General features: G+C 65.5%; 55 protein-coding genes (1 of these 55 only partly in view). 29 read left to right on the forward strand and 26 right to left on the reverse strand.

Annotation, left to right across the window (positions count from 1 at the left end; genetic code table 11):
- From rnhB to B3098_RS20605, 16 genes are all read right to left on the reverse strand, one after another.
- Window positions 1-276, reverse strand: partial view of a ribonuclease HII gene (gene rnhB / locus B3098_RS20530; protein WP_286898710.1) — the start only. It extends 333 nt beyond the left edge of the window; 276 of the gene's 609 nt are visible here — the first part of the coding sequence; it begins with the start codon at window positions 274-276; the stop codon falls past the left edge of the window.
- Window positions 263-1,459: a lipid-A-disaccharide synthase gene (gene lpxB, locus B3098_RS20535; protein ID WP_286898711.1), complete on the reverse strand. Its 1,197-nt coding sequence runs from the start codon at window positions 1,457-1,459 to the stop codon at window positions 263-265. The genes rnhB and lpxB overlap by 14 nt, the downstream gene beginning before the upstream one ends.
- Complete coding sequence (gene lpxA, locus B3098_RS20540) at window positions 1,456-2,250, reverse strand: acyl-ACP--UDP-N-acetylglucosamine O-acyltransferase (protein ID WP_175121924.1); 795 nt, start codon at window positions 2,248-2,250, stop codon at window positions 1,456-1,458. Before lpxA ends, lpxB begins: the two co-directional genes overlap by 4 nt.
- The gene (gene fabZ, locus B3098_RS20545) at window positions 2,251-2,706 is read right to left on the reverse strand and encodes a 3-hydroxyacyl-ACP dehydratase FabZ (RefSeq protein WP_006385190.1); all 456 of its coding nucleotides are present in this window, start codon (window positions 2,704-2,706) and stop codon (window positions 2,251-2,253) included.
- A 67-nt stretch (window positions 2,707-2,773) separates the two neighbouring features.
- Window positions 2,774-3,871: a UDP-3-O-(3-hydroxymyristoyl)glucosamine N-acyltransferase gene (gene lpxD / locus B3098_RS20550; protein WP_279974683.1), complete on the reverse strand. Its 1,098-nt coding sequence runs from the start codon at window positions 3,869-3,871 to the stop codon at window positions 2,774-2,776.
- An 18-nt stretch (window positions 3,872-3,889) separates the two neighbouring features.
- Window positions 3,890-4,450 (reverse strand): OmpH family outer membrane protein, encoded by a 561-nt coding sequence (locus B3098_RS20555; protein ID WP_175121926.1) that lies wholly within the window; start codon window positions 4,448-4,450, stop codon window positions 3,890-3,892.
- 109 nt (window positions 4,451-4,559) lie between these two features.
- A complete protein-coding gene (gene bamA, locus B3098_RS20560; protein ID WP_175121927.1) occupies window positions 4,560-6,896 on the reverse strand; it encodes an outer membrane protein assembly factor BamA in 2,337 nt (778 codons plus the stop codon).
- 53 nt (window positions 6,897-6,949) lie between these two features.
- Window positions 6,950-8,281 carry an RIP metalloprotease RseP gene (gene rseP, locus B3098_RS20565; protein ID WP_286898712.1) on the reverse strand — a complete coding sequence of 444 codons (1,332 nt, stop codon included), beginning with the start codon at window positions 8,279-8,281 and terminating at the stop codon, window positions 6,950-6,952.
- 42 nt (window positions 8,282-8,323) lie between these two features.
- Window positions 8,324-9,523 (reverse strand): 1-deoxy-D-xylulose-5-phosphate reductoisomerase, encoded by a 1,200-nt coding sequence (locus tag B3098_RS20570; protein WP_175121929.1) that lies wholly within the window; start codon window positions 9,521-9,523, stop codon window positions 8,324-8,326.
- On the reverse strand, window positions 9,520-10,377 hold the full coding sequence (locus tag B3098_RS20575; protein WP_175139162.1) for a phosphatidate cytidylyltransferase: 858 nt from the start codon (window positions 10,375-10,377) through the stop codon (window positions 9,520-9,522). The genes B3098_RS20570 and B3098_RS20575 overlap by 4 nt, the downstream gene beginning before the upstream one ends.
- 51 nt (window positions 10,378-10,428) lie before the next feature.
- On the reverse strand, window positions 10,429-11,193 hold the full coding sequence (uppS, locus tag B3098_RS20580; protein ID WP_175121931.1) for a polyprenyl diphosphate synthase: 765 nt from the start codon (window positions 11,191-11,193) through the stop codon (window positions 10,429-10,431).
- Window positions 11,194-11,368: 175 nt separating this feature from the next.
- Window positions 11,369-11,929 (reverse strand): ribosome recycling factor, encoded by a 561-nt coding sequence (gene frr / locus B3098_RS20585; protein ID WP_056316760.1) that lies wholly within the window; start codon window positions 11,927-11,929, stop codon window positions 11,369-11,371.
- Between the two features lie 15 nt (window positions 11,930-11,944).
- Window positions 11,945-12,661: a UMP kinase gene (pyrH, locus tag B3098_RS20590; RefSeq protein WP_054425864.1), complete on the reverse strand. Its 717-nt coding sequence runs from the start codon at window positions 12,659-12,661 to the stop codon at window positions 11,945-11,947.
- 178 nt (window positions 12,662-12,839) lie between these two features.
- The gene (gene tsf / locus B3098_RS20595; RefSeq protein ID WP_092582300.1) at window positions 12,840-13,718 is read right to left on the reverse strand and encodes a translation elongation factor Ts; all 879 of its coding nucleotides are present in this window, start codon (window positions 13,716-13,718) and stop codon (window positions 12,840-12,842) included.
- A gap of 180 nt (window positions 13,719-13,898) precedes the next feature.
- Window positions 13,899-14,648, reverse strand: a complete 750-nt coding sequence (gene rpsB / locus B3098_RS20600) for a 30S ribosomal protein S2 (protein ID WP_175121932.1) — start codon at window positions 14,646-14,648, stop codon at window positions 13,899-13,901.
- A gap of 457 nt (window positions 14,649-15,105) precedes the next feature.
- Window positions 15,106-15,306, reverse strand: coding sequence for a hypothetical protein (locus B3098_RS20605; protein WP_286898715.1), 201 nt, complete (start codon window positions 15,304-15,306; stop codon window positions 15,106-15,108).
- A gap of 291 nt (window positions 15,307-15,597) precedes the next feature.
- On the opposite strand from B3098_RS20605, the gene map reads away from it, so the two are divergent.
- From map to B3098_RS20630, 5 genes are all read left to right on the forward strand, one after another.
- Window positions 15,598-16,419, forward strand: a complete 822-nt coding sequence (map, locus tag B3098_RS20610; RefSeq protein ID WP_175121933.1) for a type I methionyl aminopeptidase — start codon at window positions 15,598-15,600, stop codon at window positions 16,417-16,419.
- Between the two features lie 15 nt (window positions 16,420-16,434).
- On the forward strand, window positions 16,435-19,041 hold the full coding sequence (locus B3098_RS20615) for a [protein-PII] uridylyltransferase (protein ID WP_286898717.1): 2,607 nt from the start codon (window positions 16,435-16,437) through the stop codon (window positions 19,039-19,041).
- A gap of 68 nt (window positions 19,042-19,109) precedes the next feature.
- Window positions 19,110-19,823, forward strand: a complete 714-nt coding sequence (locus B3098_RS20620) for a MarC family protein (protein WP_056570280.1) — start codon at window positions 19,110-19,112, stop codon at window positions 19,821-19,823.
- Window positions 19,824-19,872: 49 nt separating this feature from the next.
- Window positions 19,873-20,355, forward strand: a complete 483-nt coding sequence (locus B3098_RS20625) for a disulfide bond formation protein B (RefSeq protein ID WP_175121935.1) — start codon at window positions 19,873-19,875, stop codon at window positions 20,353-20,355.
- Window positions 20,356-20,372: 17 nt separating this feature from the next.
- Entirely contained in the window at window positions 20,373-20,894 is a 522-nt protein-coding gene (locus B3098_RS20630; protein ID WP_175121936.1) for a M48 family metallopeptidase, read from the forward strand.
- An 85-nt stretch (window positions 20,895-20,979) separates the two neighbouring features.
- On the opposite strand, the gene purF is transcribed toward B3098_RS20630, so the two are convergent.
- From purF to folC, 4 genes are all read right to left on the reverse strand, one after another.
- Window positions 20,980-22,500, reverse strand: coding sequence for an amidophosphoribosyltransferase (purF, locus tag B3098_RS20635; RefSeq protein WP_279974680.1), 1,521 nt, complete (start codon window positions 22,498-22,500; stop codon window positions 20,980-20,982).
- A 30-nt stretch (window positions 22,501-22,530) separates the two neighbouring features.
- Window positions 22,531-23,019, reverse strand: a complete 489-nt coding sequence (locus tag B3098_RS20640; RefSeq protein WP_056316730.1) for a CvpA family protein — start codon at window positions 23,017-23,019, stop codon at window positions 22,531-22,533.
- Window positions 23,019-23,849 (reverse strand): SPOR domain-containing protein, encoded by an 831-nt coding sequence (locus B3098_RS20645; RefSeq protein ID WP_286898718.1) that lies wholly within the window; start codon window positions 23,847-23,849, stop codon window positions 23,019-23,021. The genes B3098_RS20640 and B3098_RS20645 overlap by 1 nt, the downstream gene beginning before the upstream one ends.
- A 73-nt stretch (window positions 23,850-23,922) precedes the next feature.
- Window positions 23,923-25,233, reverse strand: a complete 1,311-nt coding sequence (gene folC, locus B3098_RS20650; protein ID WP_175121940.1) for a bifunctional tetrahydrofolate synthase/dihydrofolate synthase — start codon at window positions 25,231-25,233, stop codon at window positions 23,923-23,925.
- A 166-nt stretch (window positions 25,234-25,399) separates the two neighbouring features.
- Here folC and B3098_RS20655 point away from each other — a divergent pair, with 166 nt between their 5' ends.
- From B3098_RS20655 to B3098_RS20670, 4 genes are all read left to right on the forward strand, one after another.
- Entirely contained in the window at window positions 25,400-25,816 is a 417-nt protein-coding gene (locus B3098_RS20655) for a cupin domain-containing protein (RefSeq protein ID WP_175121941.1), read from the forward strand.
- Window positions 25,817-25,883: 67 nt separating this feature from the next.
- On the forward strand, window positions 25,884-26,855 hold the full coding sequence (locus B3098_RS20660) for a Bug family tripartite tricarboxylate transporter substrate binding protein (RefSeq protein WP_286898719.1): 972 nt from the start codon (window positions 25,884-25,886) through the stop codon (window positions 26,853-26,855).
- Window positions 26,852-28,093, forward strand: coding sequence for a CaiB/BaiF CoA transferase family protein (locus B3098_RS20665; protein WP_286898721.1), 1,242 nt, complete (start codon window positions 26,852-26,854; stop codon window positions 28,091-28,093). Before B3098_RS20660 ends, B3098_RS20665 begins: the two co-directional genes overlap by 4 nt.
- A complete protein-coding gene (locus B3098_RS20670) occupies window positions 28,083-29,249 on the forward strand; it encodes an acyl-CoA dehydrogenase family protein (protein ID WP_286898722.1) in 1,167 nt (388 codons plus the stop codon). The genes B3098_RS20665 and B3098_RS20670 overlap by 11 nt, the downstream gene beginning before the upstream one ends.
- Before the next feature lie 21 nt (window positions 29,250-29,270).
- On the opposite strand, the gene B3098_RS20675 is transcribed toward B3098_RS20670, so the two are convergent.
- Window positions 29,271-30,008, reverse strand: a complete 738-nt coding sequence (locus tag B3098_RS20675) for an IclR family transcriptional regulator (RefSeq protein ID WP_286898723.1) — start codon at window positions 30,006-30,008, stop codon at window positions 29,271-29,273.
- A gap of 139 nt (window positions 30,009-30,147) precedes the next feature.
- Between B3098_RS20675 and B3098_RS20680 the strand changes: the two genes are divergently transcribed.
- From B3098_RS20680 to B3098_RS20710, 7 genes are all read left to right on the forward strand, one after another.
- The gene (locus tag B3098_RS20680) at window positions 30,148-30,525 is read left to right on the forward strand and encodes a flagellar protein FlaG (RefSeq protein ID WP_175139155.1); all 378 of its coding nucleotides are present in this window, start codon (window positions 30,148-30,150) and stop codon (window positions 30,523-30,525) included.
- A gap of 143 nt (window positions 30,526-30,668) precedes the next feature.
- A complete protein-coding gene (gene fliD, locus B3098_RS20685) occupies window positions 30,669-32,063 on the forward strand; it encodes a flagellar filament capping protein FliD (RefSeq protein WP_286898724.1) in 1,395 nt (464 codons plus the stop codon).
- Window positions 32,064-32,083: 20 nt separating this feature from the next.
- Window positions 32,084-32,512, forward strand: coding sequence for a flagellar export chaperone FliS (gene fliS / locus B3098_RS20690; protein ID WP_175121948.1), 429 nt, complete (start codon window positions 32,084-32,086; stop codon window positions 32,510-32,512).
- 48 nt (window positions 32,513-32,560) lie between these two features.
- Entirely contained in the window at window positions 32,561-32,911 is a 351-nt protein-coding gene (locus tag B3098_RS20695; RefSeq protein ID WP_175121949.1) for a flagellar protein FliT, read from the forward strand.
- Window positions 32,908-34,275 carry a flagellar hook-length control protein FliK gene (locus B3098_RS20700; protein WP_286898725.1) on the forward strand — a complete coding sequence of 456 codons (1,368 nt, stop codon included), beginning with the start codon at window positions 32,908-32,910 and terminating at the stop codon, window positions 34,273-34,275. Before B3098_RS20695 ends, B3098_RS20700 begins: the two co-directional genes overlap by 4 nt.
- Window positions 34,275-34,601: an EscU/YscU/HrcU family type III secretion system export apparatus switch protein gene (locus B3098_RS20705; protein ID WP_175126254.1), complete on the forward strand. Its 327-nt coding sequence runs from the start codon at window positions 34,275-34,277 to the stop codon at window positions 34,599-34,601. The genes B3098_RS20700 and B3098_RS20705 overlap by 1 nt, the downstream gene beginning before the upstream one ends.
- Window positions 34,602-34,615: 14 nt before the next feature.
- Window positions 34,616-35,419: a flagellar brake protein gene (locus tag B3098_RS20710; RefSeq protein WP_279974742.1), complete on the forward strand. Its 804-nt coding sequence runs from the start codon at window positions 34,616-34,618 to the stop codon at window positions 35,417-35,419.
- Between the two features lie 89 nt (window positions 35,420-35,508).
- Here the strand turns inward: B3098_RS20710 and fliE are convergent, their stop codons facing one another.
- Window positions 35,509-35,841 (reverse strand): flagellar hook-basal body complex protein FliE, encoded by a 333-nt coding sequence (gene fliE, locus B3098_RS20715; RefSeq protein ID WP_175126255.1) that lies wholly within the window; start codon window positions 35,839-35,841, stop codon window positions 35,509-35,511.
- 331 nt (window positions 35,842-36,172) lie between these two features.
- On the opposite strand from fliE, the gene fliF reads away from it, so the two are divergent.
- From fliF to fliR, 13 genes are all read left to right on the forward strand, one after another.
- The gene (gene fliF / locus B3098_RS20720) at window positions 36,173-37,849 is read left to right on the forward strand and encodes a flagellar basal-body MS-ring/collar protein FliF (protein ID WP_175126256.1); all 1,677 of its coding nucleotides are present in this window, start codon (window positions 36,173-36,175) and stop codon (window positions 37,847-37,849) included.
- On the forward strand, window positions 37,839-38,849 hold the full coding sequence (gene fliG, locus B3098_RS20725; protein WP_175126257.1) for a flagellar motor switch protein FliG: 1,011 nt from the start codon (window positions 37,839-37,841) through the stop codon (window positions 38,847-38,849). Before fliF ends, fliG begins: the two co-directional genes overlap by 11 nt.
- The gene (gene fliH, locus B3098_RS20730) at window positions 38,842-39,585 is read left to right on the forward strand and encodes a flagellar assembly protein FliH (protein ID WP_286898726.1); all 744 of its coding nucleotides are present in this window, start codon (window positions 38,842-38,844) and stop codon (window positions 39,583-39,585) included. Before fliG ends, fliH begins: the two co-directional genes overlap by 8 nt.
- 86 nt (window positions 39,586-39,671) lie before the next feature.
- On the forward strand, window positions 39,672-41,099 hold the full coding sequence (fliI, locus tag B3098_RS20735; protein WP_279974741.1) for a flagellar protein export ATPase FliI: 1,428 nt from the start codon (window positions 39,672-39,674) through the stop codon (window positions 41,097-41,099).
- A complete protein-coding gene (fliJ, locus tag B3098_RS20740; RefSeq protein ID WP_175126259.1) occupies window positions 41,092-41,544 on the forward strand; it encodes a flagellar export protein FliJ in 453 nt (150 codons plus the stop codon). The genes fliI and fliJ overlap by 8 nt, the downstream gene beginning before the upstream one ends.
- 24 nt (window positions 41,545-41,568) lie before the next feature.
- The gene (locus B3098_RS20745; protein ID WP_286898727.1) at window positions 41,569-42,954 is read left to right on the forward strand and encodes a flagellar hook-length control protein FliK; all 1,386 of its coding nucleotides are present in this window, start codon (window positions 41,569-41,571) and stop codon (window positions 42,952-42,954) included.
- Window positions 42,955-43,123: 169 nt separating this feature from the next.
- Window positions 43,124-43,768: a flagellar basal body-associated protein FliL gene (gene fliL, locus B3098_RS20750; protein ID WP_175126261.1), complete on the forward strand. Its 645-nt coding sequence runs from the start codon at window positions 43,124-43,126 to the stop codon at window positions 43,766-43,768.
- A gap of 2 nt (window positions 43,769-43,770) precedes the next feature.
- Window positions 43,771-44,778, forward strand: coding sequence for a flagellar motor switch protein FliM (fliM, locus tag B3098_RS20755; protein WP_175126262.1), 1,008 nt, complete (start codon window positions 43,771-43,773; stop codon window positions 44,776-44,778).
- Complete coding sequence (gene fliN, locus B3098_RS20760) at window positions 44,771-45,319, forward strand: flagellar motor switch protein FliN (RefSeq protein ID WP_286898728.1); 549 nt, start codon at window positions 44,771-44,773, stop codon at window positions 45,317-45,319. The genes fliM and fliN overlap by 8 nt, the downstream gene beginning before the upstream one ends.
- Before the next feature lie 11 nt (window positions 45,320-45,330).
- A complete protein-coding gene (gene fliO / locus B3098_RS20765; protein ID WP_056570231.1) occupies window positions 45,331-45,654 on the forward strand; it encodes a flagellar biosynthetic protein FliO in 324 nt (107 codons plus the stop codon).
- Window positions 45,655-45,688: 34 nt separating this feature from the next.
- Window positions 45,689-46,480, forward strand: coding sequence for a flagellar type III secretion system pore protein FliP (fliP, locus tag B3098_RS20770; RefSeq protein ID WP_370633024.1), 792 nt, complete (start codon window positions 45,689-45,691; stop codon window positions 46,478-46,480).
- A gap of 18 nt (window positions 46,481-46,498) precedes the next feature.
- Window positions 46,499-46,768, forward strand: a complete 270-nt coding sequence (fliQ, locus tag B3098_RS20775) for a flagellar biosynthesis protein FliQ (RefSeq protein ID WP_008163193.1) — start codon at window positions 46,499-46,501, stop codon at window positions 46,766-46,768.
- Between the two features lie 34 nt (window positions 46,769-46,802).
- The gene (gene fliR, locus B3098_RS20780) at window positions 46,803-47,591 is read left to right on the forward strand and encodes a flagellar biosynthetic protein FliR (protein ID WP_175126266.1); all 789 of its coding nucleotides are present in this window, start codon (window positions 46,803-46,805) and stop codon (window positions 47,589-47,591) included.
- Window positions 47,592-47,670: 79 nt separating this feature from the next.
- On the opposite strand, the gene B3098_RS20785 is transcribed toward fliR, so the two are convergent.
- From B3098_RS20785 to B3098_RS20800, 4 genes are all read right to left on the reverse strand, one after another.
- Complete coding sequence (locus B3098_RS20785; protein WP_279974659.1) at window positions 47,671-49,266, reverse strand: methyl-accepting chemotaxis protein; 1,596 nt, start codon at window positions 49,264-49,266, stop codon at window positions 47,671-47,673.
- Between the two features lie 243 nt (window positions 49,267-49,509).
- Window positions 49,510-51,234 carry a methyl-accepting chemotaxis protein gene (locus tag B3098_RS20790; protein WP_191578093.1) on the reverse strand — a complete coding sequence of 575 codons (1,725 nt, stop codon included), beginning with the start codon at window positions 51,232-51,234 and terminating at the stop codon, window positions 49,510-49,512.
- A 137-nt stretch (window positions 51,235-51,371) separates the two neighbouring features.
- Window positions 51,372-51,839 carry a hypothetical protein gene (locus B3098_RS20795; RefSeq protein ID WP_175139214.1) on the reverse strand — a complete coding sequence of 156 codons (468 nt, stop codon included), beginning with the start codon at window positions 51,837-51,839 and terminating at the stop codon, window positions 51,372-51,374.
- Window positions 51,840-51,868: 29 nt separating this feature from the next.
- On the reverse strand, window positions 51,869-52,516 hold a 648-nt coding region (locus B3098_RS20800), incomplete at its 5' end, for a methyl-accepting chemotaxis protein (RefSeq protein ID WP_286898729.1).

Here is a 52,516-nt window from a genome sequence, read left to right on the forward strand (position 1 = left end):
GGTGGCGCGCAGGATATTCAGGCTGTCGATTTCGGCGACGGTGGCGCTGGCGATGCACCAGGCGAGCGCCCGTTCCTTGATCTGCAGCGCCAGTTCCTCTCGGCGGACCGCGGTCAGCACCTTGGAATCGGCTAGCCCGCCGATGAATCGTGACGGATCAAGAATGACGGCGGCCGCGTAGACCTCGCCTGCCAGCGGGCCGCGGCCGGCCTCGTCAACGCCTGCGGTCAGCAACGCAGGCTGCTCTGGCGCCACGAAAAGCTCAGGCTGCTCCATCGGCCACCTCCAGGATCGCCTGCGCGGCCAGCGCCGGCGTATCGCGCAACAGGTCTTGGTGCATGGCGGTAAACCGCGCCTCCACGCGAGCGATCAGCGCGTCGTCGGTCAACGCCTGCCAAGTCGCTTCGGCCAGTTTATCGGGCGTCGCGTCGTCCTGCAAAAGCTCAGGGACAACAAAGTCACGCAGCAGCACGTTGGGCAGACCCACCCACGGCAGATACGGGCGCTGCTGGCCGGACTTCCAGGCCATGATGCGCCGCATCCACGGCGACAACACGTAGGAAATGACCATGGGCCGCTTGAACAGCGCCGTCTCGAGCGTGGCGGTGCCGCTGGCGACGAGGACCGCCGTGGCGGCTTCCATGACGGACCAGGCCACCGGCGCCTTACGGTCGCCGCCCTCGCCGTGCAGGTCCTGCGCGGTGACGCAGCGCAGGCCGGGCACCGGATGCTGCGCCAGGATTTCAAGGAACTCAGCCCGCCGCTGGTCATTGACCATGGGCACGATGCACTGCAAGGCCGGATCTTTCTTCAGCAGTTGCTGGGCGGCTTGCAGGAAGCGCGGCGCCAGCAGGCGGATCTCGGACGAGCGGCTGCCGGGCAGGATCGCCAGCACGCGGGCGTTCTGGTCGATACCCAGGCGTTCGCGCGCGGCGGCGCGGTCGGGCTGCATCGGCACGGCGCCGGCCAGCGGATGGCCCACGTACGTAACCGGAATGCCTTCTTTGCGGTAGATCTCTTCCTCGAACGGAAACAGCACCAGCATGTGCGATACCGATTCGCGGATCTTATGAATGCGTTCGTAGCGCCACGCCCAGATCGAGGGCCCAACGAAATGCACCGTCGGCGTACCCGCCTGCCGCAACTGATGCTCAAGGCGCAGGTTGAAATCGGGCGCGTCGATGCCGACGAACACAGCGGGCCGCTCGGCCAGCCAGCGGCGTTTGACGTCGCGGTAGGTGGCCAGCAGGCTGGGCAGGCGCTTGAGCGCGTCCACGTAACCGAACACGGTCAGCGCGTGCATCGGGTGCCAGGCTTCAAAATCACGGGCCTGCATCTGCGGCCCGCCAATGCCTTCGCAACGCACGCCGTTGTCGCGCGCTTGCAGACCGGCAATGATGCGCCCGGCCAGCAGGTCGCCCGAAGGCTCGCCGGCCACCATGCCGATCCGGGTGCTCATGGGCGGATGATGCCGCGGGAGGCGACGTCCAGGAAGTCCAGCAGCGTCTGCAGGTGTTCCGCGGCTTCGGGGATGGCCTGCTGGCGGTCGCGCAACTCGGCGCGCGCCGCGTCCAGGGACAAGCCCCGGCGGTAGATGATCTTGTAGGCTTCGCGCAGCGCCGAAATGGAGGTGGCGGAAAAGCCGCGGCGCTTCAGGCCTTCGACGTTGACCCCAACCGGGCGGCACGGGTTGCCGGCGGCCAGGACGAACGGCGGCGTGTCCTGCATGAGCGAGCTGTTGCCGCCCGTCATGGTGTGCGCGCCCACGCGCGAGAACTGGTGCACGCCGGTCAGGCCGCCGATGATTGCCCAGTCGCCCACGTGCACGTGGCCGCCAAGCTGCACCGAGTTGGCCAGGATCGTGTGGCTGCCGATGTGGCAGTCATGGGCCACGTGAACGTAGGCCATGATCCAGTTGTCGTCGCCCAACGTCGTTTCGCCGCCGTCTTGCGTGGTGCCGGTGTTCAGCGTGACGAATTCGCGGACCGTGTTGCGGTCGCCGATGGTCAGCCGGGTGGGCTCGCCCGCGTACTTCTTGTCCTGCGGCATGCCGCCGATGGAGCAGTACCGGTAGAACCGGTTGTCGCGACCGATGGTGGTCACGCCGTCGATCATGCAGTACGGGCCAATTTCGGTCCCCGCACCGACGGTCACATCGGGCCCCACCACTGCGAACGGGCCGATGACCGCGGTCGGGTCGATTTTTGCCGCCGGATCGACAACAGCGGTGGGATGGATGTTTCCTGCCATTTACTCTTCCAGGCTGCGAATCGCGCACATCAGCTTGGCCGACGCCACTTCCTGGCCATCGACGGTCGCGCGTGCTTGATACTTACAGATGCTGCGGCTCAGGCGTTCAGCTTCGACCTCAATGCGCAGCTGGTCGCCCGGAACGACGGGACGGCGGAAGCGCGCGCCATCGATGCCGACCAGGTAATACGCGGTCTTGGCGCCTTCGCACTTGAGGCCACCGTTCTCGTCCGTGAAGGAGAACAGCGCCGAGGCCTGCGCCATGGCTTCAACGATGAGCACGCCCGGCATCACCGGATGGTGAGGAAAGTGACCGTTGAAAAACGGCTCGTTGATCGAGACGTTCTTGATGGCGACGATGGACTTGCCAGGCACCATTTCCACAACACGGTCAATCAGCAGCATCGGGTAGCGATGCGGCAGCCTCTCCATGATCCCCTTGATGTCGAGTTCCATTTTTCTCTTCGTTCCTGCGAAATTAAATAAGGTGGCGGCGCGCGCGCGCCAGGGCGGCGAACGCGCCCTAGTCCTTTTCCAGCGTGCGCAAACGGCGGCGCAATTGCGCCAACTGTTGTATCACGGCGGCGTTGCGCTGCCATTCGCCATGCTCCGCGTACGGGAAGACCCCGGTATAGCGGCCAGGCTTGGAAATATTGGACGTCACAGCGGTGCCGCCCGAGATATGCACGTCGTCGCCCAGCACCAGATGGCCCGAAAGCATCGCGGCGCCGCCGATGGTGCAGCGCTCGCCGATGGTCGTGGAGCCTGCCACCCCGACGCACGCCGCCATCGCGGTATGCGCGCCGATGCGGCAGTTGTGGCCGATCATGATCTGGTTGTCGAGCTTCACGCCGTCAGCCAGAACGGTGTCTTCGAGTGCGCCTCGATCGACGGTGGTGTTGGCGCCGATTTCGACGTCGTCGCCAAGGGACACGCCGCCAAACTGCGGAATCTTGCCCCAGGCGCCCTTGCCCAACGAAGGATCCGGCGCAAAGCCGAAGCCGTCGGCGCCAAGCACCGATCCGCTATGCAGGATGACCCGGGCGCCGATCTTCACACCTTCGTACAGCGTGACATTGGCATGCAGCCGGCCGTCGGGACCGATGGACGAACCCGCGCCGATGACGCATCCCGGACCCAGCACCGTGCCTCGCCCGATGCGCACGCCAGCTTCAACGACGCAGTTGGGGCCGACGCGCACACCCTCTTCGATGATGGCGTCTGGCGCGACCACGGCGGAGGGATGCGTATCTGCGGGCAAGACGGGTCTGCGGGCAGTGTCAAACCACTGCGCGACGCGCGCGTAAAGCAGATAGGGATGCTTGCAGACGACCAATGCGAACGGCGGCCGGTCGGTGCCCTGGGCCTCAAGCGCCTCGGCGACGTCGGGAGAGACGATGACCGCCCCTGCTCCGGTTGCGCCAAGCTGGCTTTGATAGCGGGGGTTAGACAGGAAAGAGATTTCCTGAGGACCGGCCGAAGACAGGGTCCCGATGCCGCAGACCCGCATGGGGTCTGCGCCGGGAACCGCACTGATACGCCAGTCCATACCCTGGGTATTGGCGGCGCTCAACATTGCTTCGAGTGTCGGCGCGCGGGCAAGATCCAGTAAAACCGGCATGACTAGACGGGTATCGCTTTACTTGCCCAGGCTCTGAATCACCTTGTCGGTGATGTCGATGCGGGGGTTGACCGTCACTGCGTCCTGGATGATCAGGTCGTAGTTTTCCTGTTCGGCGATGCGCTTGATGGCGTCATTGGCCTTGGACACGATGCCCGAGAATTCTTCGTTGCGGCGGCGGTTGAAGTCTTCCTGGAATTCGCGGCGCTTGCGCTGCAGGTCGGTGTCCAGGTTGGCCAGTTCGCGCTGGCGCTTGACGCGGTCGGATTCCGACAGGACGGGCGCGTCCTTGTCGAACTTCTCGGCTTGCGAGCGCAGGCTGTTGTTCAGGCGTTGGAGTTCGTCGTCGCGCTTCTTGAATTCGGCTTCGATCTTGCTCTGGGCAGTCTTGGCCGGACCCGATTCGCGCAGGATGCGTTCGGTATTGACGAAACCGATCTTGGTGTTTTGCGCTTGGGCGGGGATCGCGGCAGCCGAACCGAGAATGAGCGCACCCACCAGGGCAATGGAGCCGCCCAGCTTGCCACGGCGCTTCGCGCCCAGCGTCTTCGATGATTTAAGTGCGAAATCAGACATCATGAAAATCTCACCTTCCAGTAAGGCAAAGCCAAAGTGTGTATTGTGCCACTAAACAGCAAGGACGCTGGGCCGGTGGGCCCTGCCCTTGTTTTCAAGAGTAACGCCTCGCTTAGAATCCGGTCCCGATCTGGAACTGGAAGCTTTGCTTGTCGTCGCCCGGCTTGGAATTGAGCGGCCGCGCATAAGACAACTGCAGCGGACCCATCGGCGATTGCCAGGACAGGCCCACGCCCGCCGAGAAACGCCAGCCGCACGGATCTTCGACCTCGGTATTGTCCCGGCCGCCCGTGCAGGAGAGGCCGCTGCCTGCGGACACCTGACCGGCGTCGCTGAAAATGAACCAACGCAACGTGCGGTCCTTGGACGCGCCCGGGAACGGCAGGTAGAGCTGGGCGTTTGCCACGATGCGGCGCGTGCCGCCCAGGTAGTCGCCCGTCTTGACGTCGCGCGGACCCAGCGACGAGCCTTCATAGCCGCGGACGGTGCCGATACCGCCGGCATAGACGTTCTTGATGACCGGGTAATCGTTGCTGCCGTAGCTCCGGCCCCAATCAACCATGCCGTTGAGCGCCAGCGTGTACGAGCCGCCCAGCGGCACGTAGTACTGCTGCTGCGCCGTCAGCATGGTGTATTGCAGGTCGACGGTCGACAGGTCGGCCTTCAGGCGCGTGTACGAACCCTTGGTCGGCGCCAGCGCGCTGTCACGCGTGTCCTTGGACCAGCCGGCGCTGAAAATCACCGAATTGGTCGAATCGCCATACTGGTCGACGAAGTGCTCGTAGGCCGCCGGCGAGTTGTTGTACAGGTCGATCTGGTTGCGTTCGAAGTTGGCGCCCAGGAAGACGCGGTCATACTCCGAGATCGGGATACCGAAGTTCATGCCGAGGCCCATGGCCTTGACGCGGTAGTCACCGTCGTTGTTGTTCCAGGGCTCGGTCACGCGGTAGTACGCGGACGTGGTGCGGCTGATGCCGTCCTTGGTCCAGTACGGATCGGTGTGCGACAGCACCACCGCGCGGTTCGTCTTGCTGGTGTTCAGTTGCAGCGTGAGGTTGGTGCCGCTGCCGAAGACGTTGTCTTCGCTGATGCCAGCCGACAGAATCGCCTTTTCGGACGAGCCGTAGCCCACGCCCAGGTTGATCATGCCGGTGGGCTTTTCCTTCACGTCGACGTTGACGTCGACCTGGTCGGGCGAGCCCGGGACCGGATCGGTCTTGACGTTGACGTCGCTGAAGTAACCCAGGCGGTCGACGCGGTCGCGCGAAGTCTTGATGTCGGCGGCGTCGTACCAGGCGGCTTCCTGCTGGCGCATTTCGCGGCGCACGACTTCGTCGCGGGTACGGGTGTTGCCGCCGATCTGGATGCGGCGCACATACACGCGGCGGCTCGGATCGACGTAGAAGGTCAGGTCGGCTTCGTGCTTGGCGCGGTCGAGCTGCGGGTTCGGGTTGACGTTGGCGAACGCGTAGCCCAGTTCACCCAGGTAGTCGGTGATCGCCTTGGCCGAATCGTTGGTCTTGGCGGCCGAGAAGGTCTCGCCAGCCTTGATCTGCACCAGGTCGTTGATTTCCTTGTCCAGGCCCAGCAGGTTGCCCGCCAGCTTTACGCTGCGCACCTTGTAGGGCTCGCCTTCATGGACGGTGATCGTGATGCGGATATCCTTGCGGTCCGGCGAAATGGTGACTTGCGGCGGCTCGACCGAGAACTCAAGGTAACCCTGATCCAGGTAAAACGAGCGCAGGCGTTCGAGGTCGCCCTCGAGCTTTTCGCGCGAGTATTTGTCGGTATCCGTGTACCAGGTCAGCCAGCCCGGGGTGGTGAGCTTGAATTCGTCCAGCAGATCGCTTTCGGAGAAGGCTTTATTGCCGACGAAACGAATTTCCTGGATGCGGGCGACCGAGCCCTCGAACACATCGAAACTGACGCCGACGCGATTGCGCGGCAGCGGCGTGACGGTGGAGGTGACTTCGACGCCGTACTTGCCCTTGGACAGATACTGCTGTTTCAGTTCGTATTCAGCGCGCTCGAGCATGGAGCGGTCGAAAATGCGGCCTTCCGCAAAACCGACCTGGGCGAGCGACGTGGTGATGGCCTTGGAGTCGAACTCGCGCATGCCGTTGAAATTAACGGAGGCGATGGTCGGACGTTCCTGGACGACCACGACGACGACATTATTGTCCGTCTGGATCTGAACGTCGGTGAAAAAGCCCGTGCCATACAAGCGGCGAATGGCTTCAGTGGCTTCTTCTTCGGTGAATTTCTCGCCGACTTTGACGGGAAGATAACCAAAGACGGTGCCGGCGTCGGTTCGTTGAATACCCTCTACGCGGATATCCCGCACGACAAAGGGTTCGAAGGCGTGGGCCAAGGCCGGCAACATCAACGCGGCGGCAACGAGACCCGGCAGTACACCCTTTTTGTGTTGAAACATCCGGCGAAAAGACATCCTTGAGTATCCTCGGTCGTGCAAATGGCGGGGGATTTTATGCCAAATCGCGTTCAAGTGAACAAACGCGTGAAATCGTTGAACAGCGCAAGCCCCATAAGGCTTGCCAATATGCCTATGCCAGCGCGTTGTCCGATGTCGATCCATCTGGCAGGCGGGGGGCTGCCCCGCACAATTTCGACGAGATAGTACAGCAGATGGCCACCATCCAGCATAGGAATGGGAAGCAAATTTAAAACGCCAAGGCTGATACTGATCAATGCGATATAGGCGATATACGCAACAATGCCAATCCGGGCGGTCTGACCGGCATAGTCGGCAATCGTGACCGGACCGCTGACATTGCGCCACGACACGTCGCCCGTCACCATCCGGCCCATCATGCGCAGCGAAAACCAGGCGGTATCCCAGGTGCGGACGGCGCCGCGCCACAGGCTGTCGAAGACGCCATAGCGCACCGTCACCATCGGCACGTTGCCGCCCAGCTGCACGCCGACGCGGCCGATCTCCTGGCCGTTGACGACTTCGGGGCGCGGCGTGACGTTCAGAGTGACGCTGGCGCCGTCGCGCACCACGGTAAGCGCAAGCGGCTTCCCGGCGCTTTCCTGAATTTGCTTGACGAGTGCGCCGGTATCGGGCGCCGGCTGGCCATTCACGGCCACGACAAGATCGCCGGCGCGCAGGCCCGCTGCCTGCCCTTCACCGCCGTCGATCACGGCGCGCACCGCGGGCTTGGGTTGAGCCAGACGAACACCAGCGGCGGCGAGCGGGTCGCCCTCGGCCGGGTCCATCGTGTTGGGGGGAAGGTCGAGTTCGCGCTGCTGAACGGCGCCGGACGGGGTGCTGACCTCGATGCTGGCGCGCCCACCGGTGGACATCACGTCCATCAGGCGCCAGCGGGCGTCGGACCACGATGCGACTTCCTGGCCGTCGATGGCCAGGATGCGATCGCCGCCCAGCAGACCCGCGCGGGCGGCAGGCGTCTCGGCGGCGGGCGGCGCGATGATGGCGACGGGCTCCTCGGTGCCGGCCATATTCAGGCCCGCATAAAGAAACACCGCAAGTATCAGATTGAAGATGGGACCGGCCGCCACGATGGCGATGCGCTGCCCGACCGGCTTGGTGTTGAATGCCGACGCCGCCACCGCGGGCAAAGCCCCGGGCGGCGCGTCGTCCAGCATCTTGACGTAACCGCCCAGCGGCAGCGCGGAAACCGCCCATTCGGTGCCGTGCCGGTCGGTGCGGCGCAGGATGACCTTGCCAAAGCCGACTGAGAAACGCAGGACCTTCACGCCACACAGGCGGGCAACCCAATAGTGCCCAAGCTCATGGAAAATGATCAGTGAGCCAAGCGCTACGGCAAAGGCCAGCAGGGTGAAAAGCATGGGGTCGGAATCTAGGAAATCAGAGGCAGGCGCGGCCCGCTATCAGGCCAGTCCGAGGTTGCCCGAAAAGGCGCGCGCCTCGGCGTCAAGCGCAAGTACGTCGTCAAGACTGCTGAGCGTAACAGATGCCTGCCGTGCTTGCCACTCGAGCGCCGCCTCGATGACCCGCGGAATCCAGGTATAGGCGAGCCGGCCTTCCAGGAAGGCGTCGACCGCAACTTCATTCGCGGCGTTGAGCGCCACGCAGGCGCCCTGCCCCGCCCGCATTGCGGCGAACGAATGGGCCAGGCAAGGAAACCGGGTCAGATCCGGCTTTTCAAAGTCGAGCCGGCCGTGGCGGGTCAGGTCCAGCGGACCGACGCCGCTCTCGATGCGATCGGGGAATCCAAGACCGTAGGCAATGGGCGTGCGCATGTCGGGCTGTCCCAACTGCGCGAGAACGGAGCCGTCGTCGTACTCAACCATCGAATGGACGACGCTCTGCGGGTGCACCACCACGTCGATCCGATCGGCGGGCATTGCGAACAGCCAATGGGCTTCGATGACCTCCAGGCCTTTGTTCAGCATGGTGGCCGAGTCGACGGAGATCTTGCGGCCCATGCTCCAGTTGGGATGGGCGCAAGCTTGCTCGGGCGTCACGTCGTGCAGGTCTTCGAGATCGCGCCCGCGGAACGGGCCGCCTGACGCGGTCAGCAACAGGCGCCGCACACCCTTTGCCGGACTATGCGGCGCATCGGCGCGACCTTGGTGCGGCAGGCACTGGAAGATGGCGTTGTGTTCGCTATCGATAGGCAGCAGTTCGGCGCCGTTATCGCGGATTGCCTGCATGAACAGCGTTCCGGCGGCAACCAGAGCCTCTTTATTGGCCAGTAATACGCGCTTGCCTGCACGCGCGGCGGCCAGCGCAGACGGCAAGCCTGCGGCGCCGACGATGGCGGCCATGACGGCGTCGCATTGGGGATCCGCGGCCGTGTCGGCCAGCGCCTGCGCGCCGACGCGGATCTCGGGCATGGGCTGTCCGCCCGGCCACGCGTCGATGAATTTCTGACGGGCGGCGGTGTCGGGCACCACCACGACGGCGGCCCGGCTGGCCAGCGCCTGCTCGGCAAGGCGCTGCATCCGGCTGTGCGCCGACAACGCATAAACCGCCATCCGCTCCGGGTGGCGAGCAATTACGTCCAGCGTGCTTTCACCGATGGATCCGGTCGATCCCAGCACGACGACACGTTGAAAAGCCGTCAAAACAAGACTCCAGACAAAAGTAGCGCGAACGGCGCGACGGGCAGGATCGCGTCGATGCGGTCATAGACGCCGCCATGGCCAGGCAAGAGCGTGCTGGAATCCTTGCGGCCCGCGCGGCGCTTGAGCAGCGATTCGAACAGGTCTCCCACAATGGACAGCACGCCCAGAACAGCGGCGATCGGCAACGCAAGCCAGAAGGTCCAGCGTTCGACCAGGGCATGACCGAAGGTGCCGTCCCACAGGCTGGACAAGCCAATCCACACCACCGCGCCCAGGACGCCGGCAATGGCGCCTTCAATGGTCTTGCCGGGACTCACGCGCGGAGCCAGTTTACGCTTGCCGAAGGCCCGGCCGGCAAAATATGCCGCAATATCAGCCACCCAGACGAGGGCGAGGAGGGACACGACGAACACCGCGCCGCGCGCCACGTACATCTGGGCCAGAACCGCCCAGGCGGCAAACGCGGCCGGCACGGAGAAGACCGACCAGGCCAGGCTGGCCGGCGGCGCATCGGAACGCCCGCGCACCACGGCGGTCACGCCGCCAAACAGCCAGACGGCCGAGACGGCAGGAACCAGGTAGCGCAGCACCCAGCCCGGATCGCCGGCGCCGCTACGGTCGCCCGCCAGCCAGGCGGAGGTCAGCACCAGCATGCCGGCGAACAGCAGCACGGCCACGCCGATGGAAATGACGGGGGATGGCGGTTGCGGCAGCGTCAGGCGCAGCCACTCCCAATTGGCGCAGGCGGCCGCAAGGGCCAGCAACGCGACGAACCACCATGGATTGGCGCTCGCCATGGCGGCGGCCAGAATGGCCAACAAAACGACGGCGGTAACGATACGCTGGCCCAGCATGTGACGGTCTCCTCTTGTGCTGCCTGGAAAGACGCGCGCGTCGCGATCAGCCTATTTGGCGGCGGCTTCGCTGACTTGGGCGCTGGTGCGGCCGAAGCGGCGCTCGCGCGTGCGGTACCAATCAAAGGCGGCCATGAGTTCATTGGCGCCAAAATCCGGCCAATAGCGATCCGTGAAGTAGAACTCCGCGTACGCCATCTGCCAGATCAGGAAATTGGAAATGCGCTGTTCGCCGCCGGTGCGGATGAACAGGTCGGGCTCGGGAGCCCATGCCATGGAAAGATGCCTGGAAAGGCGCTCTTCGTCCACCCGGTCAGGGTGCGCCGCGAGGTCGGGCTCGGCCGCCAGCATGGCGCGGGTGGCTTGCAGGATGTCCCAACGGCCGCCGTAGTTGGCGGCGACAGTGAGGTGCAGCCGGTCGTTGTGCGCGGTGCGTTCCTGGGCAGCGGCAATGAGCTCGCGCAGGCGCGGCTCGAAGGCGCTCAGGTCGCCGATCACGTGCAGACGCACGCCCTGCTCTTGCAGCTTGCCGACTTCACGCTCAAGCGCCTGCACGAAAAGGCGCATCAGCAGCGAAACCTCTTCGGCCGGGCGACGCCAGTTCTCGGAACTGAACGCGAACAACGTCAGGTAGCGCACGCCCGCGCGTCCGCAGGCCTCGACCACGCGCCGGACGGCCTGCACGCCCTTGGCATGCCCGGCAGTGCGAGGCAGCAGGCGCCGCGTCGCCCAGCGACCGTTGCCATCCATGATGATGGCGACGTGCTCGGGGATGTCACGGATATCGGGGACCGCCTGAGTCGAACTGGTTGCCATTAGTTTGGGGACTGCGCGCGGCGGACCGGCGAAAAAGACGAATACGGGAAAAAACCTGCGCCGTCGATTCCATCGCTACGAGGAAGTACCGCGAGGCAATGGACGGGACGGCGCATGTGCAACGTAATCCTGACGCCACGCGGGCCGCAATGCGGCGCCTCGTGGCGTGCTGGGATTATACGGTCATGATTTCGGCTTCTTTCTGGACGACCATCTTGTCGATGTCGGCGACGGCGCGATCCGTCAGCTTCTGGACGTCATCTTGCGAACGACGCTCGTCATCCTCGGAGATTTCCTTGTCCTTGACCAGCTTCTTGAGCGCTTCGTTGGCCTCGCGGCGCAGGTTCCGCACCGCGATCTTGGCGTCTTCGCCTTCGCTACGCACGACCTTGGTCAGGTCACGGCGGCGCTCTTCGGTCAGCGCGGGCATCGGCACGCGGATCGTGTCGCCCATGGAGATGGGGTTCAGACCCAGGTCTGACTCACGGATGGCCTTTTCGATCGGGCCGGCCATGTGCTTTTCGTACGGCTGCAGGCTGATGGTGCGGGCGTCGACCAGGTTCACGTTGGCGACCTGGCCCACCGGCACGGGCGAACCGTAGTATTCGACCTGCACGTGGTCCAGGATGCCGGTGTGGGCCCGGCCCGTGCGGATCTTGGCCAGGTTGGTCTTGAGCGTATCAAGCGACTTGGCCATTCTGGCCTCGGCGGATTTGCGGATTTCTGCTGCGCTCATGGAATTTCCTTTTCTTTAAACGTGTACCAACGTGCCTTCGTCCTCGCCGCTCACGACTCGCTTGAGCGCGCCGGACTTATTGATCGAAAACACCTTGATCGGCAGTTTCTGGTCGCGGCACAGCGCAAAGGCAGTGGCGTCCATGACTTCCAGACGGCGGACGATCGCCTCGTCGAAGCTGATGCGCGCATAGCGCGTTGCGGTGGGATCCTTGTTGGGATCCGCGCTGTAGATGCCGTCCACTTTGGTGGCCTTCAGCACGATCTCCGCGCCGATCTCGGCGCCGCGCAGTGCCGCAGCCGTATCGGTGGTGAAGAAGGGGTTGCCGGTGCCCGCGGCGAAGATCACGACCTTGCCCTCTTCGAGGTAGCGCAAAGCCTTCGGCCGGATGTAGGGCTCGACGACCTGATCGATATTCAGCGCGGATTGTACCCGGGTGTCGATACCCTTGTGCTTGAGCGCGTCTTGCAGCGCAAGCGCGTTCATGATGGTGGCCATCATGCCCATGTAGTCGGCGGTCGCGCGGTCCATGCCCTGCGCACCCGGGGCGACGCCACGGAAGATGTTGCCTCCGCCGATGACGATGGCCAGTTCGACGCCCGTGGCGGCGACTTCAGCGATCTCATCGGTCATACGGACGATGGTGGAGCGATTGATGCCGAATGCATCGTCGCCCATCAGCGCCTCGCCGGAAAGTTTGAGAAGAACCCGTTTGTATGCCCTGCTGCTCATAGGTGATATCCCGAAGAACAATCCGACGAAAGTGTAAGTCAAGAATGGGGTTGACCCCCAGCGCCGCGCCCGCAAGGCGGGTTGGGCGCCCCCGAGGCGTCTGCCTTCGGGGCCCATGCGGCGAAAAAGGCCGGACTAGAATTTAATCTAGCGCCGGCCTTTAAGCACTACCTAGAGGTCAGGCGGCGCCAGCGGCGGCGGCGGCAACCTCAGCGGCAAAGTCGCTGGTCTTCTTCTCGATACCTTCGCCGACGACGAACAGCACGAACTTGCTGATCGACGCGCCCTTTTCCTTCAGGTGCTGTTCGACCGTGTGCTTGTCGCTCTTGACGAAGGGCTGCGACAGCAGCGTCACTTCCTTCAGGAACTTCACGACCGAGCCTTCCACCATCTTGGCGACGATGTCGGCCGGCTTGCCGGATTCAGCGGCCTTCTGCTCGGCAACCGAGCGCTCGGCGGCGATGTCGGCCGGGTTCACGCCGTCGGCGTTCAGGGCCTTGGGCTTGGTGGCGGCGATGTGCATCGCCAGGTCCTTGCCCACTTCTTCGGCGCCGGTGTATTCGACCAGCACGCCGATCTTGCCGCCGTGCACGTAGCTGGCCAGCGAGTTGGCGGTCTCGATGCGCTCGAAGCGGCGGATCGAGATGTTTTCGCCGATCTTGCCGATCAGGGCGGTGCGGGTGGTTTCGACGGTGCCTTCACCGTACGGCAGCGCCGACAGCGCGGCGACGTCGGCCGGGTTCTGCGTCGCGACCAGTTCGGCCAGCTTGTTCACGAAGCCGACGAAGTCGTCGTTCTTGGCGACGAAGTCGGTTTCGCAGTTGATTTCGATGACGGCGCCCTTCTTGGCGTCGGCGGAGATGAAGAGACCGATCAGGCCTTCGGCGGTGACACGGGCAGCAGCCTTGCTGGCCTTGTTGCCCAGCTTGACGCGCAGGATTTCCTCGGCGCGGGCCAGGTCACCTTCGGCTTCCGTCAGGGCCTTCTTGCATTCCATCATGGGCGCGTCAGTCTTTTCGCGCAGTTCCTTGACCAGGGCAGCGGTAATTTCAGCCATGTTTGCTCCAAATTTTGCTAAGACACGCCCCGGCGGGCCGGGGCTGTGATTTGATTCGATGGGACGCCCGCACTGGGCGGGCCTGGAAGATGGGAGCCCAGCTTCGCAGCGCCGGCGGGGCGGAAACGGGCCGGTTTCGGCGCCGCTTCCAGACCTTACCCGCCGGACATGACAACCGGCTTAGGCCTGGTTGTCTTGAACTTCGACGAACTCTTCCTGACCTTCGCCCAGTTCTTCGACCAGACCGTTCAGGTTTTGCTCGCGGCCTTCCAGGACGGCGTCGGCGATGCCCTTGGCGTACAGCGCGATGGCCTTGGCCGAGTCGTCGTTGCCGGGGATGACGTAGTCGATACCCTCGGGCGAGTGGTTGGTGTCAACCACGGCGACCACGGGGATGCCCAGCGTCTTGGCTTCGGCGATGGCGATCTTGTGGTAGCCGACGTCGATCACGAACATGGCATCGGGCAGACCGTTCATGTCCTTGATGCCGCCGATCGACTTGTTCAGCTTGTCCAGTTCGCGTTGGAACAGCAGGCCTTCCTTCTTGATCATGCGCTCGGCGCCGCCTTCGGCGACAACGGCTTCCATGTCCTTCAGGCGCTTGACCGAGGTCTTGACCGTCTTGAAGTTGGTCAGCATGCCGCCGAGCCAGCGGGCGTCGACGAAGGGCATGCCGCAACGGGCGGCTTCAGCGGCGACCAGCTCGCGAGCGGCGCGCTTCGTGCCGACGAACAGGATGTTGCCGCCGCGAGCAGCCAGCTGCTTCACGAACTTGGTGGCTTCCTGGTACTTATCAACCGTCTTTTCGAGGTTGATGATGTGAATCTTGTTGCGGTGGCCGAAGATGTACTGCGACATCTTGGGGTTCCAATAACGGGTCTGGTGACCAAAGTGGACACCCGCTTCCAGCATTTCGCGCATCAAAGACATTTAATTCTCCAAGGGTTGGTTTCTTGCGCCGCACCTGCATCAGCATCCTGCTGACACCCTGGGTGGTGTTGCGCGCGATTTCCCGCAAAAACGCGGGATGACAAAAATTTTAACCGGGCCGGCCGATCACTGCCGCAATAACTACGACGCTCCAGGCGTGTTGCCTGTAGCGGCGCGCCTTTAACGACTTCTACTACGCTGCCGCGATAAACCCAGACGGCCGCCACACGACAAGAGACTTGCATTGCGCCTGTCCGACACTCCAGGAGTTTCCTGGAAGTTTCTTCGAGACGCACCCGGAATTGTTTTGTTGGCGGCGAAATCCAGTTCTTCGCAAACGTAGCCGCAAGGCCCGCCCGCGCATCAGGCCGCTGTGGCAGTTCTTAAGGACCCCTTTCAGGATGCGCCTTTCAGCACACGCTTTTCAGCACACGCATCTAAGCAAAATTCCAAGAACTTAATCCAGCGCCCATACCGAACCTGCATCGCCGCTCGAAAACACTTCCGGGCTTGCAAGCACACCGCGCCCAGCCAGTGTCAGCATCCATGCCCCAAGCTTCATGCCAAAAGCTTCATGCCCTAAGCGCATCCAGCCGGATCTCCGTTTGTCGCCCACTTTTTCCTCAACACCAGCAGCCTGCCCGAATTCGCTCCACAACCTTCGCTTGCGGTGAAACTTCAGGGCTTGCCGCGGGATCTCAAGAAAGAACCGCGCGAAACCAGATTTCCTGCCGGGTGTGCACTAGAACCTCTGCTCTAGACCTGTGCTTTGGACCCAAAGGCCAGCACCCGCCGGGTTTGGCTGGGAGCCCGGATGTTCCCACCCTGACGGATGTTCTTGTCCTGACTCTTCTTGCCGGTAACCCGATTGCTCCCCAAATTTTTAGGGAAGCCTATAATTCTACTATTCTTTCAAGCAGACATTCAAGCGACTCGTCGCAAGCATTCCATGGGCACAATCACCAATCCGGCCGACCTGGCCAAGATGCGCGCCGCCTGCCAGGACGCCGCCAAAGTTCTCGATTTCATCACCCCGCACGTCAAGCCGGGGGTCACCACGGGCGAACTCGACCGCCTGTGTCTGGAATACCTGACCGACGAGCTCAAGGTGAAGTCCGCCACGGTCGGCTATGCGCCCCCGGGCTACCCGCCCTTCCCCGGCGCCATCTGTACCTCGGTCAACCATCAGGTGTGTCACGGCATCCCGGGCGACAAGGTCCTGAAAAACGGGGACTCATTGAATATCGACGTCACCATCATCAAGGATGGCTGGTTTGGCGACACGAGCCGGATGTACGCAGTGGGCGAACAGTCCATTCTGTCCCGGCGTCTGTCCGACATCACGTTCGAGTGCATGTGGAAAGGCATCCAGCAGGTCAAGAACGGCGCCACGCTGGGCGACATCGGCAATGCGATCCAGAAGCACGCCGAATCGAACGGCTTCTCGGTGGTGCGTGAATTCTGCGGCCACGGCATCGGCGAACGCTTCCATGAAGACCCGCAGGTGCTGCACTACGGCAAGCCCGGCACGGGCGTGAAGCTGGTGACCGGCATGCTGTTCACCATCGAGCCCATGATCAACGCCGGACGCCGCGAGATCCGCCAACTGGCCGACGGCTGGACCGTCGTCACCCGCGACCACAGCCTGTCCGCGCAATGGGAACACGCCGTCTGCGTGACGGAAACCGGCTACGAGGTCCTGACCCTCTCGCCCGGCATGCCCCAGCCGCCCGCGTTCATCACCGAACCCATCGTCATTCCCGCCGTCTAAAGCCCGCAGCCACCCATGACCGCCGAAATCCTTACCAAGCTGCGCGAACGCATCCAGGAATCCCGGCGGGCCGCGGTGGCCCAGTTCCGGGAACACGAACGGCCGGACATCCTGCTGACCGAATTGCGACGCATCGTGGATGCCGCCCTGCGGGATCTGGTCAAGCATTGTCCGCTGCCGATCGGCGCCACGCTGGCCGCCGTGGGCGGTTATGGCCGTGGCGAGCTCTACCCTCATTCCGACGTCGACCTGCTGATCCTGCTGCCCCACGCCCCGACGCAGGACGAAGAAAGCGCGATCGAAAAACTGGTGGCTTCGCTGTGGGATCTGGGACTGGAGCCCGGCCACAGCGTGCGCACCATCGAGGATTGCGAGCGCGAGGCGGACGCGGACATCACCGTGGAAACCGCGCTGCTGGAATCCCGCTGGCTGGCCGGCAGCCGCGTGCTGATGCGCAAATTCGATGCCGCGACCAAGTCCCGGCTTGATCCGCAGGCGTTTTTTCTGGCCAAGCGCGTCGAAATGCAGCAGCGCCATGCGCGCTACCACGACACCCCGTACGCGCTGGAACCCAATTGCAAGGAATCGCCGGGCGGCTTGCGCGATCTGCAGGTCATTCTGTGGATGGCGCGTGCAGCCGGTTTCGGCAATAACTGGCGCTCGGTGGCGCAGGCGGGGCTGCTGACCTCGTCCGAAGCGCGCGACCTGCGCAAGGCCGAGCAGGCTTTCAAGCGCCTGCGCATTGAACTGCATCTGCTGGCCAACCGTCGCGAAGACCGGGTGCTGTTCGATCTGCAGCCTGCGCTGGCCGAGGTCTACGGCATCCACGCCACCGCCACGCGGCGGGGCAGCGAACTGCTGATGCAGCGCTACTACTGGGCGGCGCGGCTCGTGACGCAGCTGAACGGCATCCTGGTGCAGAACATCGAGGAACGGCTGTTCCCGCGCCCGGACAGCGACGCGCGCGACATCGACGACGATTTCCGCAACCTGCGCGACCGCCTGGACATCATTCGGGACGACGGCTTCGAGCGCAATCCCACCCTGCTGCTGCGCGCCTTCCTGGTGATGCAGCAGCACCCCGAGCTGACCGGCATGTCGGCGCGCACGCTGCGCGCCATCTGGCATTCGCGTCACCGCATCGACGCGCAGTTCCGCCGCAACCCGGTCAACCGCAAGCTGTTCCTGCAGATCCTCCAGCAGCCGCGCGGCATCGTCCACGAACTGCGGCGCATGACCATGCTGAACATCCTGCCGCGTTATCTGCCGGTGTTCCGCCGCATCGTGGGCCAGATGCAGCACGACCTTTTCCATGCCTATACGGTGGACCAGCACACGCTGGCGGTGGTGCGCAACCTGCGCCGATTCACCATGCCCGAACACGCGCAAGAATATCCGCTGGCTAGCCAGTTGATCGCCGGGCTGGACCGGCACTGGCTGCTGTACGTGGCCGCGCTGTTTCACGACATCGCCAAGGGCCGCGGCGGCGATCATTCCGAACTGGGTGCGCGCGAAGTGCGCAAGTTCGCAGCGGATCACGGCATGGACCCGGAAGACGCGAAACTGGTCGAGTTTTTGGTGCGTCAGCATCTGCTGATGTCGGCGGTGGCGCAAAAGCGCGATCTGTCCGATCCGGACGTCGTGCAGGAATTCGCCGCCACGGTGAAGGACGAGCGCCATCTGACGGCGCTGTATCTGCTGACGGTGGCGGACATTCGCGGCACCAGCCCCAAGGTCTGGAACGCCTGGAAGGGCAAGCTGCTGGAAGATCTGTACAAGCTGACGCTAGCGGCGCTGGGCGGCGCCCATGCCGACGCCCACACCGTCCTGGCCGAGCGCAAGGAAGAAGCAGCGCGGCTGACCCGGCTGGCCGGCCTGCGCGACGACGCGCGCGAGGCGTTCTGGAATCAGCTCGACGTGGCGTATTTCCTGCGCCATGACGCGTCCGACATCGCCTGGCACACGCGCCACCTGTATCACCAGGTCGCGCCGGCCAAAGCCGTGGTCAAGGCGCGCCCCACCGAGCAGGGCGAAGGCCTGCAGATCATGGTCTACACGCGCGACGCCCCCGACCTGTTTGTCGCCATTTGCGGTTATTTCGACGCCAAGTCGCTGTCCATTCAGGACGCGCGCATCCACACGACCCGCCATGGCTGGGCGCTGGACAGCTTCATCGTCCTGCTGCCGGAGGGCGCCAGCGACCTGCGGGCACAGGCGACGCTGGTCGAACACGAGCTTGCCGAACGCCTGAAGGATCCGCAGGCGGCCGCGCAGGCCCACCCCGGCCGCGGCGGTTGGTACGGTCGTGGCCGGCAGTCCCGCGTGTCTCGCGTGTTTCCGGTCATGCCCCAGGCCGAACTGCAGCCGGACGAGCGCAGCACGTCATGGCGCCTGTCCGTCACGGCGACCGACCGCCCCGGGCTGCTGCACGCCCTGGCGCGCGTCTTTGCGCGTCACGAGATCAACCTGCTCATGGCCAAGATCATGACGCTGGGCGACCGCGTGGAAGACGTGTTCATTGTGGATGGATCCGCACTGGCGCGCCCCCGCAGCCAGATGCAGTTCGAACGCGACATCCTTGACGCGCTGTCGGGCGACGAGGCCCAGCAACGCGCTGCCTGACCCGGCATCGCCAGACCCGGCCCGGACCGCATACAATCCGGGTTTTCGGCCAGGCGATGCTTGCTCACATGCAGCTCAACGACTATCTGCGCATTTTCGGTGGCAGCTTTTTCTTCGCGCTGGCCACCCTGCTGCCGTTCCTGAATCCGCCTGCGATCGCCCCCATCTTTCTTTCGCTGACCGAGGGCGCGTCCTCGGCCACTCGGGTGGTGCTGGCCAAGCGGGTCGCGATCAATGTGTGCCTGATGCTGATCGTGGCCATGGTGGCGGGCAACGTGCTCCTCAGTTTTTTCGGCATCTCGCTGTCCATCGTGCGCGTGGGCGGGGGCATGCTGGTGATCGCCAGCGCCTGGCGGCTGGTGAACTCGCCAGATGCCGACACCGAGCGTGTGGCGCGCATGGCCGAATCGTTCACGCCCGAGATGGCGAAGGCGCGCGCGTTCTATCCGCTGACCTTCCCCATCAGTTGCGGCCCCGGCTCCATCGCGGCCGCCATCACGGTGGGCGTCTCGCTGCGGGACACGAACCACGCATGGAGCCTGGTGCGGCTGGCGGGGTCCATTCCCGGCATCATCGTCGTGTCGTTGACGCTTTACGTCTGCCTGCGCTTTGCCGCGCAGATGCTGCACCGCCTGGGCGATAACGGCACGGCGGTCTTCATGCGGTTATCGGCCTTCATCATGCTGTGCCTGGGGGTGCAGATTTTCTGGGAAGGCGCGCGGGAACTGCTCCTGAGCGTGCTGACGCAGGTGATGCAACCAATTCCCGTCCCGAAGGCCTAAGCAAGTCCGGCCGCCGCGCCGGCTTCGTCCAACTCATTCCAACGCAACAATGACCTCTCGCTCAGAACGCCTGCTCCGCCTGATCGCCCTCTTCTCCTTCGGCGCGGTGGGCATCGCCCTCGTTTCCCAGCACGTCTTCGACATGCCGCCCTGCGCCTGGTGCGTGATGCAGCGCCTGATCTATCTGGTGATCGGCGTCGTCGCGCTGATCGGCGGCTTTGGCGGCGGACGCGCGCTGACGCGCATTTGCGGCTTTCTTGCTGCCCTCTTGTCGCTGTCCGGCATCGTAGCCGCCTGGTATCAGTACAGCGTTGCCGCCAACATGCTGTCGTGCGACCAGACGTTTGCCGACCGCTTCATGACCGGCATCGGGCTGGAAAGCGCCATTCCGCCGCTGTTCGGCATCTATGCCACCTGCATGGACGCCAAGGTGCCGGTGCTGGGCGTCGAGTACGCCCTGTGGAGCCTGGCGCTCTTCGTGATCCTGTTCTTCATGGCCCTGCCAGTGGTGTTCCGGCGCGGCCACGCCTGAGCCGGCCGCTTCGATCCGTGCAGACGCTGAAATACCTGACCGGCTACCCGGAACCGCTGCTGGCGCAAGCGCAAAAGCTGCTGGACCAGGACAAGCTGGGCGCGGCCCTGCTTGCCCGGTATCCGGGTGGCGCGCATGAAGTGCGCACCGACAAGGCGCTGTACCAGTACGTGACGGACCTGAAGAACGCCTACATGCGCAACGGCGACCAGATCAACAAGGTGGCTTTCGACAGCAAGATCCACGTGATCCAGCATGCGCTGGGCCAGCACACCTATATCTCGCGCGTGCAGGGCGGCAAGCTCAAGGCCAAGCACGAGATCCGGGTGGCGACGCTGTTCAAGAACGTGCCCGCGGAATTCCTGAAGATGATCACCGTGCACGAACTGGCCCACCTGAAGGAAAAGGACCACAACAAGGCGTTCTACAACATGTGCCTGCGCATGGAGCCGCACTACCATCAGTACGAGTTCGACCTGCGGCTGTACCTCACGCATCTGGAGGCCACGCGCACGCCGCTATGGGAAGCGCAGGGCTAGCCATTGCCTGCGGCGCTGCCCCGTCGGCGAAAAAAATGCCGTCCCGAGGGACGGCATTTTTGTCTGCGCGAAACGCCGGGAGAAATCAGGCGTCGTCGGACGTGTAGCCCATATTGAAGCGCAGACCGCCCGCGTCTTCGTCCTTGCCGGGCTCGGAGCGCGACTGCCCCAGGCGGGCCAGGTACTCGGGCGTGATGTCGCCGGTGATGTACTGGCCGTCGAAGCACGATGCCTCGAAGCGCGTCAGCTTGGGGTTGATGTCGCGAACCGCCTGCTGCATGTCGTGCAGGTCCTGGTAGACCAGGCTGTCGGCGCCGATCGCGCGGGCGATTTCCTCGTCCGTACGGCCGGTGGCGATCAGTTCGCTTTGCGTGGGCATGTCGATGCCGTACACGTTGGGGAAGCGCACCGGAGGCGCTGCCGAGGCGAAGTACACCTTGTTGGCGCCGGCTGCGCGAGCCATGTCGACGATTTCGCGGCTGGTCGTGCCGCGCACGATGGAGTCGTCGACCAGCAGCACGTTCTTGCCCTTGAATTCCATGCCGATGGCATTGAGCTTCTGGCGCACCGACTTACGGCGCACGGCCTGGCCCGGCATGATGAACGTACGGCCCACGTAGCGGTTCTTGATGAGCCCTTCGCGATAGTCCAAGTTCAGGCGCGCAGCCAGCTGCATGGCGGCCGGGCGCGAGGAATCGGGAATCGGCATGACGACGTCGATGTCGCCCAGGCGCATGTTGCGCGCGACCTTGTCGGCCAGGTATTCACCCATGCGCAGACGCGCGTCGTACACCGACACGCCGTCGATCATCGAATCGGGGCGGGCGAAGTAGACGTACTCGAAAATGCACGGCACGAGCTGGGGGTTGTCGGCGCACTGGCGGGCGACCATGCGGCCGTCCAGGTCAATGAACACGGCTTCGCCAGGCTCGACGTCGCGCACGAAGGTGAAACCGCTGCCTTCGAGGGCCACGGATTCCGAGGCCACCATCCATTCCACGCCTTCTTCGGTCTCCTGGCGGCCGATGCACAGCGGACGGATGCCGTTGGGATCGCGGAAGGCGAGCAGGCCGTAACCGGAAATCTGGGCCACGACGGCGTAGGCGCCGCGCACGCGCTTGTGCAGGGCGGCAACCGCGCGGAACATCGCGTCATCGTCCAGCGACACGCCGTTGGCGGCCGATTGCAGCTCGTGCGCCAGCACGTTCAGGAGGACTTCGGAATCGGAGTTCGTGTTGATGTGGCGGCGGTCGACGCGATAGAGCGATTCACGCAATTCGCGCCAGTTGGTCAGGTTGCCGTTGTGGGACAACATGATGCCGAACGGGGCGTTGACGTAGAAAGGCTGGGCCTCTTCTTCACTGGCGCTGGAGCCCGCGGTGGGGTAGCGGACCTGGCCGACGCCGGACGTGCCGGGCAGCGCGCGCATGTTGCGCGTGCGGAACACGTCGCGCACCAGGCCGTGCGCCTTGTACATATTGAACTGGTTGCCTTGCGACGTCGCAATGCCCGCGGCGTCCTGCCCGCGATGCTGCAACAGCAGCAAGCTGTCATAGAGCAGCTGGTTGACCGGCCCGCGCCCGATGACCCCTACGATTCCACACATGGTGAGATTTCCTGGTTGATTTGAAGCTAATCAGTACGGCAGCCACGTCGCCAGGGTTGGCGGCAGCCACGTCTTGATATGTTTGATGGCCTCGATGGCCGAATGCGAAAACATGGCGTCCTGCCACCATGGCTCTTGCGGCAGCGGCGTATACCCTGCGGCGGCGACCAGCGCCAGCACAATCAATAGACCACGGGCCAGCCCGAACATTCCGCCCAGGCCGTGATCGGCCGGGCTGAGTCCGGTGCTGCGGATCAGGGCGGCAAGCGTCATATTGACCAACCCCACGCCGAGCAACACGATGATGAACACCGCCGCGTAGGAGACTCCCATGCGCAGCAGCGTCGTTTCAATATAGGGCTCCAGCCAGGTATAGACCGTGGGACCCCACCAGATCGCGGCCACGAAGGCCAGCAGATAGGCGACCAGCGACAGCACCTCTTTGAGCAGGCCGCGCACCAGGCCCAGCACACCCGATACCACCAGGATGGCCAGCACGACGAAGTCGAAGCCGGTCACTATTGGGCGGCGATGAAACCATTGTCATAGCCCAGCGTGCGCAACCGCGCCTGGGCCGCCTGAGCCGCCTCGCGCGACGGGAACGGGCCCACGCGCAGACGGTACTGCTGCTTGCCATTGATGGTGGCCTGCTCGACAAATGCGTTGGTGACCCCGGCCTGATGCAGCTTGCCGCGGCGCGACTGGGCGTCTTCCGAGGTGGTGTACGCGGCGATCTGCAGCACGAAGTTGCCCTTGGAAGCAGCCGGCTTGGGCGTGTCGGGCTTGGGCGCGGACGCCGGGGCGTTGCGGCCTTCGAGCAGCGCCAGGGCGCGTGCGCCGTCATCCGAGCGCGTCTCGGGCCTGGGCGGCGTCGTGGGCTTGGCCGGCTCGGGCTTGGGTTTGACCTCGGGCTTGGGCGGCGTGACCGGCGGCACGGCAGGCGTGGCCGGCTGCGTGGCGGGCGGCGTGGTGTGTGTCGTAGCAGGCGGCGTGTTGGACGCGGCGGCCACCGGCGGCACGGACGTCACGCCAGGCGGCGTGGGAACGGCGGCAGGGTCGGTGGGCGCGGAAGGCTCGGTCGGTGCGGCGGCCTGGGGTTCGGAGACCTGAGGCTGGAACGGCGTATTGCGTTCCGGCACCTTGATGGGAATGTTGTCGTCGACCGGCGTGGGCTGCGAATCGAGCACCATGGGAAGGACGATGACGGCTGCCAGCACCAGCGCTACTGCGCCCGCAAGCCTGCGACGCGCGCGGCCACGCAACTCGGCGGCCTGGACCTCGCTTGGCACGGCAGCCCGTTTGGAGGTCTGCGCCTGCTCGGCGGGATCTTTGCGTTTGAAAAAACCCATGGAAGAGAATTCCTTGCGGCGCCTTGCGGCATTGAGGCGGCGGGGCCGCCATGACGCGAATGGCCCGATTTGCCTATGCCTTGCGACCCAGAGCCTGCAAAACGGAGGCTACGGTGAGAAACGATCCGAATATCACGATTCTATCATTCTCCCCTGCCCGTTCGCGCGCTGCGGCAAAGGCCTGGGCGGGATCGGCGTAGGCCTGGATGCCGGGCGATTCGCTGCCGGCGGGCAGCGGCGGGAGCGCCGCCGCGACCTGATCCGCGAGCGCCTGCCCGGCCGTGCCGCGCGGTCCCGGAAGGCCGGCGCAATACCAGTAATCGATCCGGGAGCCCATCTTGGCCACCACCCCGGCGAGGTCCTTGTCGTTCAGCATGCCGAACACCGCGTGGGTGTAGGGATGAAAGCCCATGTTGTCGAGGTTTTGCGCCAGCACGGCCGCGGCGTGCGGGTTGTGCGCGACGTCGAGGATTACCGTGGGCTGACCCGGCAGGATCTGGAAGCGGCCCGGCAGCGAGGCCTGCAACAGCCCCAACCGAACGGCCTGCTGCTGCACGGGCAGGCGGTCGCGCACGGATTCCAGCGCGGCCAGCGCCGCCGAGGCGTTGAGCAGTTGGTTGGCGCCGCGCAGGGCCGGATAGGCCATCGCGCTGCGGCGCTGTTCGCGACCGCCGTAGGCCCACTGCTGGCGGTCGCCGGAATAGTTGTAGTCGCGTCCGAACAGCCACAGATCTGCACCGATGGCTTCGACGTGATCCAGCAGCGACTGCGGGGGCACGGGATCGCTGCAGATGGCCGGCCGGCCGCTGCGGTAGATATGGGCTTTTTCGAATCCGATTTTTTCGCGCGTGTCGCCCAGCCAGTCGGTGTGGTCCAGGTCGACGCTGGTGACGATGGAGACGTCGGCATCGACGATGTTGACGGCATCCAGGCGTCCGCCCAGGCCGACTTCGAGCACCACCGCGTCCAGCCGAGACTGCGAGAACAGGCGCAGAATGGCCAGCGTGGTGAATTCAAAATAAGTCAGCGACACATCGCCGCGCGCGGCTTCGACGGCCTGGAACTGCGTGATGAGGTCTTGGTCGGAGGCGATCTGGCCGTTGACGCGGGCACGCTCGTTGAAATCGATGAGGTGCGGCGAGGTGTACAGGCCCACCTTGTAGCCAGCCGCAAGCAGGATGGCCTCGAGCATGGCACAGGTGGAACCCTTGCCGTTGGTGCCGCCGACCACGAATTTGATGCCGGGCAGCGTCAGTTGCATGCGGTCCGCGACCTGGCGCACCCGGTCCAGCCCCATGTCGATCGCCGTGGCGTGGATGGACTCCAGGTACTGCAGCCAATCGGACAGGTTGGCGGCGGCGTCAGGCGTGCGGACAGAAGACATGAGGCGGGTTCGCGAAAGGAAATCAGCCCGCGATTTTAGCAGTGTGCGCCCGGTGTTTTCCCTAATCCCCTAGGACGCGGCACGGTATCCGCGGGCAAAAAGTGCTTGCCCATGTTTTTTTCATACGTAAAAATAAATTCATGTATGAAAAATAAAAGGAAGAGACATGACGCAGCGTTCGACTCCCAAATGGCTGGTGCGTGAAGCCGACGTACCGGGCTACAGCCCCGCCAATCACACCGGCACCCTCAACCGCCGGCTGATCAGCCCGGAGACCGTCGGCGCCCGCGGCGTGGAAGTGTTGCTGGGGGTGATCGAAAAGGGCAAGGGCGCCCTGCCGCACGCGCATCCCGGCATCGAACAGGTCTGTTACCTGATTTCGGGCACCGCCCGCGCGCAGGTGCAGGACGAATGGGCCGACATGGGCCCCGGCGACTGCTGTTACTTCCCCCCGGACATCCCCCACGTCTTCACGGTGACGAGCGACGAACCGGCCCGGCTGCTGGTGATCTACACGCCCCCGTACGAAGAATCCCCCGATCGCGTGATCCGCGACTTTCCGGCGCCACCCTCAGCCGCTTGACGCGGCGTTTGCGCAGGCAGCGGCCGCGAGAGCCGCGCCTTATTACATAAATACAGGAGACACACCCATGCAATCCCTACGCCTGCTGGGCGCCGCGCTGGTCAGCGGCGCCGCCTTGATGGCGGCTGGCCCCGCCCATGCCGCCGATTACCCCAACAAACCCATCACCCTGGTGGTGCCCTTCCCCGCCGGATCGGGGACGGACGCCGTGGGACGGATCTTCGGCGCCGAGTTGTCGACCCTGCTGGGTCAGCAGGTCGTGGTGGAGAACAAGCCGGGCGCCAATGCGACGATCGCGGCCAACTACGTGGCCCGCGCCAAACCGGACGGCTATACGCTCTTCGTCACCACCAACACCTCCCATTCGGCCGCCCCCTGGCTGATGAAGAACGTGCCGTATGACCCGGTCAAGGACTTCACCCCGATTGCGCGCGGCGGCAACCTGCCCTTCATCCTGGTCGTGAATCCCAAGCGCCCCTGGAAGACGGTGGGCGACCTGGTGGCCGACGCCAAGAAGCATCCTGGCCGCATCACCTACGCCAGCGGCAACAGCACCGGCATCGTCGCGGGCGCCACGCTGGCCAACCGCGCCAAGATCGACATCCTGCATGTGCCCTATAAAGGCACGCCGCAGAGCCTTACCGACGTGGTCGGCGGACAGGTGGACTTCATGTTCACGGACCTGACCTCTGGCCTGCCCTTCGTGCAATCGGGCCAGTTGCGCGCGCTGGCCGTCTCCACCGCCGAGCGCAGCGCCATCGTGCCCGACCTGCCTTCGATGGCCGAAGCGGGCGTGCCGGACTTCGATTTGAACTCCTGGAACGGCTACTTCGGCCCCGCAGGCATGCCGCCCGAGATCGTGGCCAAGCTGAATGCGGCCATCAACCAGATCGTGGCAAAGCCCGACGTGAAAAAGCGCCTGGCGGGACTGGGGTTTGACGCCTTCTCGAGCACGCCCGAAGCCTTCGCGCAGTTTGTTGGCGAACAGCGCGACCTGTGGGGCAAGCTGATCCGTGACGCGGGGATCGAGCAGCAATGATCGACCAGCCCCTGCCTGAAACGCCGGTTGCCGGGCCGCTGGCCGGCGTGCGCATCCTGGATCTGAGCTCGGTGGTGATGGGGCCGTACGCAACCCAGGTCCTGGCGGACCTGGGCGCGGACGTCATCAAGGTGGAGTCGCCGGCGGGGGACAACATGCGGGCCGTCGGCCCCATGCGCAACCCCGGCATGGGGCACCTCTACCTGCACCTGAACCGCAACAAGCGTTCGATCGTGCTGGATCTGAAGACGCCCGAAGGCCTTGAGGCCTGCCTGAAACTGGCCGAAAGCTGCGACGCCCTGCTCTACAACATCCGCCCCCAAGCGTTGGCGCGGCTGGGCCTGTCGTACGAAGCGGTCACTGCGCGCAATCCGCGCATCGTCTACGTGGGCGCCTATGGGTTCGGCGAGGCTGGTCCCTATGCCGGCCGCCCCGCCTACGACGACCTGATCCAGGGGCAGACCGGCATTGCCGCACTGTCCGCGCAGCAAAGCGGCGACGTGCCGCGCTACGCGCCGCTGACCCTGGCGGATCGTGCTGTGGGCCTGCACGTCGGCATTGCGCTGGTGTCCGCGGTGCTGAGCGCCCGGACGCTGGGCCGCGGACAGCCGGTGGAGATCCCCATGTTCGAGGGCATGGCGCACATGGTGCTGGGCGACCACCTGGGCGGCTCGACGTTCGAGCCGCCGATGGGACCCACCGGTTACGCGCGCCTCCTGGCGCCGCATCGCCGGCCGTACGCAACAGCGGACGGCTACATCTGCCTGCTGATCTACAACGACAAGCACTGGCGCAATTTCTTTGAACTGATCGGGCGGCCGGAGCTGTCGCAGGACCCGCGTTTCAGCACCCATGGCGCCCGCGCCGCGCACATCAGCGAGGTCTATGCCTTCGTGGCCGAGGTGATCGCCACCCGCCCCAGCGACGACTGGCTCCGCGAGCTGGCGCGCGCCGACATTCCGGCCTCGCAGCTCTACACCATCGACGGCCTGATCCAGGACGAGCACCTGACCGCGACCGGTTTCATCCAGGAAATGGACCACCCCTCGGAAGGCCGCATCCGCACCACCGGGACGCTCGGCCGCTACGCCGGCACGCCGACCTCGATACGCCGCCCCGCCCCGCGGCTGGGCGAGCACAGCCGCGAGGTGCTGGCCGAAGCGGGCTATGGACAGGAACAGATCGACGCCATGCTTGCCCGTGGCATTACCCAGGACGGAAACAACGATGGACTTTGAATTCACCCCGGAGCAACTGGCATTGCGCGACGCCGTATCCCGCATCTGCGAACGCTATCCCGACGAATACTGGCTGGAACGCGACCGCGAAGGCGGCTTTCCGGAACCGCTGCACGCCGACCTGGCGCGCGACGGCTGGCTGGGCATCGCCATGCCGCAGGAATACGGCGGCGCGGGCCTGGGCATGACCGAAGCTGCGCTGATGATGCAGACCATCGCGGCGTCGGGCGCCGGCTTCACCGGCGCCTCGGCCGTCCACATGAACATCTTCGGGCTGAATCCGGTGGTGGTGTTTGGCACCGACGAGCAGCGCGGCCGCTGGCTTGAACCGCTGATTGCCGGCCGGGAAAAAGCCTGCTTTGCGGTCACTGAGCCGGACGCCGGGCTGGACACGACCAAGCTGAGCACCCGCGCCGTGCGCCAGGGCGACGAATACATCGTGCATGGCCGCAAGATCTGGATTTCGACCGCGCAGGTGGCCACCAAGATGTTGCTGCTGGCGCGCACCACCCCGCTGTCCGAGGTGGAAAAGCCCACGCAGGGCCTGTCGCTCTTCTACACCGACCTGAACCGCGAAAAGATCGAGGTGCGGGAGATCGAGAAGATGGGCCGCAAGGCCGTGGATTCGAACATGCTGTTCATCGACGGCCTGCGGATTCCGGTCGCCGACCGCATCGGCGAGGAAGGCCGTGGCTTTGAATACATCCTGCACGGCCTGAACCCCGAGCGCATCCTGATCGCCGCCGAAGCGGTGGGGATCGGGCGCGCCGCGCTGGACCGGGCCGTCAAGTACGCGGGCGAACGCACCGTGTTCGGACGCCCCATCGGCAAAAACCAGGGCATCCAGCATCCGCTCGCCCAGGCCTGGATGCAGCTGGAGGCCGCGGACCTGATGGTGTTCAAGGCAGCCAGCCTGTACGACGCGGGCAAGCCGTGCGGCCCCGCTGCCAATTCGGCAAAGTACCTGGCGGCCGAGGCCGGCTACAACGCCTGCCAGACGGCAGTGATGACGCTGGGCGGCATGGGATATGCCAAGGAGTACCACGTGGAGCGGCTGCTGCGCGAAAGCTTCATCCCGCGCATCGCGCCGGTCAGCCCGCAGCTCATCATGTGCTTCATCGCGGAAAAGGTGCTGGGGCTGCCCAAGTCGTATTGAGCGGACGGCGGCAGGCGCGGGTCAGGCCTGCTGCTCCAGTCCCGTGCAGGCCGCCCGCAGGATGCGGGCGTAGGTTTCCTGTTCTGGCTCGATCCGGTAGATCGGGCCGCCCACCGAAATGGCGTAGTGTTCGCCGGACAGCGTGACCGGCCAGGCAATCGCGCCCACGTCGGCAATGGACTCGCCGCTGTTCATGAACCACCCCCGCTGCCGCGAGGCGTCCAGGTCCGCCAGCAGCGCCTCGCGGGTGACGAGGGTCCGGTCGTTGTAGCGGGTCATGGGGATGTCCGCCAGCAAGGCGTCGCGGGCCGGTTCGTCCAGCAGCGACAGCAGCGCCTTTCCCAGCGAATTTGCGTGAACATCCTTGAACTCGCCTGCAACAGGCGCGTATCGGATCGTATGCGGCGAATCCAGCACATCCAGATAGACAACGCGGCCATCCGGCGACAGCTTGGCAAAGACCACGGTTTCGCGAGTAGCGTCCCTTAATTCGACAAGACTGGGATAGACGCGATCCAGAACGGGATCGGCCCGGGCGATGCGCTGGGCCATGGCGAGCAGCCGGCCTGTCGGGTAATAGCCCTGGCGGCGGCCCGTTTCATAGAGGTAGCCCAGGCTGGTCAGCGTGCGGATCAGCGCCAGGCAGCTGGACACGGGCACATCGAGCAACCGGGCCAATTCCGACAAGGGCAGCGCGCGTTTCTCGCGGGCGAAGGTTTCGATGATTTCGATAACTCGCAACGCCGTCTTGACACTCATTGCCCGATCCAGACTCTTAGCACGTGAACCATCCATTTGCGCAAGGCTAAAGTTCCCTGCGAGGGTGCCGTTATGGTAACTGAGAATTTCCTGAAAACAGCGCGTTCTCCGAGACGCCCCCCTCGCCGTTGGAGTGATCATGGCCGTAACCCCGTTAGCCCCCGCAGCGTTCGCGTCGTTACCGGTTTCGACCGTTATCGCCACGCCCGACCCTGCTGCCACCGCCACGCCGGCGCCCGCGACCACCGACAGCAGCTCCTCCGGCGGCGCCACGTCCGACCAGGCGAATTCGCAAAAAATGCCCCTGGATAAGGCGCTGGATGAGATCAACGAACAGATGAAGGCCTGGTCGACCCAGCTTCAGTTCGAAATCGACCCGAATGTGCACCAGGTGGTGGTGTCGGTGATCGATGCGGAGTCGGGAGACGTCCTGCGCACCATCCCCAGCGAAGCGGTGCTGAAGATCGCCAAGATGATCGTGAACATGCAAGGGAACGGTATCAAGACGTCGGCCTGATCCGGCACTTAAAACACCGTTCGCCAAGATTGACGCGCGGCCCGGTGAGAGAACCGCCGAATTAGGCCCGCCTTATGCCTTTACCCGGCCAATAGCCGGGATCACATTTTTGTCAGAATTGCATCGCTAGGAAGGAATTTCACATGGCCACCATTACCAACCTCGGTTCGAATTCAGGCTTGCCCCTCGAGGACATCCTCTCGAAGCTGGAAGCCGCCGAGGAAAAGAGGCTGCAGCAGTACACCGTACGGCAGACCAGCTTCGAGACCCGCGTTACGGCGTTCGGCCAGCTCAAGAGCGCCGTGGAAGCCGTGCAGAAGGCTGCCGCAGCGCTCGGCAAGCCCGAGACGCTGGGCGCCGTGAAAGGCAGCGTGACCGGCGGCGACGCCCTGACCGCGACCGTGGCCGCCGAAGGCGCCGTGGCCGGCCAGTACACGATCAACGTGAAGAACGTTGCCACTTCCCAGACCCTGAAATCGGGTGCGGTTGCGGACCGCAAGGCGTCCAACGGCGACACGGGTTCGTTTGAGGTCGAACTGGCCAATGGCAAGAAGAAGACTGTCGACCTGAAAGGCGACACTTCGCTCAACGGCATCGTCAAAGCCATCAATGCGGACGATACCCTGGGGGTGCGTGCCACCGTCATCACCGACGGCGATGGGCCGGATGCCCAGAGCTATCTGATGCTGTCCGCGAAAGACACCGGCGTCCAGGCTTCCGTGAAGTCCATTACCGTGACGGGTGACGACAAGCTCAAGAACATCCTTAGCTATAGCAGCACCGATGCAACCAATAGCAAATTGACGGCCACCGACGCCGTCGATGCCGAAATCGACATCAACGGCATCCCGATCAAGAGCGGCACGAACAACATTTCGACCGCCATTGACGGTGTGACGCTCAATCTGTCGTCCAAGACTGAAGAGAACAAGCCGATCACGCTAAAGCTGGAAAGCGACCCCTCGGTGGCCAGCAAAGCCATCCAGAGCTTCGTCACCGCCTACAACACGCTGCAGACGACGATCAAGAATCTGACGGCCTTCGACGCCGCCGCCGCCACCAATCAGCCGCTGACCGGCGACGGCACGACGCGCGCCATCCAGTCGTCCCTGGCGGGTGCGCTGCAGGTGCTGTCGGGCGAAGGCTCCCTGCGTTCGCTGGCCGACCTGGGCATCACGACCAACCCGCAGACGCGCCAGCTCACGTTGGACCAGACCAAGCTGGACAAGGCACTGTCCACGAACGGCGCCGACGTCTCGCGCTTGCTGACCGGCACGAACGGCCTGGCCGCCAATTTCGAAAAGGCCACGAAGGACATCCTGAGCGACACCGGTTCGATCAAGACCAAGACCGACGGCCTGGCCAAATCGATCGCCACCGTGAAAGACCAGTACACGCGCGCCAAGGCAGCCGGTGAAGCCCAGCTCGAGCTGATGCGCGCCCAGTTCGTCCAATTGGACAAATTCGTGGCGCAGCAATCGGTCACGGCCAACTATCTGACGCAGCAATTCGCGGCCATGAACAAGTCGTCGAAGTGATAACCGAGAAGATGCATTAAATGACGTACGCCGCGCGCCGCCCCACAGGCTCATACTCTGCCCGCTCCTACGCCGATATCGGCCTGGAGACCCAAGTGATGAGCGCCACGCCGGAGAGGCTGATCACCCTGCTTTACCAGGGTGCGCGCGCGGCAATCGGACAAGCGCGCCTGCACATGCAGGAAGGTCGCGTCGCCGAGCGCGGGACAGCTATCACCAAGGCAATCAAGATCGTCGACGAGGGCCTGAAGATGGGCCTGAACATGGAAGCCGGCGGCGACATCGCCGCCAACCTGAGCCGGTTGTACGACTACATCGTCCGCACGCTGCTCATGGCAAACCTTAAAGCGGACGTCGAGCAGCTCGACATCGCAGACCGCCTGCTGGCGGACCTTTCCGACGCCTGGCAGACCTCCATCGATCGGCCTGCCCCGGACGCAACGCTTTGATGGCCCCCCACAACGACTATTGCCAGCCATCGCTCGCCCGAGATTTCTATGACGTCGCTCACCCAGTACTCCGCCATCCTGGAACAGTATCAGGAGATCGCCCAATCAACGGGCGAGATGTTGACGGCCGCCCAGGCCGGCGACTGGGACACCGCGCTTGTGCACGGTCAGCTCTACTGTGAACAGGTCGAACGCCTGCGGCATGCCGAGCCGTCCAGTCCGCTGGACGAGGCCGGCCGCAGCATGAAATACGACCTGCTTGTGCGCATTCTTGAAAACGATGCCATGACGCGTGATCTGGCGCTGCCCCAGTTGGCGCGGCTGGGCGAATTGCTGGGACGCATGAAGCGCCAGCAGACCCTGCTGTCGGCTTACGGCAACCAGGCGTCTGACCAATGAGCATCGGTCCCGCCGCGCTTGGCAACGTCCTGGTGCAGCGGTTGGACGCCGTGCTGGGCACGACGATGTCCGCCGCGAACGCCAACCAGATTTCCGGCGCGCGGCCGGACGCGGTCAGCCAGCCGGGCAGCCCGGAGAAGGCCGGGCCGTCGGACGGCTCCGCGCGCGATACCCGGCAAGGCATACAGACTGGCGGCGCCCGAGGCGACCGCCAGAATACTGTTGTCGACCCCAAAACCGCCGCCGCGCTGGCGCTAGCCGCGCGCGGCCTGGTCACCAGCAGCGACACCACGGCCTCGGCGCCGACCACGTTGGGCACGACCGCGCGCACCATTCTTGCCCTGCTCGCGCAGTACCCCGAAGCGGCCCCGGCCGTGCAGGGGCGCGCGCCGCTATGGAGCGCCGACGCGCAGGGCGGACAGCAGGCGGGCGGTGCGGCCCCTGGCGGACAGCCCGCTGCGGCCCAATCGGGCCAGCCCGCGCAGGCCGGTCAGCCCGGCCAGCCCGCCGCGGCGACGACCACCCCGCTTCCGGCTTCGACCACCCTGCCGGCTGGCGCCCCTGCCGCCGCGCCGTCGGCCACCGCAGCCGCCGACGCCGCCAACGCCAAGCCGGGCGCCGGGCACCCGGCGGGCCAGGCCGGTGACGCGAAAGGGGCCGAAGCCGCAACGCATGCCTCGCTGGCCGCAGGCGGCCCGTCCGCCCGCGCGCTGGGCCAGGCGTTGCGCACCGCCCTGCAGACCAGCGGCCTTTTTTACGAATCGCACCTGACCGACATGGTGTTCGGGCGCAAGAACCCCGCCACACTGGAAAACGAACCCCAGGCCAGGATGTCGCGCGACACCGCCGCGCACGCCAGCACCCAGGCGCGCAGCCGCGGCGAAGCCGCCGGCGCCAGCCGCTCGGGCGCCGGCGCGGATGCGCCCTCGGCCTCGGGAACGTCGTCTTCATCATCCACACCCGGCGCGCCGATCACCGGCATCCATCAGGATCTGACCGTGCTGGTGCGCCAGCAACTGGACGTGCTGGCCAACCAGACGCTGAACTGGCAAGGCGAAGCCTGGCCCGGCACCCCGATGGAGTGGGAAGTCGAGCGCGACCCCTACGGCGAGGACCGCGAATCGGCCGTGCCGACCTGGGCCACGCGCGTGAAGCTGGACCTGCCGCGCCTGGGTCTCGTCGACGCCCGCCTGAATCTGGCCGGAGACCAGATCGTGCTGCAGCTGATTGCGCCGCACAGCGCGGCCGAGATCAACGATTCGTCGGACATGCTACGCTCGCGCCTGTTGGCCGCCGGGCTGACCCTGAGCAATCTGACCGTGAACGTGGTTGAACCCCGTCTCGTCATCCCCAACGATTTCTGATGAACACCCCTCCCTCCCCCGCGGACGCCGGCCCGAACGCCAACCGCAACGCGGCGGTCGCCATCTCGTACGACGAAAGCGACGGCGCGCCGCGCGTGGTCGCCAAGGGCTATGGCCAGCTGGCGGACACGATTGTCCGGGCGGCCGAGGAAAACGGGCTGTACGTGCACGAATCGCGCGAACTGGTGGGTCTGCTCATGCAGGTCGACCTGGATGCACATATTCCTCCCCAACTCTATGTCGCGGTGGCAGAATTGCTCGCCTGGCTGTACCGCCTGGAATCGCGCGACATCCCCCAGGCCGCGCGGCCCGAAATCTCTACCTAAGGACGATCACCGTGTTGGATGCCGCCGATCCGGAATTCCTGCTGACCCGGCCGGAAGACATGCGCTCAGCGCTCTTCGAGCTGACGCACCCCGACAGCCACATCCTGGTGCGCGACGCCGCGGACCGGGAGATCGCCGTGCTGATCCTGGGCGCCGACAAGCAGACCCGCCAGTTCTTCTGGCGGCCGCGCGACTACGACGGCGCGGACTTTGAACAGTCCGACAGCATGGGTCTGCTCAGCGGCACGACCTTCCACTTCAATGCCACCGCCTATGGCGGCGTGCAGATCCGCTTCCGCATCCAGCGCCCGGAAGTCATCCATTTCGATGACGGCAGCGCGGCGCTGATGTCGCCCTTCCCTGATCGTCTTGCCCGCATCCAGCGCCGCAAGATGTTCCGCGCCTCGATGATCTCCAGCGCCAGCCGCTGTCTGGCCACGTGGCAACCGGCGCCCGCGGACAAGCCCGTGGGCTTTACCGTGCGCGACATCTCGGTGGACGGCGTGGGCTTGCGCGTGGGTCTGGCCGTGGGCCAGCTGCCCGAGCGCGGCGCGGTGATGGAAGACGTTGAGCTGGATTTCGGCGAACTCGGCAAACTGAGCGCCGACCTGGAAGTGCGCAACATCTATCCGGTATCGGGGCAGCCGATGGCCTCGGCCGAAGGCAGCAGCGACGGCGAGGCGCCCAAGCACGTGTCGCTGACGGGCGAGCCGCCGGTCAGCCATGTGGGCGCGCTGTTCATGAACCTGAACGCGCGCCAGGAGAACTGGCTGCAGCAGGTGGTGTGGCGCCTGGAGAAAGGCGCGCAGCGCAATTGACGGCGCGCTGCCCGACGGCGCAACTCAAAGGGCGCGACTGAAACGCAAAAGGCCTTCCCGCGGGAAGGCCTTTGTACAAGTCGCGGGCCTTACACGGCCATCGACGAGATTTCCTTGTAGGCCGCCACCAGCTTGTTGCGCACCTGGACCGCCGTCTGGAAGCCAAGACTTGCCTTCTGCAGGTCGATCATGACGTCGTTCAAGGAAATATCGGGAGCGCCCAGCTCGAAGGCCTTGGCCTGATTGCTGGCCGCGTTCTGCGCGGCGGTCACGCGACGGATGGAGCGCTGCAGTTCCGCGGCAAAACCGTCGGGTTGCGCCACGGCGTCGCCGGCGCCCAGATTACCGGTCTCCGCCTTGCTCACGACCGCGCGCATCTGCTGGAGCATGCCTTCGATGCCGGACAAGCCTGATACAGCCATTACCTATTCCTTGCTGGTGGGGGATTACGCCAAAGTGCACACGCAGCGTAACGCCGATCGGACCGGTCCATAGCCGACAAGAACCGCCAAAAAACCCGACATTTCAACGAATGCGGACACCCCTTGCCGGGGATACGGCCCCGCTTTGCGCCTCGTCATCGACATAGGGCTTAAGTAACGCCAAAAAACGGCTGTTTTCATCGATTGGGATTGCTGTCTCAGGGGCAATAATCCACGCTCTCCCCAGACCAGAAGCACGTTGCATGTGTAATCGGCCCTACCCAGACATGAAGTCATTTTCCCTGCTCCGCGAAGCCAGCGGGAGCCGTCAATGAATCAGCAGGCTACCCTGAGCTCGTCGCTTCTGGCCAAGTTCCCCGTGCTGGAACGGGTCCGTGCGCTTCCCAAGCCCGTCCTGATCGGCGCCGCCGCAGCCCTCGTCGCGGTGATCGTCGCCGTGGCCATGTGGAGCAGCGAACCGAAATACAAGGTGCTGTTCTCGAACCTGGACGACCGCGATGGCGGCGCCATCGTGACCGCCCTGGGCTCGATGAACGTGCCCTACCGCTACAACGAAAACGGCACCGCGCTGCTCGTGCCGGCCGACCGCGTCTATGACGCCCGGCTGCAGCTTGCGTCGCAAGGCCTGCCGCGCGGCGGTTCCGTCGGCTTCGAGCTGATGGACAACGCCCGCTTCGGCGCCAGCCAGTTTGCCGAACAGATCAACTACCAGCGCGGTCTGGAGGGCGAGCTGGCCCGTTCGATCGAAGCCATGCACACCGTGCAGCACGCCCGCGTCCACCTGGCCATGCCGCGCCAGTCGCTGTTCGTGCGCGAGCGCCAGGCGCCCACCGCCTCCGTGCTGCTGAACCTGTACCCGGGCCGCAGCCTGAGCGACGCCCAGGTCTCCGCGATCTCGTGGCTGGTGGCTTCCAGCGTGCCGGAACTGACCGCCGAAAGCGTGTCCATCGTCGACCAGAACGGCCGCCTGCTGTCCTCCCCGCTGGGTGAAGGCCGCGGCATGGACGCCGATCAGCTTCGCTTCGTACGCGAGATCGAGCAGCGTACCGTCGAACGCATCCTCACCATCCTGAATCCCTTGGTCGGCCCCGGCAACGTGCACGCCCAGGCCACGGCTGACGTCGACTTCTCGCGCCGCGAGGAAACGTCCGAGGTCTATCGTCCCAACCAGGAACCTGGCCAGGCCGCCGTGCGCAGCCAGCAGACCAGCGATTCCACGCAGCGCGGCGTCGGCCCCGCTCAGGGCGTGCCCGGCGCGCTGTCGAACCAGGCCCCCGCCAACGCGCAGGCGCCCATCGCCAATCCGCCGCAGCAACAGCCGCCGCGTCCCGGCCAGCCGCCGCAGGCCAACGCGCAGCAGCAGCAACAACAGCAGCAACAGACCGGCACCCAGGCTGCCGCCGCCAACCTGAACGAACGCCGCGACGCGACGACGAACTACGAAGTCGACCGCACCATCAGCCACATCAAGCAGCCGACGGGCAACCTCAAGCGCATGTCGGTGGCCGTGGTCGTGAACTACGTGCGCGACAAGGACGGCGAATTGCAGGCCCTGCCGCCCGAGGAACTGAACAAACTGACCAACCTGGTGCGCGAAGCCATGGGCTATTCCGAAGGCCGCGGCGACTCGCTCAACCTGGTCAACAGCCAGTTCAACGACGGCCCGCCGCCGCTGCCGATGTGGCGCGATCCGGAAATGATCTCGCTGTTCAAGACGATCCTGCTCTGGCTGGTCGGTGGCGTCCTGGCCCTGTGGCTGTACCGCAAGATTCGCCGCTCGGTCACCGAGTACCTGTACCCGCCGGTGGATCCGGAGCAGGCCGAAGCCGAGCGCGCCGAAGCCGCCCGCGAAGCGCAGGACCTGGCCCGCGCCAAGGAAACCGACCGCTATCAGGACAACCTTGAGCGCGCACGCACCATGGCCAACAAGGATCCGCGCGCTGTCGCGATGGTCCTGCGCACCTGGATGACCAAAGATGAAAAATGATTCCCTGCCCATGGACGGCATGACGCGCAGCGCCGTCCTGATGATGTCGCTGGGCGAAGACGCCGCGGCTGAAGTGTTCAAGTACCTGAGCGCCCGTGAAGTCCAGCAGGTCGGCGCCGCGATGGCGAGCTTAAAGCAGGTCACGCGCAACGACGTCGCCGTCGTGCTGGAAGAGTTCCGCCTGGAAGCCGACCAGTTCATGGCCGTGACGCTGGGCTCGGACGACTACATCCGCAGCGTGCTGACCAAGGCGCTGGGCAGCGATCGCGCCGCCGGCCTGATCGAAGACATCCTGGAAGCCGGCGACGGCGGCAGCGGCATCGACGCGCTGAACTGGCTGGATCCGAACACCGTGGCCGAACTGATCGGCGACGAGCACCCGCAGATCATCGCGACCATCCTGGTTCACCTGGAGCGCGATCGCGCGGCCGGTGTGCTGGCCCTCCTGACGGACCGCCTGCGCAACGACGTGATGCTGCGTATCGCCACGTTCGGCGGCGTGCAGCCGGCGGCGCTGTCCGAACTGACCGAAGTGCTGAACTCCGTGCTGGCCGGCCAGGGCGCCAAGCGCAGCAAGATGGGCGGCGTGCGCACCGCGGCCGAGATCCTGAACATGATGAACTCGACGCAGGAAGAGACCGTGGTCGCCAGCCTGCGCGAACGCGACAACGACCTGGCGCAGAAGATCATCGACGAGATGTTCGTCTTCGACAACCTGCTCGACGTCGAGGACCGCGCCATCCAGCTCATCCTCAAGGAAATCGACAACGACACGCTCATGGTCGCGCTCAAGGGCGCCCAGGAAGAGCTGCGCGCCAAGTTCCTGCGCAACATGTCCAGCCGTGCAGCCGAAATGCTGCGCGAGGACCTGGAAGCCCAGGGCCCGATCCGCATGTCGAAGGTCGAGACCGAACAGAAGAAGATCCTGCAGATCGCCCGCCGCCTGGCGGAAAGCGGCCAGATCGTGCTGGGCAATTCCGGAGACGACGCGTATGTCTGAAGCGGACAACGGCGCGACGACGCTCATCTCGCGCAGCGCCGCCTGGCGTCGCTGGCAGATGCTGTCGTTCGACGAGCCGGCGCCCGTCGAAGTCGAACCCGAGCCCGAACCCGATCCGGGTCCCGATCCCGCCGTGGTGATGGCGCAGTTGCGCGCCCAGGCCATCGCGGAAGGACACGAGGAAGGCCTGGCGCGCGGCCACGCCGCGGGCATGGAAGCCGGCCAGCAGGCGGGCTACGAGGCCGGCCTTGCCGCTGGCCGCGAAGCCGGTCATGCGGAAGGCCTGGCCCAGGGCCGCGAACAGGGCGCCGCCGAGGCGCAACGCCTGCACACGCTGGTCGAAGCCTGCGCCGTGTCGATCGGCGCGCTGGAAGAAAAGATGGGCCAGAGCCTGCTGACGCTGGCCCTGGACATTGCCCAGCAAGTGGTTCGCACCACCCTCGCCGAACAGCCCGAGACCGTCGTGAACGCGGTTCGAGACGTGCTGCACATCAATCCGACGGCCGGCGGCCAGATGCGCCTGTGGGCCAATCCGGACGATATCGAACTGATCCGCCTGCACCTGGCCGACGAGTTGAAGGAAGGCCATTGGCGCGTGCTGGCCGATGAGTCGATCCTGCGCGGCGGCTGCCGCGCCGAGACGCCTTTCGGCGACATCGACGCCACGCTGCAGACCCGCTGGCGCCGCGTGGCCGCCTCGCTCGGCCGCAACGCATCCTGGGAGGAGCCGGTGTGAACGGCCATCCGGCTTCCGAGCAATCCGGCCAGCCGCCCCTCGCGGGCGCCGCAGCCGCTTCCGCGGCGGCCAAACCGACCGCGCCCGTGCTCGACCGCTGGCAGACGCAGCTTGAGATCGGCTCGATCCGCGCGGCGTCCACCGAACCCTGGCTGGTCAGCGGCAAGATCACGCGCGCGACCGGTCTGGTGCTGCACGCCACCGGCCTGCGCCTGCCCGTCGGCGCTGCCGCCCGCATCGAGATCGCGCGCGGCCATGACCATTGGGCCGACGCCGAAGTCGTGGGCTTTGACGGCCACACGCTGTACCTGATGCCGCAGGCCGACATTTCCGGCCTGCCGCCCGGCGCGCGCGTCGTGCCCGGCGAACCGCCCGTGCAGCGCCAGATTCCGCTGCCGCGCAAGGCCGAACTGAACGGCAACGCGAAGCCCCAGCTTGGCCGCCACCTGCCCGTCGGCAACGCGCTGCTCGGCCGCGTGCTGGACGGCGCCGGCCGCCCGCTCGACGGACTGGGTCCGCTGACGGGCGCCGAACTCGCGCCCCTGTCGGCCCAGCCGATCAACCCGCTGTCGCGCGCGCCCATCGATACGGTGCTGGACACCGGCGTGCGCGCCATCAATGGTCTGCTGACCGTCGGCCGCGGCCAGCGCATGGGTCTGTTCGCAGGGTCCGGCGTCGGTAAATCGGTGCTGCTGGGCATGATGGCCCGCTACACCAAGGCCGACGTCATCGTCGTCGGACTAATCGGCGAGCGGGGCCGCGAAGTCAAGGAATTCATCGAGCACAACCTGGGTCCCGAAGGTCTGGCGCGCTCGGTCGTGGTGGCCGCACCGGCCGACGTGTCAGCGCTGCTGCGCCTGCAGGGCGCCGCCTATGCGACGCGCCTGGCCGAGCATTTCCGTGACCAGGGCCTGGACGTGCTGCTGATCATGGACTCGCTGACCCGCTACGCAATGGCGCAACGGGAAATCGCGCTGGCCATCGGCGAACCGCCCGCCACCAAGGGCTATCCGCCGTCGGTGTTTGCCAAGCTGCCCACGCTGGTGGAACGCGCGGGCATGGGCGCGCCCGGTCCGTCCGGCAAGGCCGGGTCCATCACGGCGTTCTATACCGTGCTGGCCGAAGGCGACGACCAGCAGGACCCGATCGCCGACTCGGCGCGCGCCATTCTGGACGGTCACGTCGTGCTGTCGCGGCACCTGGCCGAATCGGGCCACTACCCCGCCATCGACATCGAAGCGTCGATCTCGCGGGCAATGACTTCGCTCATCACGCCGCAGCAGTTCTCGATCGTGCGCCGCTTCAAGCAAAGCCTGTCGCGCTACCAGCGCAATCGCGACCTCATCGCCGTCGGCGCCTACGCCGCCGGCAACGACCCGCAACTGGACGACGCCATCGCGCGCTACCCGCGCCTGGAAGCCTTCCTGCAGCAGGACATCGGCGAGAACGTCGGCTACGAAGACGCCGTCAATCAATTGCGAGCCAGTTTCGAATCACGGGACACCTATGCCTAGCCAACTGCCTCTGGACATGCTGATCAACCTGGCCAAGGAGAGCACGGACGAAGCCGCTCGCCTGCTGGGCCGGCTGACCGCCGAACGCAGCAATGCGCAGCGCCAGCTTTCCATGCTGCACGACTACCGCCAGGACTACCTCGAGCGCCTTCAGACGGCGATGACGAGCGGCATGGCGGCCAGCGACTGCCACAACTATCAGCGCTTCATCGGCACGCTGGACGACGCAATCGGCCAGCAGCAAGGCGTGTTGCGCCAGGCCGAGGAAAACCTGTCCAAGGGCCAGCTCTACTGGCAGCAGGAAAAGCGCAAGCTCAACTCCTACGATGCCCTGGCGCAACGCGAGCAGCGCGCCCAGGCCCTCGTGGAATCGCGCCGCGAACAGCGCGCCAACGACGAATACTCCGCCCGCCTGGTCCAGCGCCAGGCCAGCGGGATGCATTAAGCAGTTCCTCACAGGAAGCCCCAGATGACCGCTCCCCTGCCCTTGCCCTCGCTCGCACCGGCCGCCCCGACGTCGCTCAACGACGTGCTTGGCGCAAAGCCGCCTGCCGCGCACAAGAAAGATAAAGGCCCCTCGTTTTCCGACGTGCTGGCGCAACAGCGTCCGGCCCAGCAGCGGCCCGACCAGACCGCCGATGCGCGCCCTGCAAACGGCAACAGCAAGACGCCGTCCAAGGACGGCAAGGCCAGCGATCCGGCGAGCACGGCCGAAGGCGCCGCCGCCGGCGCCATCAACGATGCGGTGCAGACCGCCGGCCAGGCCGAAGCCGGCGCGCTCGCCGTTGCGGCGCAACAGCCGGTCGCCGCGTCCGACCTGCCGCAACAGGCCCTGGAGATTGCGGCCCAGGCCGCCGAGCAGGTGCAGCTTGCGCGCGGCAATGCCGCAGCAACCGCCACCGCCATGAATCAGGGCGCCGCCGTGTTGACGGCCGCGCTGAACGCCGCCGACACGCTGGTGCCGCAGGCCGCTCAGCAGACACCGGCAGCCGCGACCGCCGGTCAGGCGCAGGCCGCCGCCGCGCAGATCGCTCGCGAAGCCGAAGCCGCGCTGCCGGTCGTCACTGCCGCCGTCAAGCCGGGCTCCGCGCCGGTTGCCCAGGCGCCCGTCGACGCCAAGGCAACGGTCAAGGCCGACGCCCCGAAGGCCGCCCTGGACCTGCCGCTGCCGCGCGTCGCGCGCGACATGCCCGCCGACCAGAAGGAAGCCGCTCCGGCGCTGCCCGCCCACGTTGCCGACGAAGAGCAGCCCGACCTGCTGGCCGGCTCGGCCCCGCAATTCCAGGCGCCGCAGCATGGCGCCAATCCGCAGGAAGCGCTGGCCCACGCGCTGGCCGCCGCCACGCAGCGCCAGGCGCTGCCGGTCGTCAATCAGGCCGCCATCGCGCAGCCCATCGTTCCCGTCGTCATGCAAGTGGCCACGCCGGTCGGCGCCACCCACTGGGGCACCGAACTTGGCCAGCAGATGGTCATGATGAGCAACAACGTGCGCCAGGGCATGCAGACCGCCGAACTGCGGCTGGATCCGCCGGACCTCGGTCCGCTGCGCGTCAGCCTGAACCTGGCGGACGGCGTGGCCAGCGCCTCGTTCGTGTCGGCGCATGCGTCGGTACGCCAGGCGATCGAAGTCGCCATTCCGCAGTTGCAGCAGGCGCTCGCCCAGGCCGGCATCTCGCTGGGCCAGACCAGCGTCGGTGAACAAGCCGCGCAGCAGGAATTCGCGCAACAGAACGGCAACGGCTCGCAGCGTCAGCATGGCGGCGGCGTCGCCGTGGCGGACAGCGGGGCAGATGCCGCGCAGCCCGCAGTGACGGCGTCGCGCAACGCCAACGCATTGGTCGACACGTTCGCGTAATGATCCGGCGGCCCGTGTCCGGCAACGGATGCGGGCAGTGCAGCAATAGCTTGAGATACGCGGCTTTCGCCCTGTTTTTCGCCTCCAAGCGGCGGCGTGAATTCGGGCAGAATGCTTTCATCCACTAAGAATCCGTTTTCACCAGCGGCAAACACGCATCGAACTCCAGATGGCGACAATCAAACCCATTCCCGCGCCGGCGCGCGACGCGAAGTCCTCCGGCGGCATTGGCCGCATCCTTCGGCCGCTGCTGGCGATCCTGGTGCTGCTGCTGGTTGCCGCGGCCAGCGCCGGCGCGACCTGGTTCATCACGCAGCGTCTGCAGCAACCGCAAGGCGGCGCTCCGGTGCAGCTTGGCGTGGGCCAGGTGCCTGGCGGCCAACCCGGCCAGCCGGGTCAGCCCGGCCAGGCCGGCGGCGTGCAAGGCCAGCCCGGCCAAGGCCCGCAGGCCACGCCGACGACCTTCGTCGCGCCGTCTGCCACCCCGATCGCCGTGCCCGCGCCGATCTTCGTGCCGATCGAAGCCTTCACCGTCACGCTGCAGAACGCGGACACGGAACGCATCATGCACGTCGGCCTGACCCTGCGCGTGAGCGACGAACAGACCCGCACGCGCCTGGAAAAGTACATGCCCGAAGTGCGCAGCCGCATCCTGATGGTGCTGTCGTCGCAATCGCCCACTGCGGTGCAGACGCAGCAAGGCAAGACCGACATGATCACGGCCATCAAGCAGGCGGTGAACCGTCCCTTCTCGCCCCTGCCTGACGGCCAGTACGTGACCGACGTGCTGTTCACGGCGTTCGTGGTGCAATAAGCATGGCCTACGAGGCATTTCTTTCGCAGGACGAAGTCGATGCGCTGCTAGCCGGCGTCACCGGCGAGAGCGATAGTAAAAAGGAATCCGACGGCCAGAACGGCGGTGCGCGTGCCTACGACCTGAGCTCGCCAGAGCGTGTCGTGCGCCGCCGCATGCAGACGCTGGAGCTCATCAACGAGCGGTTTGCGCGCAACATGCGCAACGTGCTGTTGAACTTCATGCGCCGCAGCGCCGACATCACCGTCGGCTCGATCAAGATCCAGAAGTACGCGGACTTCGAGCGCAACCTGCCGGTTCCCAGCAATCTGAACATGATTCAGATGAAGCCGCTGCGCGGCACGGCGCTTTTTACGTACGACCCGAACCTGGTGTTCCTGGTCATCGACAGCCTGTTCGGCGGCGATGGCCGCTACCACACGCGCGTCGAAGGCCGGGACTTCACCACCACCGAACAGCGCATCATCCGGCGCCTGCTCAACCTGACCCTGGAAAGCTACGGCAAGTCCTGGGATCCCGTCTACCCGATCGAGTTCGAATACGTCCGCTCGGAGATGCACACCAAGTTCGCCAGCATTACCGGCAACAACGAAGTGGTGGTGGTCTCCTCGTTCCACATCGAATTCGGCGCGACCGGCGGCGACCTGAACATCTGCCTGCCCTACTCCATGATCGAGCCGGTGCGCGATCTGCTGACGCGCCCGCTGCAGGAAACGACGCTCGAAGAAGTGGATCAGCGCTGGTCGCAGCAGCTTTCCCGCCAGGTGCGCAGCGCGGACATCGACGTGGTCGCGGAATTTGCCCGCATCCCGTCGTCGATCCGCGAACTGATGAGCCTGAAGGTCGGCGACGTCCTTCCGGTGGACGTGCCTGAAACCGTCATCGCCCACGTCGACGGCGTGCCGCTGATGGAATGCGGCTACGGCGTCTTCAACGGCCAATACGCCTTGCGCGTACAAAACCTGTTTACCCACGATACAGAACCCAACGAGGCCTCTGACCATGACTGACAAGAACGAGCCCGGCACTGGCTCGTCCCCGGCCGACGACTGGGCCGACGCGCTCGCCGAACAATCCCGCGCCAACCCGCCCACGCAAGCCGACGGTCTGAAGCCGCAGGACGACTGGGCCGCCGCGATGGCCGAACAGGCTGCCGCGCCCGCTGCCGCGGCGCCCGCCGCCGCTCCTGCCCCGGCACCGGCTCCCGCCGCGGCGCCGGCCGCCACGGCCTCGGCCGCCGCGTCCGTGTTCAAGCCGCTGGCCGGCGCCACGTCCGGCCAAGGCACCGACATCGACCTGATCATGGACGTTCCCGTCCAGCTGACGGTTGAGCTTGGCCGCACCCGCCTGACCATCAAGAACCTGCTCCAGCTGGGCCAGGGCTCGGTGGTGGAACTGGACGGCCTGGCCGGCGAACCGATGGACATCTTCGTCAACGGCTACCTGATCGCCCAGGGCGAAGTCGTGGTCGTCGAAGAAAAGTACGGCATCCGCCTGACCGACATCATCACCCCGTCCGAGCGGATCAACCGCTTGAACAACCGTCGTTGACCCCTGGCGCCATGACCGAACCTGCCCTGCTGCGCGTCATCATCGGCCTTGTGCTGGTGGTGGCCGCCATCCTGGCCGCGGCGTGGCTTGCCAAGCGCGCCGGACTGGTCCAGCGCGGCGGCGGCAACGTGCTGCGCCAGGTTGCCAGCATGCCGGTCGGTCCGCGCCAAAGCGTCGTCGTCGTCGAGATCGAAGACACCTGGCTGGTGGTGGGCGTTGGCCCGAACCAGCTCACCACCCTGCATACCCTGCCCGCCGGCCAGTTGCCGGAGGGTTCGCCTCTGCCCACGGCCGCCTTCGCGGCCAAGCTGGGCCAGGCACTCAAGCGCCGCTAGGGCTCAACGCCCCGGCGCGAATCAAGCGATACCCATGAGTTTGCCTACCCGCACGACTACCGCCCGCGCCGCCCAGCGCGCGCTGCCCATGCTGGCCGCCGCCGCGGTGCTGGGCCTGGCCTTTTTCCCGGCCGGCGTGGTGGCGCAGGCCACGCTGCCCGCGCTGACGGCCACGCCGGGCGCGAATGGCTCGCAGACCTACTCGCTCAGCATGCAGACCATGCTGCTGATGACGTCGCTGTCGTTCCTGCCGGCGGCGCTGCTGATGATGACGGGCTTCACGCGCATCATCATCGTGCTGGGCCTGTTGCGCAGCGCGATGGGCACGGCCATGTCGCCGCCCAACCACGTGCTGATCGGCCTGGCGCTGTTCCTGACCTTCTATACGATGTCGCCGGTGTTCGACAAGATCTACACCGACGCCTACAAGCCCTTGTCCGAAGGCACGATCCAGTTCGAGGCCGCGGTCGAACGCGCCGCGAATCCGCTGCGCACCTTCATGCTGCACCAGACACGCGAGAACGACCTGGCGCTCTTTGCCAACCTGGCCAAGCAGCCCGCGCTGGAAGACCCCTCGCAGGTGCCGATGCGCATCCTGGTGCCGGCCTTCATCACGAGCGAACTGAAGACCGCCTTCCAGATCGGCTTCACGATCTTCATTCCCTTCCTCATCATCGACCTGGTGGTTGCCAGCGTCCTGATGGCGTTGGGCATGATGATGGTGCCGCCGGTCACCGTGGCGCTGCCCTTCAAGCTGATGCTGTTCGTGCTGGCCGACGGCTGGAACCTGCTCATGGGCTCGCTGGCCCAGAGCTTCTACCAGTAACGCCGCAAGGAGATCGCCATGACCGCTGAAACCGTCATGACCATGACCTACCAGGCGATGAAGATCGTCCTGGCGATGGCCGGTCCCCTTCTGCTCGTCACGCTGGTCGTGGGTCTGGTCATCAGCATCTTCCAGGCCGCCACGCAGATCAACGAAATGACGTTGTCGTTCATTCCGAAGCTGCTGGCCATGTGCGGCGTGCTGGTGCTGCTGGGTCCCTGGCTGATCGGCGTCATGGTCGACTACATCCGGCAGCTCATCGGCCAGATCCCCATGCTGGTGTCCTGAGCGGCGCCGGCCGCCGGACACGGGTTGCGACGCCATGTTCTCTTTTACGCTCGAGCAGCTGAACGGCTGGGTCGGCCAGTTCCTCTGGCCGTTCGTGCGTATTCTCGCGCTCGTGGGCACCGCGCCGCTCTTCTCCGAATCGCTGATCCCCGTCAAGGTCAAGGTGGGACTGTCGTTCGTCCTGGCCGTGGCGATCAGCCCGGCCCTGGATCCCATGCCACCCGTCGCACCCGGTTCCTACGCCGGCCTCTGGATGGTGATGCAGCAGGTGCTGATCGGCATCGCCATGGGGTTCACCATGCGCATCGTATTCGCAGCGGTGCAGACGGCCGGTGAATTCGTGGGCCTGCAGATGGGCCTGTCGTTCGCCTCGTTCTTCGACCCCAGCTCGGGCGCCAACACCGCCGTGCTGTCGCGCATTTTCAACATCGTCGCGATGCTGACCTTCCTGGCGCTGGATGGGCATCTGCTGGTGCTGGCGGCGCTGGTGCGGTCATTCGACACCCTGCCCATCGCGATGATCCAGCTGCACCAGAACGGCTGGGGCGCAGTCGTGGAATGGGGCAAGACGATCTTCGTGTCTGGGCTGTTGCTGGCGCTGCCGCTGATTTGCGCCCTGCTCACCATCAACCTGGCCATGGGCATCCTGAACCGCGCCGCCCAGCAGCTTTCCGTGTTTGCGGTGGGCTTTCCTGTCACGCTCATCGTCGGCGTGACGATCCTGGCGATCGTGCTGCCCCACGCCGGGCCGTTCCTGGAGTCGTTGTTCGAATCGGGGCTGACGGCGATGAGCCGTGTGGTGGATGCGCTGGCTGGGCGGTAACCGTCCGCCGCCAGCAGGCCTGCAATCGGGCGCGACCGCGGGCCCCGCCCCGCCCCGCCGCCCTCCGCCCGCAACTCGATCAGTGCTGTCCCACCACGCGGAAGACGCGGATGGTCTCGCGCAGCGCGCCCGACTGATTGCCCAGCTGCGTCACCGCGCCGCCAAGTTCCTGCACGAGTGCCGTGTTCTGCACGGTCATCACGTCCATTTGCGAGACCGCGGTATCCACCTGTTCGATGCCGGTTGACTGTTCCTGCGAGGCCCGCGAGATCTCGCCGATGATGGCCGTGACGCGGTGGACGGCATCCACGATCTCCTGCATGGTCGCGCCGGCCTGCTCCGCCTGCGCCGAGCCTTCGGTCACGCGGTCCACCGAGTCCTCGATCAGCGTCTTCACTTCCTTGGCGGCCTGGGCGCTCTTTTGCGCCAGGCTGCGAACTTCGCCCGCCACCACCGCGAAGCCCTTGCCGGACTCGCCGGCCCGTGCGGCTTCCACCGCGGCGTTCAGCGCCAGGATGTTGGTCTGGAAGGCGATGCCTTCGATGATGGTGACGATGTCGGCGATCTTGCGCGAGCTGTCCGAGATGCCGTGCATGGTGTTGACCACCTGCCCGACGGCCACGCCGCCGCGCCGCGCCACGTCCATGCTGCTGGCGGCCAGATCGTTGGCCTGCCGCGCATTGTCGGCGTTCTGGCGCACCGTGGACGTCAGTTGCTGCATGCTGGCGGCCGTCTGCTGCAGCGACGCCGCCTGCCCTTCTGTGCGGCCGGCCAGTTCCTGGTTGCCCCGGGCGATGTCCACCGCGGCGTGCGTCGTGCCCTCGATGCCGCGATAGACGTCTTGCGCAATGCCGATCAGGCTCTTGCGCATGACCTCCAGCGAAAACTTCAAGCTGCCCACCTCGTCATCCGATTCCGGCACGATCTGCGTGGTCAGGTTGCCCGCCGCCACCTGACGTGCCATGTTCGCCGCGTCTCGCATCGGGTCCAGCAGCGAACGCGACAGGCTCCAGCCCATCGCGTAGATGGCGACGATGCCCAGCCCGATCGCGCCACAACCCAGCGCCGCGCCCAACGGGCTCAGGCTGGCCCAATTGGCATGCAGGCCATACGCGCCCGCGGCGCCGACGATGGCCGACGACAGCGTGGCGTGGCGCAGCATGCGGCTGCGCACGCCCGGCCGAAACGGGAACGCCAGCAGGTCCAGGCCGCTGCGCCAGCCGGCGCGCACGGGCCGGCCGTGCAGGATGCGCACGCCCTTGGCCGTGCCCTCGCGCATGCGTGCGTACAGCGCTTCGGCCATCTCGATCTGTTCTTCCGACGGCTGCACGCGCACCGACGAATAGGCCACGACTTCGCCGTTCTCGACAATGGGCGTGGCATTGGCCAGCACCCAGTAGTAGCCGCCATCCTTGCGGCGGTTCTTGACCACGCCGAGCCAGGATTCCCCGGCTTCCAGGGTCTCCCAGAGATCCGCGTAGGCCTCCGGCGGCATGTCGGGATGGCGCACGATGTTGTGCGCCTTGCCGATGAGCTCTTCGCGGGTGAAGCCGCTGACCTCGACGAAGGCCGGGTTGGCGTAGACGATGCGGCCCTTGGTGTCCGTGCGCGAGATCAGGTACTGGTCCTCGCGCAGCTTGGTTTCCACATTGGTGACGGGTAGATTGACACGCATGGTTTGTCTCCAGCTGGCGTCCGATCCCCCGGCCACCGTTGATTACTCTGTTTTCGCCCTGAAAATTCAGGCATTGACATTGTTTACGGTCATAAAGCGGAAAACTTAACGTGCTTATGATTTCCATCAACGCACGCATAACCGTCCGATATGAAACAAGCACATCCGCGGATCGCTGGCCTACAAAAAAGCCGCGCCCGATCCCGCATCTGCAGGATCGGGCGCGGCCCGGGACAACGACGATCAGTTCAGCGACGGCGCGGCATACCCGCCCAGCTGGTGCGCCGGCACTTCAATCACTTCGCCGGCATTGATCTTGAACACGGCAACCGCTTCGGCCAGGCGCTGCGCCTGTTCCTGCAGCGAGCCGGCGGCGGCCGCAGCCTCTTCCACCAGCGCCGCGTTCTGCTGCGTCACTTCGTCCATCTGCGACACGGCGCGGTTGACCTGGTCGATACCGCTGGACTGCTCTTCGGACGCCGCCGAGATCTCGCCCATGATGTCCGTCACGCGTTTGACCGAGGCCACGATCTCCTGCATCGTCGCGCCGGCGCGTTGCACCTGCTGCGAACCCGCGCCGACCTTGGACACCGAGTCCTCGATCAGGCCCTTGATCTCCTTGGCGGCCTGGGCGCTGCGCTGCGCCAGCGAGCGCACTTCGCCCGCCACCACCGCAAAGCCCTTGCCCTGCTCACCCGCACGCGCGGCTTCCACCGCGGCGTTCAGCGCCAGGATGTTGGTCTGGAACGCGATGCCGTCAATGACCGACACGATTTCCGAGATCTTGCGCGAGCTGGCCGAAATGCCTTCCATGGTGTTGACCACTTCCGACACCGCCGAACCGCCGCGCTCGGCCACGTCCGACGCGCTGGCCGCCAGCTGGTTGGCCTGGCGGGCGTTGTCCGCGTTCTGCTTCACGGTCGAGGCCAGCTCTTCCATCGAGGCAGCGGTCTCTTCCAGCGAGGCGGCCTGCTCTTCCGTGCGGCTGGACAGGTCCGTGTTGCCGGCCGAGATTTCACGCGAACCCACCGTGATCTCGTCCACGCCACGGCGTACCGTCGACACGGTGCGCGTCAGGCTTTCCTGCATGCGCTTGAGCGCGGCGAAAAGCTGGCCGATTTCGTTGTGCGAACGCACTTCCACGCGGCCCGTCAGGTCGCCGGCGGCGATCTTGTCAAAGTGCTGACCGGCTTCGACCAAGGGGCGCACCACCAGGCGGCCGAACAGGATGCGGGCAAGCACCATCAGCAGCAGCGCCAGCGCAACCGCAATGCCGACGGCGATCATGGCCAGGTTGAAATTGGCCTCGGCCTGTTCGATCGTTTCACGCTGCTGGTCGGCGATGTACTTGTCGAACTGGCTGATCGCCTCGATGAAGGCGGCGCTGCGAGGCGTGCCGTATTCGTTGTTCACCATGTAGAACGTCGAATAGTCTTCGCTGCGCAGGGCTTCGACCATCGTGTCCACGCCGTCGTCGATGTACGAGCGATAGCGGCGCACAAGGTTCATCGACAACTGGCGGCCAGTGTCGTCCTCGAGCATGTTCTTCTGGAAATCGGCGAAGCGGCTGCGCACGCCGGTCAGGAGATCCGTCGCGCCCTTGAGCGACGCGGCCGCGTCACGCGCGGAGTTCTCGCCGCTGCCCCAGCCGGATTCCTGCAGGTGGCGGGCGGCCACCATCAGGCTCACGCGGGCGCGCAGCATGTCGCTGTTGATGATTTCGACCTGTTTGGCGCGCGCCGTCAGCGCGTTGACCTCACGGATCGATTCATAGTTGCTCTGCAGGAAGTACGCGGCCAGGCCGCCCACCGCCGCGATCAGCAGCGCGAAAAACGCCATCACCCACAGCAGCATCGTGCCAACGCGCGCATCGCGCAGCCTCAGTTTGCGCTTGACCTTAGGTGCGCGCGCGGCTTTTTTCTTGCCGGCCTTGCCGGCTTTACCACCGGATTCGAGACTCGCTTCCATTTATTTCCCCATCCCTCAGGAACTGCTCTGACCAAATGAAAAACCACCCTGTGGACATGCCCTGTTACACAGGGGATGCACTCAGGGCGACGAACACCGGGCATGTGACGCCCGATGTCTTCTGCCGAACTGCAGGGCTATTTGCCCTGCGGCGCCAGACCGGCCGGCTCACCCGGGCCCGGAATGTAGATCGTTTGCACCTCGGGTTCCATCGCAGGTTGTGCCCAGTCCTGCGTCAAGGCAGGCGCGGGGGCAGGCCCCAGCAACTTCTGGCGTTCCCAAGGTTCCAGCAGAATATTGGTGCTGTCGACGAGCCGCATCAGCCGGCCATCGGGCCCGAACTGCAGCAGCGCTTCCTTACGGCTGTACAGGCCGTCGGTGACAAAGGTGATTTTGTGGAACCAGAGCGCCAGCACGGTGCCGTCGCTCTGTTTGAATTGTTGGGCAGGCGGGGCGGTCAGCGCGCGCGCGGCCTCTTCCATGGTCGTCTGCCCGGGCGTCAGGGTCGACAGCTTGCTCGGGTCGAAGTTGTGACCCGTTGCCGCACAGCCAGCGACAAGGGCCGCAATCGCGGCCGCTGCCAGAAGATGTAGATAACCTCGCATACCCTGCCTATTTGCCGGCGGCGCCGGCGTCAGAAAGATTCCCAATCGTCGTCCGAAGGCGCCTGCCGCCGGCTTGCAGCCGGTGCTGGCGCGGGCTTCGAAACGTCCTTTGCCGCGGGCGCCGGACGCGTCGCCGCGGGCTTGCGCGGCGGGCGCGATGCCGAGGCGCCGGCGGCCGGTTCCGGCTTGGCGCGGGCGGTGTGTGTCAGGCGCACGGCAGCGGCGGGCTTGGCGGCCGGCGCGGCGGGTGGCGGCGCCACCTCGGGCTCGGGCGCCGGTGCGGCCACGCGGGCAGCCGGCCGATGCTGCTGCGCCAACTGGCGCGCCGGCACTTCGATGACTTCGCCTGCATTGATCTTGAACACGGCCACCGCTTCGGCCAGGCGCTGCGCCTGGTCCTGCAGCGAGCCGGCGGCGGCCGCAGCCTCTTCCACCAGCGCCGCGTTCTGCTGCGTCACTTCGTCCATCTGCGCGACGGCGCGGTTGACCTGGTCGATGCCGCTGGACTGCTCGTCGGAGGCCGCCGAGATCTCGCCCATGATGTCCGTCACGCGTTTCACAGAAGCGACGATCTCCTGCATCGTCGCGCCGGCGCGTTCGACCTGCTGCGAACCGGCGCCGACCTTGGACACCGAATCCTCGATCAGGCTCTTGATTTCCTTGGCGGCCTGGGCGCT

Source organism: Achromobacter sp. UBA2119, from assembly GCF_002331005.1.
Lineage (GTDB): Bacteria > Pseudomonadota > Gammaproteobacteria > Burkholderiales > Burkholderiaceae_B > Achromobacter > Achromobacter animicus.

Excerpts from the sequence above, each read along its gene's own strand:
- lpxB (WP_286898711.1), bottom strand. The coding sequence starts at position 1,459 with ATGAGCACCCGGATCGGCATGGTGGCCGGCGAGCCTTCGGGCGACCTG.
- lpxA (WP_175121924.1), bottom strand. The coding sequence starts at position 2,250 with ATGGCAGGAAACATCCATCCCACCGCTGTTGTCGATCCGGCGGCAAAA.
- fabZ (WP_006385190.1), bottom strand. The coding sequence starts at position 2,706 with ATGGAACTCGACATCAAGGGGATCATGGAGAGGCTGCCGCATCGCTAC.
- lpxD (WP_279974683.1), bottom strand. The coding sequence starts at position 3,871 with ATGCCGGTTTTACTGGATCTTGCCCGCGCGCCGACACTCGAAGCAATG.
- B3098_RS20555 (WP_175121926.1), bottom strand. The coding sequence starts at position 4,450 with ATGATGTCTGATTTCGCACTTAAATCATCGAAGACGCTGGGCGCGAAG.
- bamA (WP_175121927.1), bottom strand. The coding sequence starts at position 6,896 with ATGTCTTTTCGCCGGATGTTTCAACACAAAAAGGGTGTACTGCCGGGT.
- rseP (WP_286898712.1), bottom strand. The coding sequence starts at position 8,281 with ATGCTTTTCACCCTGCTGGCCTTTGCCGTAGCGCTTGGCTCACTGATC.
- B3098_RS20575 (WP_175139162.1), bottom strand. The coding sequence starts at position 10,377 with ATGCTGGGCCAGCGTATCGTTACCGCCGTCGTTTTGTTGGCCATTCTG.
- uppS (WP_175121931.1), bottom strand. The coding sequence starts at position 11,193 with ATGGCAACCAGTTCGACTCAGGCGGTCCCCGATATCCGTGACATCCCC.
- frr (WP_056316760.1), bottom strand. The coding sequence starts at position 11,929 with ATGAGCGCAGCAGAAATCCGCAAATCCGCCGAGGCCAGAATGGCCAAG.
- pyrH (WP_054425864.1), bottom strand. The coding sequence starts at position 12,661 with ATGAGCAGCAGGGCATACAAACGGGTTCTTCTCAAACTTTCCGGCGAG.
- tsf (WP_092582300.1), bottom strand. The coding sequence starts at position 13,718 with ATGGCTGAAATTACCGCTGCCCTGGTCAAGGAACTGCGCGAAAAGACT.
- rpsB (WP_175121932.1), bottom strand. The coding sequence starts at position 14,648 with ATGTCTTTGATGCGCGAAATGCTGGAAGCGGGTGTCCACTTTGGTCAC.
- map (WP_175121933.1), top strand. The coding sequence starts at position 15,598 with ATGGGCACAATCACCAATCCGGCCGACCTGGCCAAGATGCGCGCCGCC.
- B3098_RS20615 (WP_286898717.1), top strand. The coding sequence starts at position 16,435 with ATGACCGCCGAAATCCTTACCAAGCTGCGCGAACGCATCCAGGAATCC.
- B3098_RS20620 (WP_056570280.1), top strand. The coding sequence starts at position 19,110 with ATGCAGCTCAACGACTATCTGCGCATTTTCGGTGGCAGCTTTTTCTTC.
- B3098_RS20625 (WP_175121935.1), top strand. The coding sequence starts at position 19,873 with ATGACCTCTCGCTCAGAACGCCTGCTCCGCCTGATCGCCCTCTTCTCC.
- purF (WP_279974680.1), bottom strand. The coding sequence starts at position 22,500 with ATGTGTGGAATCGTAGGGGTCATCGGGCGCGGGCCGGTCAACCAGCTG.
- B3098_RS20645 (WP_286898718.1), bottom strand. The coding sequence starts at position 23,849 with ATGGGTTTTTTCAAACGCAAAGATCCCGCCGAGCAGGCGCAGACCTCC.
- folC (WP_175121940.1), bottom strand. The coding sequence starts at position 25,233 with ATGTCTTCTGTCCGCACGCCTGACGCCGCCGCCAACCTGTCCGATTGG.
- B3098_RS20655 (WP_175121941.1), top strand. The coding sequence starts at position 25,400 with ATGACGCAGCGTTCGACTCCCAAATGGCTGGTGCGTGAAGCCGACGTA.
- B3098_RS20660 (WP_286898719.1), top strand. The coding sequence starts at position 25,884 with ATGCAATCCCTACGCCTGCTGGGCGCCGCGCTGGTCAGCGGCGCCGCC.
- B3098_RS20665 (WP_286898721.1), top strand. The coding sequence starts at position 26,852 with ATGATCGACCAGCCCCTGCCTGAAACGCCGGTTGCCGGGCCGCTGGCC.
- B3098_RS20670 (WP_286898722.1), top strand. The coding sequence starts at position 28,083 with ATGGACTTTGAATTCACCCCGGAGCAACTGGCATTGCGCGACGCCGTA.
- B3098_RS20675 (WP_286898723.1), bottom strand. The coding sequence starts at position 30,008 with ATGAGTGTCAAGACGGCGTTGCGAGTTATCGAAATCATCGAAACCTTC.
- B3098_RS20680 (WP_175139155.1), top strand. The coding sequence starts at position 30,148 with ATGGCCGTAACCCCGTTAGCCCCCGCAGCGTTCGCGTCGTTACCGGTT.
- fliD (WP_286898724.1), top strand. The coding sequence starts at position 30,669 with ATGGCCACCATTACCAACCTCGGTTCGAATTCAGGCTTGCCCCTCGAG.
- fliS (WP_175121948.1), top strand. The coding sequence starts at position 32,084 with ATGACGTACGCCGCGCGCCGCCCCACAGGCTCATACTCTGCCCGCTCC.
- B3098_RS20695 (WP_175121949.1), top strand. The coding sequence starts at position 32,561 with ATGACGTCGCTCACCCAGTACTCCGCCATCCTGGAACAGTATCAGGAG.
- B3098_RS20700 (WP_286898725.1), top strand. The coding sequence starts at position 32,908 with ATGAGCATCGGTCCCGCCGCGCTTGGCAACGTCCTGGTGCAGCGGTTG.
- B3098_RS20705 (WP_175126254.1), top strand. The coding sequence starts at position 34,275 with ATGAACACCCCTCCCTCCCCCGCGGACGCCGGCCCGAACGCCAACCGC.
- fliE (WP_175126255.1), bottom strand. The coding sequence starts at position 35,841 with ATGGCTGTATCAGGCTTGTCCGGCATCGAAGGCATGCTCCAGCAGATG.
- fliF (WP_175126256.1), top strand. The coding sequence starts at position 36,173 with ATGAATCAGCAGGCTACCCTGAGCTCGTCGCTTCTGGCCAAGTTCCCC.
- fliG (WP_175126257.1), top strand. The coding sequence starts at position 37,839 with ATGAAAAATGATTCCCTGCCCATGGACGGCATGACGCGCAGCGCCGTC.
- fliH (WP_286898726.1), top strand. The coding sequence starts at position 38,842 with ATGTCTGAAGCGGACAACGGCGCGACGACGCTCATCTCGCGCAGCGCC.
- fliJ (WP_175126259.1), top strand. The coding sequence starts at position 41,092 with ATGCCTAGCCAACTGCCTCTGGACATGCTGATCAACCTGGCCAAGGAG.
- B3098_RS20745 (WP_286898727.1), top strand. The coding sequence starts at position 41,569 with ATGACCGCTCCCCTGCCCTTGCCCTCGCTCGCACCGGCCGCCCCGACG.
- fliL (WP_175126261.1), top strand. The coding sequence starts at position 43,124 with ATGGCGACAATCAAACCCATTCCCGCGCCGGCGCGCGACGCGAAGTCC.
- fliM (WP_175126262.1), top strand. The coding sequence starts at position 43,771 with ATGGCCTACGAGGCATTTCTTTCGCAGGACGAAGTCGATGCGCTGCTA.
- fliN (WP_286898728.1), top strand. The coding sequence starts at position 44,771 with ATGACTGACAAGAACGAGCCCGGCACTGGCTCGTCCCCGGCCGACGAC.
- fliO (WP_056570231.1), top strand. The coding sequence starts at position 45,331 with ATGACCGAACCTGCCCTGCTGCGCGTCATCATCGGCCTTGTGCTGGTG.
- fliP (WP_370633024.1), top strand. The coding sequence starts at position 45,689 with ATGAGTTTGCCTACCCGCACGACTACCGCCCGCGCCGCCCAGCGCGCG.
- fliQ (WP_008163193.1), top strand. The coding sequence starts at position 46,499 with ATGACCGCTGAAACCGTCATGACCATGACCTACCAGGCGATGAAGATC.
- fliR (WP_175126266.1), top strand. The coding sequence starts at position 46,803 with ATGTTCTCTTTTACGCTCGAGCAGCTGAACGGCTGGGTCGGCCAGTTC.
- B3098_RS20785 (WP_279974659.1), bottom strand. The coding sequence starts at position 49,266 with ATGCGTGTCAATCTACCCGTCACCAATGTGGAAACCAAGCTGCGCGAG.
- B3098_RS20790 (WP_191578093.1), bottom strand. The coding sequence starts at position 51,234 with ATGGAAGCGAGTCTCGAATCCGGTGGTAAAGCCGGCAAGGCCGGCAAG.
- B3098_RS20795 (WP_175139214.1), bottom strand. The coding sequence starts at position 51,839 with ATGCGAGGTTATCTACATCTTCTGGCAGCGGCCGCGATTGCGGCCCTT.